This window comes from Pseudomonas sp. GM80 (assembly GCF_000282515.1).
GTDB lineage: Bacteria > Pseudomonadota > Gammaproteobacteria > Pseudomonadales > Pseudomonadaceae > Aquipseudomonas.
Genome location: NZ_AKJD01000076.1, coordinates 1 through 57671, shown reverse-complemented (window position 1 = coordinate 57671; position 57671 = coordinate 1). Strand labels below are relative to the sequence as shown.

The following is a 57671-nucleotide window of genomic DNA, read 5'->3' as shown; positions in this document are numbered from 1 at the left end:
TCGCCAGAATCGGATCGAGCGCCGGGTGTTCGGCGCGGGTCAGTGTCAGGTCGCGTTCGCTCACGTCATCCGGCGCGGCCAGCAACACACGAGCGCCGCGTTGGCGCATTTCTGCTGCCAGGCTCAACAGGCCAGCCTGTTCAGCACCGCGCGGTGCGAAAACCAGCAACGGATAGTGTTCGTCGATCAACGCCATCGGGCCGTGACGCACTTCGGCGCTGCTGAACGCTTCGGCCTGAATCGCCGAGGTTTCCTTGAATTTCAGCGCCGCTTCCTGAGCGATGGCGAAACCGGCACCACGGCCGATCACCATCAAACGCTCGCAATCGCGCAACGCTTCGATGGCCACGCTCCAGTCCTGTTTTGCCGCTTCGCGCAGGCCTTCAGGCAGGGCTTTACCGGCCTCGAGCAATTCGCTGTCCTCTTTCCAGTGCGCGATCAAACGAGCGCTGGCGCTGAGAGTGGCGATAAAACTCTTGGTCGCGGCGACGCTACTTTCAGTCCCGGCGAGCAGCGGCACGCTGAACTCACACGCAGCATCCAGTGGCGAATCGGCGGCGTTGACCATCGACACACTGAGCGCGCCACGCTTGCGCAACAGACGCAGGCTGTTGACCAGATCCGGGCTTTGTCCCGATTGCGAAAAGGCGAACGCGACCTGACCACTGACCTTCAACGGCGCTTGCTGCATGGTCACCACTGACATCGGCAACGACGCCACCGGCACGCCCAGTTGCTGCATGGTCAGGTAAGCGAAGTAGCTCGCCGCGTGGTCGGAGCTGCCGCGCGCAACGGTCATCGCCACTTGCGGTGGCTGACGGCGCAGGCGTCCGGCGATCTCGATCATCTGCGGGTCGAGCTGTTGCAGTTGGGCTTGCACGGCCTCGAACGAGGACAGCGCCTCCTCAAGCATTTTTGAAGTCAATGTCTTCTCCTTCGACCATGACGGCGGTCAGTGTGAGTGAGCGATCGAGCCGCACGCAGTCGGCCCAGGCACCTGGTGCAAGGCGCCCGCGTTCGGTGATGCCGAGGTAGTCGGCGGGGAATTGCGACAGACGCTGCGAAGCCTCGGCGATCGGCAAACCGATCTTCACCAGATTGCGCAGGGCCTGATCCATGGTCAGCGTGCTGCCGGCCAACGTGCCATCGGGCAGGCGCACGCCGCCCAGGCATTTGGTCACGGTGTGGCTGCCGAGCTTGTACTCACCGTCGGGCATGCCGGCGGCGGCGGTCGAATCGGTGACGCAATACAGGCACGGGATTGAGCGCAGGGCCACGCGAATCGCGCCGGGATGCACGTGCAGCAAGTCCGGAATCAGCTCGGCGAATTTGGCGTGGGCGAGTGCCGCGCCGACGATGCCCGGCTCGCGGTGATGCAGCGGGCTCATGGCGTTATAGAGGTGGGTGAAACTGGTTGCGCCAGCCTCCATTGCAGCAACGCCTTCCTCGTAACTGCCGAGGGTGTGGCCGATCTGCATGCGCACGCCCCGGCTGCTGAGTTCGCGGATCAAGCCGTCGTGACCGGCGATTTCCGGGGCGATGGTGATCACGCGGATCGGCGCCAGTGCCAGATATTCTTCGACTTCGGCCATCAACGCGGTGTGGGCGAAGTTCGGTTGTGCACCGAGTTTGCCGGGATTGATGTACGGGCCTTCGAGGTGGACGCCGAGAACGCGCGCGGCACCTTTCGGACGCTGTTCGCAGAATTCTCCGACTTCCTTTAACACGCTGGAGATCTCGGCACTCGGCGCGGTCATGGTGGTGGCCAGCAGCGAGGTGGTACCAAAACGCACGTGGGTTTTGGTGATGGTCTCGAAGGCGCTGGCGCCTTCCATGATGTCTTTGCCGCCACCGCCATGCACGTGCAGGTCGATGAAGCCCGGCAGCAGATACGGCAGGTCATTGCTCGCCGGATCGCAAGGCACGCCTTCGATCGACACGACTTTGCCGTGTTCGTGGATCAGCCGGCCGCGAATCCAGCCGCTGGCGGTGAGGATGTTGTCTTCGGACATTTTGGTTCTCGCTTGTGGCTGCGCTTAACGGCGAAGCTCTGCAACAAAGTCGTAGTAGTCGTTGCGGCAATAGGTGTCGGTGACTTCGATCGGTGTGTTGTCTTCGAGGTAGCCGACCCGGGTCATCAGCAGCATCGCGGTGCCGGGGGCGATGCCGACCAGCGCGGCGAACTCGTCCGAGGCGTTGATCGCCTGAATGTGCTGCAAGGCGCGGACGATCGGTTTGCCGATGCCGTCGAGGTATTCGTAGAGCGAATCGCCGACCAGTTGTGGCTTGGGCATGATCGAGGCGGGCAGGGTGCTCATCTCGATGGCCATCACCGTGTCATCGGCTTTGCGCAGACGTTTCATGCGCGCGACCTTGTCGTTCGGCGACAGGCTGAGGCGGATCAATTCTTCGTGGGTCGGCAGGGTGATTTCGCGCTCCAGCCATTTCGAACTGGGCACGAAACCTTTCAAGCGCAGCATCTCGCTGAAACCGGACAGGCGCGACAGCGGTTGTTCCAGACGCGGCGTGATAAAGGTGCCGGAACCTTGCAGGCGACGGATCAGGCCTTGATCGAGGAGGACTTCCAGGGCCTTGCGTGCGGTAACCCGAGAGATACCGAGCATTTCACTGAGATTGCGCTCGGACGGCATCGCTTGCTCGGACTTCCACTGCCCGGCATGGATCGCCGCTTCCAGATTGCGCGCCAGTTGCAGGTACAGCGGCGTCGGCTGGGAGTCGTCTGGACGTAGGGCGTGGAGGTCGTTCATGTAGGTCATTTCCGGCGCGAGTATAGGATTGTTGTGGCTCGCTTGTGAGGCGGAAATTAATACCACTTGAATACCATGTCAACGCGGGTAATCGGCATTTAGCCCAATGAAATGGCGGCTTGTACCAGGTATTGTTTGAAGTGGTATTAAAGGTGGGCCGTGAAAAGCAAAAGATCGCAGCCTGCGGCAGCTCCTACAGTGGAAAGTGGTATCACCTCTGTAGGAGCTGCCGCAGGCTGCGATCTTTTGATTTATTTTTTTGCGGGTGACCAGCGGTACTGCTGAATGAGCACTCTGTGGCGAGGGGATTTATCCCCGATCGACTGCGCAGCAGTCGCAAAACCTGCCAACTCGGTTTGGCTGAGAGAACGCGGGGGCGGCTTCGCCACCCAACGGGGCGGTGCGGCGTTTCGCTGAATCCCCCGCCACAGGTTAAGGGCGGATTTCAACCATCGTGCCATCCGGCACCAGGCTCCACACTTCGCGCATGTCAACGTTGCGCATGGCGACGCAGCCGTCCGTCCAGTCGAGGGTGTGGAACAGGTCTTCCGGGGTTTCTTCGGAATCCGGCGTGCCGTGGATCATGATCATCCCGCCAGGCTCGACGCCTTCACGCCGGGCGCGGGCGGAGTCGCTGATGTTCGGATAGGAAATGTGCATCGACAGGTTGAATTTGTCGCTGGTCTTGCGCCAGTCGATCCAATAGAAACCTTCCGGTGTGCGTTTGTCGCCTTCAATCAGCTTCGGGCCTTTTTTCGCGCCCTTGCCCAGGGAGATGCGATAGGTCTTCAGCGGCTTGCCGTCGGCAATCAACTGCAGTTGATGCGCCGATTTGAGCACCAGAACTTTCTCGATAAGCGGGGTATTCGCCGGCGTCACGGTGGTCACGAAGGACGCTTGGGAGACGCTGACGAACGACAGGCAGAACAGGGCAAGCAACCAGCGCATTGAAACGATTCCCCAGGGAGTGAAGCAAACAGGATTTATGTAGGAGCTGCCGCAGGCTGCGATCTTTTGATCTTCTAACCAACAATGACCGGCTGCACCAACGGCGGAATCGATTCCGAACGCACCGGATACACCTCAACCCGCCGATCAGCAAAGAAGCATTCTAAGGTACGCCCCACCGTCCTGAAAGCCAGCTCATCCCATGGAATGTCGGCTTCGTCGAATAGTTGCACTTCAAGGCTCTCGGGGCCGGCGGCAAAGTCCAGATCAACCAGCTCTGCGCGGAAGAACACATGCACCTGACTGATGTGTGGCACATCGATCAGCGTATAGATGCTCAGATTACGCACGCGGGCGCAGGCTTCCTCGGCGGTTTCGCGGATCGCGGCCTGTTCGATGGTCTCGCCGTTCTCCATGAAACCGGCGGGCAGCGTCCAATAACCGAGGCGCGGTTCGATGGCGCGACGGCAGAGCAACACTTTCGTGCCCCAGGTCGGCACGCAACCGGCGACAATATTGGGGTTCTGATAGTGAATGGTCTGACAGCTGTCACAGACAAATCGCAGCCGCGAATCGCCTTCGGGAATGCGCTGGGTGACCGGGTTACCGCAGTGGCTGCAAAATTTCATGCTGGGCTTCCTGAATGCTGCGCCTATCTTGGCGTGCAGCGGTGTCGGTCGGCAAGTTGTCGTTTCGCGACATGGCGAGATTCGGGGGCTTGGGCGGCTGCAATGATTGGTGCATGATGCAGGGTAAGGCACTGATCGAGAACACTCATGCTGGACGAGCTACTGCATCGGGTAAGCAACCACACACCGCGCACGCTGGAGACCGACAAACGTTTCCCCGAGGCCGCCGTTCTGGTGCCGATCACCCGCAGTGACGAGCCGGAACTGGTGCTGACCCTGCGCGCCAGCGGGCTCTCGACCCATGGCGGCGAAGTGGCTTTCCCCGGTGGACGCCGCGATCCCGAAGACCCGGATCTGATTTTCACCGCCCTGCGCGAAGCAGAGGAAGAGATCGGTCTGCCGCCGGGACTGGTCGAAGTGATCGGCCCGCTCAGCCCGCTGATCTCCCTGCACGGCATCAAGGTCACGCCTTATGTCGGCGTAATCCCCGATTTCGTCGAGTATCAGCCCAATGATGCCGAGATCGCCGCGGTGTTCAGCGTACCGCTGGAATTCTTCCGCAAAGACCCCCGCGAACACACCCATCGCATCGACTATCAAGGTCGCAGCTGGTACGTGCCGAGCTACCGCTATGGCGACTTCAAGATCTGGGGCCTGACGGCGATCATGATCGTCGAGTTGATCAATCTGCTTTATGACGCCAAGATCAGTCTGCACCAACCGCCGAAAAGCTTTATTGGCACGTAAGCCATCGTTCGAATGGCCATCACCGTGAGCCCTGAGGAAAACAAGATGAAATACCGCTTGGGCGACGCCCGTGTCGAGACCCACCCGCAGAGCTGGGTCGCCCCCAACGCCGTGCTGGTGGGCAAGGTCAAACTGGAAGAGGGCGCCAACGTCTGGTTCAACGCCGTGCTGCGTGGCGACAACGAACTGATCCTGATCGGCAAGAACAGTAATGTGCAGGACGGCACCGTGATGCACACCGACATGGGCTATCCGCTGACCATCGGTACCGGCGTGACCATCGGCCACAACGCCATGCTGCATGGCTGCACCGTGGGCGATTACAGTCTGATCGGCATCAACGCGGTGATTCTCAACGGCGCGAAGATCGGCAAGAACTGCATCATTGGCGCCAACTCGCTGATTGGTGAGGGCAAGGAGATTCCCGATGGTTCGCTGGTGATGGGATCACCGGGCAAGGTTGTGCGTGAGCTGACCGAGCCGCAGAAGAAGATGCTCGAAGCCAGCGCCGCGCACTATGTGCATAACTCCCAGCGTTACGCGCGTGATCTGGTTGAGCAGGAAGAATGAACACGCCAGAAAGACCGGTCGCCTCGCCGTGCGTGAATATTTGTGCGCTGGATGAGGAGGATATTTGTACTGGCTGCCAGCGTACGGTGGAAGAGATTACCCGTTGGGGCCGCATGAGCAATGACGAGCGCCGGGTGGTGCTGGGGTTGTGTCATGAGCGGGCGAAGGCGAGTGGTTTGGTGTGGATGATTGGGTCGACCCCGAACAAGTAGCAAAGAGCAAAAGATCGCAGCCTTCGGCAGCTCCTACATTTGAAATTCGTTCCCTTGTAGGAGCTGCCGAAGGCTGCGATCTTTTGATTCTGCTTTGGCTGAAGTAATCTGTGCGCCAATCTGCCAGGTCGCCTCCATGATTTTCCTCATCGCCTACATCAGCAGCGTCGTGCTGATCAATTTCGCCTTCTCTACCGCTCCGCACCTGGACATCATCTGGTCGGCCTGGGGCGGCCTGGTGTTCGTGCTGCGCGACATGGTGCAAACCCGTTTCGGCCACGGCTCCATCGTGGCAATGCTGGCGGCGCTGGTGCTGTCCTACGTCACCTCCGATCCCTCCATCGCGCTGGCCAGCGCCACAGCGTTCGCGGTTTCCGAGTGCATCGACTGGCTGGTGTTCAGCATCACCAAACGGCCATTGCGCGACCGCTTGTGGATCAGTTCGGCACTGAGCATCCCCCTCGACACCTTCATCTTTTTCGGCATGATCGACTTGCTGACACCGCCGGTGATCATCACCGCGCTGCTGTCGAAATTCGCTGGCGTCACCGCCGTCTGGCTGATCATGGCCTGGCGCGATCGCAAACAGGCCGTCGCCGGCTGAAGCCAAAGCCTCGGGTTCATGTAAAATGCCGCGCTTTCTCCCCATGGAAAGCGCGGCTGGCGTTGCTTTCCTCGATGATCCGCTTCTTTGAGGACCTGAGATGACCCGTATCGGAACTCCATTGTCGCCAACCGCGACCCGCGTATTGCTGTGTGGCTGTGGTGAGTTGGGCAAGGAAGTGGTGATCGAGCTGCAACGCCTGGGCGTTGAAGTGATCGCCGTCGACCGTTACGCCAACGCGCCGGCCATGCAAGTTGCCCATCGCAGCCACGTGATCAACATGCTCGACGGCGCCGCTCTGCGTGCGGTGATCGAAGCCGAGAAGCCGCACTTCATCGTGCCGGAAATCGAAGCCATCGCCACCGCCACTCTGGTTGAACTGGAAGCCGAAGGCTTCACCGTGATCCCGACCGCGCGCGCTGCGCAACTGACCATGAACCGCGAAGGCATCCGTCGTCTGGCCGCTGAAGAGCTGGACCTGCCGACCTCGCCTTACCACTTTGCCGACACCTTCGAGGACTACAGCAAAGCCGTTCAGGACCTGGGTTTCCCATGCGTGGTCAAACCGGTGATGAGCTCGTCGGGCAAAGGCCAGAGCCTGCTGCGCAGCACCGATGACGTGCAGAAAGCCTGGGATTACGCGCAAGAGGGCGGTCGCGCCGGCAAAGGTCGGGTGATCATCGAAGGCTTTATCGATTTCGACTACGAAATCACCCTGCTGACCGTGCGCCATATCGGCGGCACCACGTTCTGTGCGCCGGTCGGTCACCGTCAGGAGAAGGGCGACTACCAGGAATCGTGGCAGCCACAAGCCATGAGCCCGATTGCTCTGGCTGAATCCGAGCGCGTTGCCAAAGCGGTGACTGAAGCGCTGGGTGGCCGTGGTCTGTTCGGTGTTGAGCTGTTCATCAAAGGTGATCAGGTATGGTTCAGCGAAGTCTCGCCGCGTCCGCACGACACCGGTCTGGTGACCTTGATTTCGCAGGATCTGTCGCAGTTCGCGTTGCACGCTCGGGCGATTCTGGGCTTGCCGGTGCCGTTGATTCGTCAGTTCGGGCCATCGGCTTCGGCAGTGATTCTGGTGGAAGGGCAGTCGACGCAGACCGCATTCGCCAATCTCGGCGTTGCGTTGAGCGAGCCGGATACGGCATTGCGCCTGTTTGGCAAGCCGGAAGTGAATGGTCAGCGCCGCATGGGCGTGGCGTTGGCGCGGGATGAGTCGATCGAGGCAGCGCGTGCCAAGGCGACCCGTGCTGCTCAGGCTGTTGTCGTAGAACTCTAAACCGAGTCGCGTCCATCGCGGGCAAGCCCGCTCCCACAGGTTTTTTGTCGTACACAAAAATTGTGATCAACAGAAATCCCTGTGGGAGCGGGCTTGCCCGCGATAGCGATCTGTCAGGCAACCTGATTCAGATCGTTATCCCGCGTCTCTTTCAGACACAGCACCGCAATCAAACTCAGCACCGCCGCCCCCGACACATACCCGCCGACATAACTCAAACCACCCATCGCCACCAATTTCTGCGCAAAGAACGGCGCCGCCGAGGCCCCGACGATCCCGCCCAGGTTATACGCCGCTGAAGCACCGGTATAACGCACGTGGGTCGGAAACAGCTCTGGCAACAGCGCCCCCATCGGCGCAAACGTCACGCCCATCAAAAACAATTCGATGCACAGAAACAGCGCCACGCCCCAGGTCGAACCCTGAGTCAGCAATGGTTCCATCAAAAACCCGGACAGAATCGCCAGCACGCCACCGATGATCAGCACCGGTTTACGCCCATAGCGATCGCTGGCCCAAGCCGACAGCGGCGTCGCAGCCGCCATGAACAGCACGGCAAAGCACAGCAATCCCAAGAATGTCTCGCGGCTGTAACCCAGCGTGGAAACGCCATAGCTCAGGGAGAACACCGTCGAGATATAGAACAGCGCATAGCACACCACCATCGCCGCTGCGCCCAACAAGGTCGGTGCCCAATACTGGCTGAACAGCTCGACCAGCGGCACTTTCACCCGCTCCTGACGCGCGATGGCATTGGCGAATACCGGCGTTTCATGCAGTTTCAAGCGCACGTACAAGCCGACCATCACCAGCACCGCGCTGAGCAGAAACGGAATCCGCCAGCCCCAGCTGCGAAATTGCTCATCATCGAGGGTCATGGCCAGAGTCAGAAACAAACCGTTGGCCGCGAGAAAACCAATCGAAGGGCCGAGCTGCGGAAACATGCCGAACCACGCGCGTTTGCCCTTCGGTGCGTTTTCCGTGGCGAGCAGGGCGGCACCGCCCCATTCGCCGCCCAATCCCAGGCCCTGACCAAAACGCAGCACGCACAATAGAATCGGTGCCCACGCGCCGATGGTGGCGTAACCCGGCAGCACGCCAATCAGCGTTGTACATACGCCCATCAACAGCAAGGATGCGACCAGCGTCGACTTGCGTCCGATACGGTCACCGAAATGGCCGAACAGCGCCGAGCCCAGCGGTCGGGCAAGGAAGGCGATACCGAAAGTAAGAAACGCCGAGAGCATCTGCGCGGTGCCGGACGTCTGCGGAAAGAACACCGGCCCGATCACCAGCGCGGCCGCCGTGGCGTAAACATAGAAGTCGTAGAACTCGATCGCGGTGCCGATAAAACTCGCCGTCGCCACGCGGGTGGCGGAGTTGGTTGGTTGGGCAGGCGCGGTGTCGCTGTAAGCGGTACTGGTCGTCATGCGGTGATCCCTGACAGTCATGAGCTCCGTTGGAGCGAATTATTATGGTCGAACACCCAGGGATGTGGGATGAGGCGCGGTCGCTGTTTCAGGTAGGAACAGTCGCCGGAGTGCAGCGGAAATGGCCGAAACCTGTTGTGTGCGGGGTAAGCACACGGTTTGGCAGAGCTTGGGTAAGCGCTTCGATTATAGGAAGGGGCCTAACGATCAAACAAGAGCAAAGATCGCAGCCTTCGGCAGCTCCTACATGGGAACGCATTTCAAATGTAGGAGCTGCCGAAGGCTGCGATTTTTTGATTTTTTGATCTGCGATCTTTTATCGGGCAGGCAGCAAAGCAGGCACAGACGAGGTATGCCAGATCAGCACCTTGCTCACCCGGTTCTCTTCAGTCTCAAGAATCTCCAGCCGATAGCGCCCGATCTTCAAGCACACCGCGCTCTCAGGAATCGTTTCCAACGCCTCGGTCACCAAGCCATTCAGCGTTTTCGGCCCATCGCTCGGCAAGTGCCAGCCCAGGCACTTGTTCAATTCACGAATCGACGCGGTGCCATCGATCACCATCCGCCCATCCGCCTGCGGATGAATATGCGGGTTATCGAGGCTGTGCTCGCTTTCGAACTCGCCGACGATTTCTTCGAGAATATCTTCCAGGGTAACGATGCCAAGCACTTCGCCGTACTCGTCGACCACCATGCCCAGCCGCCGCTGCTGCTTATGAAAGTTCAGCAGTTGCAGTTGCAGTGGCGTACTTTCCGGAACGAAATATGGCTCATAACTGGCCGCCAGCAGCGCCTCGATAGTCAGATCACCATTGTTCAACAGATGACGGATCTGCCGGGTGTTGAGCACCGCTTCGACCTGATTGATGTCGCTGTGGAACACCGGCAGGCGCGTGCGCTTGTTGTGGCGCAGTTGCTCGATGATCTCTTCAATCGAGTCGTCGAGGTTGATGCCGTCGACATCGCTGCGCGGTACCAGAATGTCGTTAACGGTGATGTTGTCCAGCGCATGTATCCCCGAAACCGGGTGCGCGTGAACAGGATGCTCGGGATCATCACGACGATCGCTGGGCGCGTCATCGTCGCTCTGTTGCACCACTTGCGGTTTGCGCGCGAACGGGCGGATCAGCAGGCTGCTGGCGCGGCTGAACAGCCAGGCCAGTGGATAAACAATCTTCAGCGGCACCGCCAGCAAGGTATTGCCGAACGTCAGCACCGCATCGGGATAACGCTGAGCGACCGTGCGCGGAAAATAATCGGCAAACACCAGCAGAATTGCCCCGGCACCGAGGCAGGCGGCCCACGGGCCGTCTTCTTCGCAGAGGAAAATCGCCAGCAGCGTCGCGATGATCACGGCGAGGGCTCGGCACAAGGTGTTGCAGAGGATCAGGCTGTCGAGCGGGAAGCTCAGCTTCGCCAGCGGTTTATCGCTGGCGCGCGAGGCGGTGCGTTGTGCGAGCAGGTGCTGCTGCGCGATTTCGACGGCGGTAAACAGCCCTGACCATAAAATCAGCAGGACAAATACCGCGAGCATCGGCCCTATGGGCAAACCGTCCATTTATGCCGCCCGTCAGATGTGCAGAATGTATTCACGAACCAGTTTGCTGCCGAAATACGCCAACATCAGCAGGCAGAAACCGGCGAGGGTCCAGCGAATCGCCTTGTGACCGCGCCAGCCGAGACGGTTGCGGCCCCACAGCAACACGCTGAAGACGATCCAGGCGAGGCACGCCAATAGAGTTTTGTGCACCAGATGCTGGGCGAACAGGTTCTCGACGAACAGCCATCCGGAAATCAGCGACAGCGACAGCAGCGTCCAGCCGGCCCAGAGGAAACCGAACAACAGGCTTTCCATGGTTTGCAGCGGCGGGAAGTTCTTGATCAGCCCGGACGGGTGCTTGTGCTTGAGCTGGTGGTCTTGCACCAGCAGCAGCAAGGCCTGGAACACCGCAATGGTGAACATGCCGTAGGCGAGGATCGACAACAGAATGTGCGCGAGGATGCCCGGCTCTTCATCGATGATCTGCACCGTGCCGGTCGGCGCGAACTGCGCCAGCAGCACGGTGATCGCGCCCAGCGGGAACAGCAGCACCAGCAGGTTTTCCACCGGAATGCGCGAGCAGGCGATCAGCGTCAGGGCGATCACCGCTGCGGCGATCAGGCTGGAAGCGCTGAAGAAATCCAGACCCAGACCAATCGGCGTCAGCAAATGCGTGAGCAGGCTGGCAGCGTGGGCCACCACGGCGAAAACGCCGAGGCCAACCAGCAGGCGCTTGTTCGCCTTGGCGCCAGTGGCCAAGCGGGTGCTCTGATAAAGGGTCGCAGCGGCATATAGAAGGGCGGCGGCGAGGGTGGTCAGCAAACTGGGTGACAAGGGGAGCATAAATCCTGTTAGGCAAGCCCGAAAGGGGCTGAGTTTGGCATAGAACCGCCACGACACGAAAGACTCAGGAAGCTGACAGCGAGGTGTCCGCCAGCCGCAGTCTTCGCTATAATCCGCGACCTGCCCACGCCGCAGGCTCGCCGAGCACATGTTGATTCCGGTCTGGGCCGCCATTATCCCGGTCTACACAGGGCCTGAAAGGATCGCGCAATGTTTGAAAACTTAACCGACCGTCTCTCGCAGACGCTGCGCCATGTCACCGGCAAGGCGAAGCTGACCGAGGACAACATCAAAGACACCCTGCGTGAAGTGCGCATGGCGTTGCTCGAAGCCGACGTCGCCCTGCCGGTGGTCAAGGACTTCGTCAATTCGGTCAAGGAGCGCGCTGTCGGCACCGAGGTGTCGCGCAGCCTGACGCCGGGCCAGGCATTCGTGAAGATCGTCCAGGCTGAGCTCGAAAGCCTGATGGGCGCGGCCAACGAAGATTTGAACCTGAGCGCCGTACCGCCAGCCGTCATTCTGATGGCCGGTCTGCAGGGCGCGGGTAAAACCACTACCGCCGGTAAACTTGCGCGCTTCCTTAAGGAGCGCAAGAAGAAGTCGGTCATGGTCGTGTCGGCGGACGTTTATCGCCCGGCCGCTATTAAACAGCTGGAAACCCTGGCCAACGACATCGGCGTGACGTTCTTCCCGTCCGACTTGAGCCAGAAGCCGGTCGACATCGCCACCGCAGCTATTAAAGAAGCCAAACTGAAATTCATCGACGTGGTCATCGTCGATACCGCCGGTCGTCTGCACATCGACGAAGAGATGATGGGCGAGATCAAGGCACTGCACGCCGCGATCAACCCGGTCGAAACCCTGTTCGTGGTCGACGCCATGACCGGTCAGGATGCGGCCAACACGGCCAAGGCCTTCGGTGATGCGCTGCCGCTGACCGGTGTGATCCTGACCAAGGTCGACGGCGACGCCCGTGGCGGTGCCGCCCTGTCGGTACGCGCGATCACCGGCAAGCCGATCAAGTTCATCGGTATGGGCGAGAAGAGCGAAGCGCTCGATCCGTTCCACCCTGAACGTATTGCCTCGCGGATTCTCGGCATGGGCGACGTGCTCAGCCTGATCGAACAGGCCGAAGCGACCCTCGATAAAGACAAGGCCGACAAACTGGCCAAGAAGCTGAAGAAGGGCAAGGGCTTCGACCTCGAAGACTTCCGCGATCAGCTGCAACAGATGAAGAACATGGGCGGCCTCGGCGGCCTCATGGACAAACTGCCGAGCATCGGCGGCGTCAACCTGTCGCAAATGGGCAATGCCCAAAACGCCGCAGAGAAGCAATTCAAACAGATGGAAGCCATCATCAATTCCATGACCCCGGCCGAGCGCCGCGACCCTGAGCTGATCAGCGGTTCGCGCAAACGCCGGATCGCCATGGGTTCCGGCACTCAGGTGCAGGACATCGGTCGCTTGATCAAGCAGCACAAGCAGATGCAGAAGATGATGAAGAAATTCACCGCCAAAGGCGGAATGGCGAAAATGATGCGCGGCATGGGCGGAATGTTGCCCGGCGGCGGCATGCCGAAAATGTAAGGTGTCCCGTCTCACCCATTCTGCTCACTTATGGCGGCGTCTGATGCCCTCATGCTGCGTTGCCGCTCCTCGCCATAGCTGGCTATGACTCGTCGCGGCGCCTTGCTTGAGGGCATCAGCCACTCGCCAAAAGTGAGCGAAATGGGTGAGACGGGACACAAGAATCCGCGCCGGTCGTCGCACCGGCGCAGACCCTGCAAGGACGCAGGATCAACAGCAAACCCGCACTTGGCGGGAGCTGACCGGCCGTTTTCATCGACGGCTCTATATGCAGATCTGCACGGCATGCCATAGGCGCCGGAAAAAGTCATTTGCAAAAGTCCGGATATTCCTTAGAATATGCGGCCTTTCGGGCACCCATGCCCGCTGTGCATTTAGATTTGCAGCACCGACTACAGGAACGATGTTCACATGCTAACAATCCGTCTTGCCCTTGGCGGCTCCAAAAAGCGCCCGTTTTACCACCTGACCGTAACCGACTCGCGTAACCCGCGTGACGGCTCCCACAAAGAACAGGTTGGTTTCTTCAACCCTGTTGCCCGTGGTCAGGAAATCCGTCTGTCCGTGAACCAAGAGCGCGTAGCCTACTGGCTGAGCGTTGGTGCACAGCCTTCTGAGCGTGTTGCTCAGTTGCTGAAGGAATCTGCAAAGGCTGCGGCCTGAGCAATATGAACGCGACGCCTGCTGTTGCCGATGATTTGATCGTTATTGGCAAAATTTATTCTGTTCATGGCGTTCGCGGCGAAGTGAAGGTTTATTCCTTTACTGATCCGACTGAAAACCTGTTGCAGTACAAAACCTGGACGCTCAAGCGCGAAGGCAATGTCAAACAGGTCGAGCTGGTCAGTGGACGCGGGAGCGATAAGTTCCTGGTCGCAAAGCTCAAGGGTCTTGATGATCGTGAAGAAGCTCGTCTTCTGGCCGGTTATGAGATCTGCGTGCCGCGCAACCTGTTCCCTGAATTGACCGACGGCGAGTACTACTGGTACCAGCTGGAAGGTCTGAAGGTCATCGATCAACTGGGGCAATTGCTCGGGAAAGTCGATCATCTTCTGGAAACCGGCGCCAATGATGTAATGGTCGTCAAGCCTTGCGCTGGCAGCCTGGATGATCGCGAACGCTTGTTGCCCTATACGGAGCAATGTGTGTTGGCAGTCGATCTGGCCGCGGGCGAGATGAAGGTGGATTGGGACGCGGACTTCTAAGCGTGGCTAACTTGCGCGTAGAAGTGATCAGTTTGTTTCCCGAGATGTTTTCCGCCATCGGCGACTACGGCATCACCAGTCGAGCGGTCAAACAGGGGCTCTTGCAGCTGACCTGTTGGAACCCGCGGGATTACACGACGGATCGGCATCACACTGTGGACGATCGCCCGTTTGGCGGTGGTCCGGGCATGGTGATGAAGATCAAGCCCCTGGAAGATGCTCTGGTTCAGGCCAAGGCAGCAGCCGGGGAGGCGGCGAAGGTGATTTACCTGTCCCCCCAAGGCCGTCAACTGACTCAGTCGGCGGTACGCGAGTTGGCACAATCGGATGCATTGATCCTGATTGCCGGCCGCTATGAAGGCATTGACGAGCGTTTCATTGAAGCTCATGTCGATGAAGAGTGGTCGATTGGCGACTATGTACTGTCTGGCGGCGAGCTGCCGGCCATGGTCCTGATCGATGCGGTTACACGACTGCTGCCTGGAGCTTTAGGGCATGCGGACTCCGCCGAGGAAGATTCCTTTACGGATGGTCTGCTGGATTGCCCGCACTACACCCGACCTGAGGTGTATGCGGATCAGCGTGTACCCGACGTGTTGCTGAGTGGCAACCACGCGCATATCCGGCGTTGGCGTTTACAGCAGTCCCTTGGTAGGACCTTTGAACGACGCGCCGATCTTCTGGAAAGCCGCTCGCTTTCTGGAGAAGAGAAGAAGCTGCTCGAGGAATACATCCGCGAGCGGGACGATAGTTAACAACGTATCGATGGTAGATCGAACGATTTACCTTAGGAGCACAGCATGACCAACAAAATCATCCTTGCACTCGAAGCAGAGCAGATGACCAAAGAAATCCCTACCTTCGCCCCAGGCGACACTATTGTCGTTCAGGTGAAAGTGAAGGAAGGCGATCGTTCCCGTCTGCAAGCGTTCGAAGGCGTTGTAATCGCCAAGCGTAACCGCGGCGTGAACAGTGCGTTCACCGTTCGTAAAATCTCCAACGGTGTTGGCGTAGAACGTACTTTCCAGACCTACTCCCCGCAGATCGACAGCATGGCTGTTAAACGTCGCGGTGACGTACGTAAAGCCAAGCTGTACTACCTGCGCGACCTGTCGGGTAAAGCAGCTCGCATCAAGGAAAAACTGGCTTAAGTCCAGCTTCCGATGCAGAAAAAAGCAGCCTACGGGCTGCTTTTTTGTTGCCTGCAATAAACTGCCCCCATCCTTTAGGAGCTGCCGAAGGCTGCGATCTTTTGATCCTGTTTTCGATTTGCAGTCTACGTTTTACGAGTCATCTCACATGTCTACCCGCGACCAGGAAATCCAACGCCGCACCGAACTCTCGGTGACCCGCGTCACCAAAGCCGTCTTCCCGCCGACCACCAACCACCACAACACCCTGTTCGGCGGCACTGCGCTGGCGTGGATGGACGAAGTCTCCTTCATCACCGCGACACGCTTCTGCCGTCTGCCATTGGTGACCGTGTCCACCGATCGCATCGACTTCAATCACGCGATCCCGGCCGGGTCCATCGTCGAGCTGGTGGGGAAGGTGATCAAGGTCGGCAACACCAGCCTCAAAGTCGAGGTGGAAGTCTTTGTCGAGAGCATGAGCTGTGATGGCCGCGAGAAAGCGATCCACGGGCAGTTCAGCTTTGTTGCGATCGATGACGACAAGCGGCCGGTGCCGGTGCTGCCGGGTTTTGCAGCCTGATCTGAAACCGAGTCGCGGCCATCGCGGGCAAGCCCGCTCCCACAGGTTTTGTGTCGTTCACAACTTTTATGCACGACACGGACATTGTGGGAGCGGGCTTGCCCGCGATTCGATTTATGCGGCGCCGCTGGTCTCAGGCTGAATCAACGCCAGCAACGTCCAGCCCGCCCCAGGCTTCACCGCCGTCTCCAGCGTCACCACATGCACCCAGCCGCTGTCATCGCGCATAAACAGCAACGTCGCACGATTGCCATGCAGCGCCCGGTAATCTTCCCAGCCAAAACCATCGGTCAACGTCGTGCTATACAGTTCAGACCCTTGGCCCATCTGGCTGGCCAGTTTCGCGTAGGTAAACGCCTCGCTGCCCAATTGATTACCCCGATGTTCCAGGCTCGCCCGATGTTTATCGCTGCGCCGACTCTCGTGCCCACTGGCCAACCCGAACAAACGCTGATGCCCGAAGTCATGCCGAAAGCGCATCGCCGCCAGAGTATTGAGTTCACCCGAAGGCGACAGCGCCAGCAAATGCCCCAACCCGACCAGATCCAGATGCGCATCGGCATGCTGCGAGGCCGGGTTGCCGAAGTACGTGGGCAAACCTTCCATGCGCGCCGCGCGAATGTTTTCCCAGCTCGAATCGGTCAGCAGCACGCGGCTACCCAGTTGTTGCAGCGACTTGCCCAGCTCGCGGGCCGGACCGTTCGCACCAACGATCAGGAAACCGCTCGGCGCCGGCTCGGCAACTTTCAATAGCCGTGCAAGTGGTCGTGCGGTCGCGCTTTGCAGCACCACCGTGCCGATGATCACCGCAAACGTCAGCGGCACCAGCAGCAAGGCACCTTCATGCCCGGCCTCATGCAGGCGAATCGCAAAAATCGCCGACACCGCCGCCGCGACGATCCCGCGTGGTGCAATCCAGCACAGCAACGCACGCTCACGCCAACTCAGGCTGGAACCGGCCGTGCTGAGCAATACGTTCAACGGCCGGGCGATCAACTGAATCACCAGCAACAGAATCAGCACCAACGGCCCCAGCCCGATCAACGCATACAGATCCAGGCGCGCCGCGAGCAAAATGAACAGGCCGGAAATCAGCAGCACGCTGAGGTTTTCCTTGAAGTGCAGGATGTGCCGCACATCCACGCCCTTCATGTTCGCCAGCCACATGCCCATCAGCGTCACCGCCAACAGTCCCGACTCGTGCATCACGGTGTTCGAAGCAATGAAAATCCCCAACACCGCCGCCAACGACGCGAGGTTATGCAGATATTCCGGCAGCCACTGCCGGCGGATCACCGTGCCGAGCAGCCAGCCGCCAACAATCCCGAACACCGCGCCACAGACGATCACGCCGCCAAAGGTGAACAGGCTTTGTTTCAGACCATGGCCTTCAGCGCTGGCAATGATGAAGCTGTAAACCACCACGGCGAGGAGGGCGCCGATCGGGTCGATGACGATGCCTTCCCAGCGCAGAATATTGGCGATCGAGGCTTTCGGTCGCACCACGCGCAGCATCGGCACGATCACGGTCGGGCCGGTGACCAGCGTCAGGCTGCCGAAAAGGATGGCCAGCATCCAGTCGAAGCCGAGCAGAAAATGTGTGGCGACCGCGATGACGATCCAGGTCGAGATCGCGCCAATGGTCACCAGTCGATGCACAACGCTGCCGATCTCTTTCCATTCCGACAGGTGCAGCGTCAGACTGCCCTCGAACAGAATCAGCGCCACCGCCAGTGACACCAGCGGCATCAGCAATGGGCCAAACATTTCCTGCGGATCGAGCCAGCCCAGCACCGGGCCGACCAGAATGCCGGTCAGCAACAGAAACAGAATTGCCGGCAACTTCAGGCGCCAGGCCAGCCATTGGCACCCCAGCGCCGCCGCACCAATCCCGCCAAATGCCAATAGAATTTGCTGCTCGTTCATTGATGCTCCCTGTTCCTTGAAGTAGCGGGCTATGAAAGACTAGCGCCCATTCCTACAGTTCACTCTACATTTGCGCACAGCCCTTGAGGCTGTGTGTCTTGAGCGCCCATGCCTGCCATCGACCATCCACTGATTGACCAATTCCTCGACGCTCTGTGGCTTGAGAAGGGCCTGTCCGACAACACGCGCGGCGCTTACCGCAGCGATCTCGCCCTGTTCAATGGCTGGTTGCAGGAGAAAAACCTCGAGCTGATCAACGCCGGGCGTGAGCTGATCCTTGATCATTTGGCCTGGCGCCTTGAGCAAAACTACAAACCGCGTTCCACGGCGAGATTTCTCTCCGGTGTGCGTGGCTTTTATCGCTATCTGTTGCGGGAAAAGATGATCAGCGTCGACCCGACGTTACGTGTCGACATGCCGCAACTGGGTAGGCCATTACCCAAATCGCTGTCAGAAGCTGACGTGGAGGCGCTGTTGCAGGCGCCGGACTTGAGCGAAGCGATTGGTCAGCGTGACCGCGCCATGCTCGAAGTGCTGTATGCATGCGGTTTGCGCGTGACCGAACTGGTCAGCCTGACCCTGGAGCAAGTCAATTTGCGTCAGGGCGTATTGCGGGTGATGGGCAAGGGCAGCAAGGAGCGGCTGGTGCCGATGGGCGAGGAGGCGATTGTCTGGATCGAGCGCTACATGCGCGATGGGCGCGGCGAACTGCTAGGCGGGCGGCCCAGTGATGTGCTGTTTCCCAGCCAGCGCGGCGAGCAGATGACCCGGCAGACGTTCTGGCACCGGATCAAGCATCAGGCCAAGGTCGCGGGGATCGGCAAGTCGCTGTCGCCGCACACCTTGCGCCACGCCTTTGCCACGCACCTGCTCAACCATGGCGCCGACCTGCGCGTGGTGCAGATGCTGCTCGGCCACAGCGACCTCTCCACCACGCAAATCTACACCCACGTCGCCCGCGCCCGCCTGCAAGACCTGCACGCCAAACACCACCCGCGCGGCTGACACATCCCCTTTGTTTGAAATACTTACCTGTGGTGAGGGGATTTATCCGCGACGGGCTGCGCAGCGGCCCCCATCTTGGGCTGCTCGGTTTGACTGATAGATTGGGGGGATGGTTTTGGGGCTGCTTCGCAACCCAGCGGGGATAAATCCCCTCACCACAATAATGTGTGTCAGTCACATAGGGGTGTAGCAGTTGCAGAGGCAGTGCGTTGCGCGTGGTGCAGATGCTGCTGGGCCACAGCGACCTCTCCACCACGCAAATCTACACCCACGTCGCCCGCGCCCGCCTGCAAGACCTGCACGCCAAACACCACCCGCGCGGCTGACACATCTCTAATGTTGGAACACTAACCTGTGGCGAGGGGATTTATCCCCGTTCGGCTGCGCAGCAGTCGCAAACCCGGCTGGCTCGGTTTTGCGTGAAAGATCGCGATGGATGGTTTTAGGGCTGCTTCGCAACCCAGCGGGGATAAATCCCCTCGCCACAATAATGTGTGTCAGCCACATATGGTTGTGGGTCAGTTGTACAAGCATGCAGCTGTGTCAGTTACACATGAATGTATGGCGACAGGCGCATTCGGCCACCGTGGCCTTATGTGTTAGGCTTTGCCGGTTTGCACGATGGACGGTTATGACCCGGTGTTCCGGCACGGGCGTTCTGATCGTTTCATTTGTCCGCCTTCAGGAGTTCTCATGCGTCTGACCCAGATTTTCGCCGCCGCAGCCATTGCGTTGGTCAGCACCTTTGCCGTCGCCGATGACGCGGCCGACAAAGCCATTCGTAAAAGCCTGGAAAACCTCCAGCTCGAAGTCCCGGTAGAGACCATCACCGCCAGTCCTTTGCCAGGCATGTACGAAGTAAAACTCAAAGGCAGCCGCGTGCTCTATGCCAGCGCCGATGGCCAATACATCGTGCAGGGTTACCTGTTCCAGCTCAAGGACGGCAAACCGGTCAACCTGACCGAAAAAACCGAACGCCTGGGCGTCTCGAAACTGATCAATGCCATTCCGGTCGCCGAAACCGTGGTCTACCCGGCCATCGGCGAAACCAAATCGCACATCACCGTGTTCACCGACACCACCTGTCCGTACTGCCACAAGCTGCACGCCGAAGTGCCTGAGCTGAACAAGCGCGGCATCGAAGTGCGTTATGTCGCGTTCCCGCGCCAGGGTTTGAATTCGCCGGGTGACGAGCAGCTGCAAGCCGTGTGGTGCTCGAAAGACAAGAAAGCCGCCATGGACAAAATGGTCGATGGCAAGGAAATCAAGGCCGCCAAGTGCGATAACCCGGTTTCCAAGCAGTTCGCCCTCGGTCAGTCGATCGGCGTGAACGGCACACCGGCCATCGTTTTGGCCGACGGACAAGTGATTCCGGGCTACCAGCCTGCGCCACAAGTCGCCAAACTGGCGCTGGGCGCGAAGTAATTCGCATCGTCACGGTCAGCCGTGACGATCATGGCCCGGCAGCGACATCGCCGGGCCATCAATTGAGAGCCGCGAGCACGCGGTTGTTTTCCGGCCGACCCCGCGTCGGCCGTTTTATGGGGAGTTCACAGTGAATCCGGTCAAAGTAGGCATCTGTGGGTTAGGGACCGTCGGTGGCGGTACCTTCAACGTACTTCAGCGCAACGCCGAGGAAATTGCTCGACGTGCCGGGCGTGGAATCGAAGTGGCACAAATTGCCATGCGCACGCCAAAGCCTCAGTTCCAGACGACCGGTATTGCGATTACCAACGATGTCTTCGAAGTGGCCACAAACCCTGAGATCGACATCGTCATAGAGCTGATGGGCGGCTACACCGTTGCCCGCGAGCTGGTACTCAAGGCCATCGAGAATGGCAAGCATGTGGTCACCGCGAACAAGGCTCTGATTGCCGTTCACGGTAATGAAATTTTCGCCAAGGCCCGCGAGAAGGGCGTGATCGTGGCGTTCGAAGCGGCCGTGGCCGGTGGCATTCCGGTGATCAAGGCGATCCGCGAAGGCCTGTCCGCCAACCGCATCAACTGGGTCGCCGGGATCATCAACGGCACCGGCAACTTCATCCTCACCGAAATGCGTGAGAAGGGTCGTACCTTCGAAGACGTGCTGGCCGAAGCGCAGGCACTGGGTTACGCCGAAGCCGATCCGACCTTCGACGTTGAAGGCATCGACGCCGCGCACAAGCTGACGATTCTGGCTTCCATCGCGTTCGGCATTCCGCTGCAATTCGACAAGGCTTACACCGAAGGCATCACCAAGCTGACCACCGCCGACGTCAATTACGCCGAAGCGCTGGGCTACCGCATCAAGCACCTCGGCGTGGCGCGCAGCACTGCCGCCGGTATCGAGCTGCGCGTACACCCGACGCTGATCCCGGCCGATCGTCTGATCGCCAACGTCAACGGCGTGATGAACGCGGTGATGGTCAACGGCGATGCCGCCGGTTCGACGCTGTTCTACGGTGCTGGCGCCGGCATGGAGCCAACCGCTTCGTCGGTGATCGCCGATCTGGTTGACGTGGTTCGTGCCATGACTTCCGACCCGGAAAACCGCGTGCCGCACCTGGCCTTCCAGCCGGACTCGCTGTCGGCCCATCCGATCCTGCCGATCGAAGCCTGCGAAAGTGCTTACTACCTGCGTATTCAGGCCAAGGACCATCCGGGCGTGTTGGCTCAGGTGGCGAGCATCCTCTCGGAGCGCGGCATCAACATCGAGTCGATCATGCAGAAGGAAGTCGAAGAGCACGACGGTCTGGTGCCGATGATCCTGCTGACCCACCGCGTGGTCGAGCAGCGCATCAACGACGCCATCGCCGCCCTCGAAGCGCTGGCCGGCGTGAATGGTCCGGTCGTACGGATCCGCGTCGAGCACTTGAACTAAGTCGTTGTCCTGCATCGGCCCCGTAAACGGGGCCGTTGTTGTGAACACTCTCCATTGGAGTCAGTCATGCGTTACATCAGTACCCGCGGCCAGGCACCGGCCCTGAATTTCGAAGACGTCCTGCTGGCTGGTCTGGCGACCGACGGCGGTCTGTACGTTCCGGAAAACCTGCCACGTTTCACCCAGGAAGAGATCGCTTCCTGGGCCGGCCTGCCGTATCACGAACTGGCTTTCCGGGTGATGCGCCCGTTCGTCACCGGCAGCATTCCGGACGCCGATTTCAAAAAGATTCTCGAAGAAACCTACGGCGTGTTCTCGCACAGCGCCGTCGCGCCGCTGCGTCAGTTGAATGGCAACGAATGGGTGCTGGAGCTGTTCCACGGCCCGACCCTGGCGTTCAAGGACTTCGCCCTGCAACTGCTCGGTCGTCTGCTCGACTACGTGCTGGAAAAACGTGGTGAGCGCGTCGTAATCGTCGGCGCCACCTCCGGTGATACCGGTTCGGCCGCCATCGAAGGCTGCAAGCACTGCGAAAACGTCGACATCTTCATCCTGCACCCGCACAACCGTGTGTCTGAAGTGCAGCGTCGCCAGATGACCACGATTTTCGGCGAGAACATCCACAACATCGCCATCGAAGGCAACTTCGATGACTGCCAGGAAATGGTCAAGGCGAGCTTCGCCGACCAGAGCTTCCTCAAAGGCACGCGTCTGGTGGCGGTGAACTCGATCAACTGGGCGCGGATCATGGCCCAGATCGTTTACTACTTCCACGCCGCCCTGCAGTTGGGCGGTCCGGCGCGTTCGGTATCGTTCTCGGTGCCAACCGGTAACTTCGGCGACATCTTCGCCGGTTACCTGGCGCGCAACATGGGGCTGCCGATCAACCAGTTGATCGTCGCCACCAACCGCAACGACATCCTGCACCGCTTCATGAGCGGCAATCAGTACGTCAAGGAAACCCTGCACGCCACGCTGTCGCCGTCGATGGACATCATGGTCTCGTCGAACTTCGAACGCCTGTTGTTCGACCTGCATGGGCGCAACGGTGCGGCGATTGCCGGTTTGATGGATTCGTTCAAGCAGGGCGGTGGTTTCAGCGTCGAGCAAGAGCGCTGGACCGAAGCCCGCAAACTGTTCGATTCGCTGGCCGTGGATGACGCACAAACCTGCGAAACCATCGCAGAAGTCTACGAGCAGACCGGCGAAGTACTGGATCCGCACACCGCCATCGGTGTCAAAGCTGCGCGTGAATGCCGTCGCAGCCTGGATATCCCTATGGTCATCCTGGGCACCGCTCACCCGGTGAAATTCCCTGAGGCCGTAGAGAAAGCCGGTGTAGGAAAAGCGCTCGAACTACCTGCACATCTTTCTGATTTGTTTGAGCGAAACGAGCGCTGCACCGTTCTGCCAAACGAGCTGAAAGCCGTGCAAGCCTTTGTCAGCCAGCATGGCAACCGCGGCAAGCCGCTTTAAGCCTGCAAAAGCTGTCACATTTTGAAGCCCGTCTCCTGACGGGCTTTTTTGTTTCTGCTGCCACACTGCTCGGGTTTTCACCCACGAAGGACGGGTGAGTCGATCACGAAGGAAGTGGCAATGTGGTTTTTTCGAAATTTGAAGCCGGCGACGGTCGGGCTGTTTGTATTGGCAATGCTGGGGTTCATGCGCTGGGGAGTGGCGGCACAACTGATGCTGCACGATGTCGAGGGCAGCAAGTTTCTGCCCGTGGAACTCGACGCCAGGGAGCGCCAATGGATCCGCGACAACCCTCGGATCATCGTCGCATCGGTGCAATATCCGTTGTACCTGTTCCAGGATGAACATGCTCACTGGAGCGGCTTGAACAACGAAGTGCTCCAGCGCATCAGCGCCATGACGGGGCTGCAGTTCGTGCATCAGGAGTCGTTCTCCACCGATCACATGCTCGAGCGGCTTGAGAAGGCCGAAGCGGACATCAGCACGACGTTGGCGATGAGTGATGAACGCAAAGTGTTTCTGGATTTCAGCCACGCCTTTGGCGGCGCCGGTTGGGTGTTTGTCGGCCGAGTCGGTGAGCCGCCGGTGCAGTCGCTGGAACAATTGGCCAAACGCGTGCTGGTTCTGCCGAGCCGCCACGCACTAGAAGGCATCATTCGGCGCGACTATCCATCGATCGAGATCCGCTCGGTCAAAACCTACGCTGAAGCGCGGGCGTTGGTCGAAAGCGGCGAGGCGTACGCCACCATCGAAAACGAAATCGGCGCGCAATTGTTTCCCTCGGGATTGCTGCGCGTCGGCGAACTGCTGGAGGGTAAATGGGAAGCCGATCACCTGGCCGTGCGCAAAGGCCAGCCGGAGCTGTTGAGCATCCTCAACAAGGCGCTCGAGGCGTTTCCTGCGGCGGAGCTGCGTGCCATTCGGCTCAAGTGGCTGGACGGCGTCTCCCCGACCCCTGCGCCTTCGATCTGGCAGCGGGTCACGGGTTGGGGCTGTTGGACAATGACCGTCATTGGCCTGTTTGGCGTGCTGTCGTTGATCTGGAATCGCCGCTTGAGCGCCGTGATCAAACAACGCTGCCAGGCCGAAAAAGACCTCGGCGATCAGTTAGCCTTTCAGCATGCGCTGATCGATTCGATGCCCGATCCGATATTTGTCCGCGACTTGCACGGGCGGTTGATCATGTGTAATCGCAGTTACGAAGAGGCGCTCCTGGTGCGATTCGATCAAGTGCAGGGGCGCTCGCTGCCGGAGGTCGATGCGCTGCCCAAGGCAACGGCGCTGATGTTGCACGATGAATTCATGCAGCAATTGCGCACGCGCAAGACACGCTTCAGTAATCGGCAGCTGCAGTTCAAGACGGGTCCTCGCGATGTTTATCAATGGACGGTGCCGTTTTACAGTGCTGATGGGCAGCTGCGCGGTCTGCTCGGAGGCTGGACCGATATTACTCATCGGCGGGTGAGCACGCCGGGTCGGCATCCTTGGTGAACTTGGGAAAAGTCCTATAAGACGCGACTACTTTTCCGATGGGAGGCTGAGGACGGCTGCCCTAGAGTGAACGGCATCTGCGGTGAGAGTCCGCACCTGCCGTTTCCGAGGTTGCTCATGCGCTCGCTCAAAGTCCTGATTCTTGAACACAACCCCTTTCAATTGATGGCGCTGCACCAGATGCTCAATGCCATCGGTATCTACAACGTGCTGACCGCGCCTTCGCTTGCCTCAGCATTGTGTTCTCTGGGGCACCGAGGCGCGGTCGATATCGCGATCTGCGATCCGCAACTCAAGGGCGGTGATGGCGTCGCATTGATTCAGCATCTGGCGGTCGAGCGGCAAGCGCGAGCGCTGGTTCTTCTCGGTACGGTCGCACCCAGCCTGCAGAACGACCTCGAGCGCTTATTGCAGCAACACCCGCTGCAATTGCTCGGACGTTTGCAGACCCCGGTTTCAGCCGTACTCATGCGTGATTTGCTCGACCGCTACCTGAACGCCCTGCATCAGCCACTGGAGGTCTGAAGCGCGGCGTTATTTTTCTGTCATCTTCACCGTGCATGCTCTGCAAGACCGGTGACGCTCCACGGAAGGAGCCATTGGCAGGCAGAACTTTCTTCTCGGGCCGGTGGTCATTTATTGTGAACACGCCCCAGGCACTATGTTTTCGGACTAATGAGTGGAGATCGAGATGGAAAGTATCAGTCTATTGCTCGGTGAGGCTCTGAGCCCGTATCAAGTGACGTTGACCCCTCGTGGCAGCCATGGCGAATGCCTGGTGACCCTGAAGAACAGCAACGGCGCCATTGTGGTTGAACGCGAATTCAATCAGGCGCAGTTGAGCGACAAGCGCTTGCTGACCGATGTCGTCGACGGTTTGCACCGTGACGTGCTGATCGCCGAAGGGCGACTGGAACCCTGTGTGATTGCGGCATTGCGCAACGCGGCGCTGGATAAACGTGCGGCGCTGTAAAGATGAAATATTTTTTGTGGGAACCTTCCTGCATCCCTGTCAGTCAGACCCAGTAACAGCAGGATCAAGCATTGTGCTCCGGTGCTTGTCGCTTGCTGCTACTGGTCTTTATGTAGGCCACGTTTAACCCCGAGTCGTCTCCCCACTTCTCGGGGTTTCTTTTGTCCGGCGTTTGCCTATTGCGCGGCTTGATGCTCGAAAAATGTACGGGCTTCCTGCAAATAATCCTCACGTCGGTCGGGGTCCAGCCATGCGGCGTAGAGCTGATTCAGGTGTTCATGGGGCAGGGTGCGCAGCAGATGATTGATCTCGGTAATCGCCTGACGCCCCTGCGTAGTGTCGGAACAGGCGACATAACCTGACAGGTATTTGCCGTTGCCCTGGATCGGATAGAACTCCAGTTCATCTTCATTGATCTGCGCCTGTTTCGCCTGATAGCGAATCTCCGGCCAATAACCCAACACCACCTGCAGCCGACCCAGGCGCTGCATCGATAGCAGATTGGTCAGGGCATCGTTGCCGTAATGTGCGGTCAGCGCGGCGCTGGGCGCTTGATGCAACAGGCTGTCGATGAATTCGCCATAGCTGCGTTCCGCCACCACCCCGACTTTGCGTTCGGTAGCGGCCAGCAGCGCCGACAGATTCACTTCACCGTTGACCAGATACGGTTCGAGCACCGAGCGATCTTGCTGGCGCACCACCAGGCCGTTGCCGACAGCGCGAATCGCCGGGATCGAATACGCCACCCACTGCGCACGTTCCTTGTTCCACAACAGCGCGGGATCGCAGGCGAACGGGTTTTCGTGGAGCATTTGCAGACCACGGGCGCGGTTGACCCGCATCAGCGTGTGTTCGTATTGCGGCATGCCGGCGATCAGCAGCGGCATCAATTGGTCGATCACACCCTGGCCCTTTTTCGGGCCTTCGAAAATCGTCAGGGGCGGCAGGTCGCGCAGCAACCAGATCAACGTCGGCTTAGCCTGTGCCCCGGTCGACAGGGCCAGCAGAAACAACAGGCCGAACAGCCGCCACGTCCACCAATGGTGGGCGCGGTTGGCGTGCGATGTCTGCCGGCGCTTCAGCTTAAATGGCTCCGTCTTCGCGCAGGCGAGCGATCTGTGTCTCGTCATAACCAAGATCGTTGAGTACCTGCGCATTGTGTTCACCGAGCTGCGGTCCGACCCATTCGGAGGAGCCCGGTGTCTCAGAGAGTTTCGGCACAATGCCGGGCATCTTGAAGTCCTTGCCGTCCGGCAGCTTGGCGTGCAGGAACATTTCCCGAGCCAGGTATTGCGGGTCATTGAACATGTCTTCGGCGCTAAAGATCCGGCTGACTGGCACATCGGCATGATTGAGCAGGTCAAGTACGGTTTGCAGCGGTTGCGAATTGACCCAGCGATCGATCACGCCGTACAACTCGTCGCGGCGATTATCGCGGCCGTCGTTACTGGCCAGCGTCGGATCATTGGCCAGATCGTCGCGGCCGATGATCAGCATGAAGCGCTTGAAGATTGCATCACCGTTGGCGCCGATCTGCACATGCTTGCCGTCGGCGCTGGTGTGAATCGAGGAGGGGGTGATGCCGGGCATGATGTTGCCGGTGCGCTCGCGGATAAAACCGAACACGTCGAACTCCGGCACCATGCTTTCCATCATCGCGAAGATGGCTTCATACAAGGCCACATCGACCACTTGGCCGAGCCCGCCATTGACTTCGCGATGACGCAGCGCCATCAGTGCGCCGATAACACCCCACAGCGCGGCAATCGAGTCGCCGATGGAAATCCCGGTGCGCACCGGTGGCCGGTCTTCAAAACCGGTGATGTAACGCAAGCCGCCCATGGATTCGCCAACCGCGCCGAAGCCTGGCTGATCTTTCATCGGCCCTGTCTGGCCGAAACCGGAGAGGCGCACCATCACCAGTTTCGGGTTCAGCGCGTGCAGGGTTTCCCAACTCAGGCCGAGTTTTTCCAGGACGCCGGGGCGGAAGTTTTCGATGAGAATGTCGGCTTCACTGAGCAGTTTTTTCAGGATCGCCAGGCCATCAGGATGCTTGAGGTTCAGCGTCAGCGACTTCTTGTTGCGCGCCTGCACGAACCACCACAAGGAAGTGCCTTCATACATTTTTCGCCATTTGCGCAGCGGATCACCGCCGTCCGGCGATTCGATCTTGATCACTTCGGCGCCAAATTCGCCGCAAATGCGCGAGGCAAACGGCCCGGCGATCAACGTACCCAATTCAATGACTTTCACGCCGCTGAGCGGCTTGTTGGCGAACGGCATACTGAATCCTGTAGGACAAGGCTGTGCGGATACAGCGTTTTAACATAGCCGGCTGTCAGACGCCGCAGGTTGATCGCCATCAATTCGATGATTGCCTACCGCATCGGTTAGACTTGCCGACTTTCCTCGTATCAAGAAGCCCGTTCATGGCCCAGCCGTCCACTACCTACAAATTTGAACTGAACCTCACCGACCTCGACCGCAGCGTCTACGAGAGCGTCAAGCAGACCATCGCCCGTCACCCTTCGGAAACCGAAGAACGCATGACCGTGCGGCTGCTGGCCTACGCCCTCTGGTACAACGAGCAGTTGTCGTTTGGTCGCGGTCTGTCAGACGTGGACGAACCTGCGCTGTGGGAAAAGAGCCTGGACGATCGCGTTCTGCACTGGATCGAAGTCGGCCAGCCCGACGCCGATCGCCTGACCTGGTGCTCGCGCCGCACCGAGCGCACCAGCCTGCTGGCCTACGGCAGCCTGCGCGTCTGGGAAACCAAGGTGATCCCGGCGATCAAGAACCTGAAAAACGTCAACATCGCTGCCGTCCCGCAGGAAGTGCTGGAAACCCTGGCCAAGGACATGCCCCGCGTTATCAAGTGGGACGTGATGATCAGCGAAGGGACGATCTTCGTCACCGACGACCGTGGTCAGCACGAAGTCCAGTTGCAGTGGCTGCAGGGTGAGCGCGGCTGATCCCGCGCCTGTAGCTGATTAATCCCACGTATTAAAGAGAAGTCTCCGTCACCCCATGCGTATCGAACCTCGTCAACTGCCTGCCACTCTGCCGTTTCTCGGTGATATTCCGCCGCTGCTGACCCGCCTGTATGCGGCGCGGGGCGTGCAGTCCGAGGCAGAGCTGGACAAGAGCCTGGCACGGTTGATCCCGTTTCAGCAGCTCAAGGGCATTGATGCGGCGGTGGACTTACTGGTGACGGCGCTGGAGCAACGCCAGCGCATCCTCATCGTCGGCGACTTCGATGCGGACGGTGCGACGGCCAGCACGGTCGGCATGCTTGGCTTGCGCTTGCTCGGTGCGGCGCACGTTGATTATCTGGTGCCGAACCGCTTTGAATATGGCTACGGCCTGACCCCGGAAATCGTCGAAGTCGCTTTGACTCGCGAGCCGCATTTGCTGGTCACCGTCGACAACGGTATCTCCAGCGTCGAGGGCGTGGCGGCGGCGAAAAAGGCCGGGCTCAAAGTGCTGATCACCGACCACCACTTGCCCGGCGAAGAGCTGCCGCAGGCCGATGCGCTGGTCAATCCGAACCAGCCGGGCTGCGAGTTTCCGAGCAAGGCACTGGCCGGCGTCGGGGTGATTTTTTATGTGTTGATGGCGTTGCGCGCGCGTTTGCGCAGCCTCGGCTGGTACGAGAACAAGCCGCAGCCGAACATCGGTGAACTGCTTGATCTGGTCGCGCTGGGCAGCGTCGCCGACGTGGTGCCGCTGGACGCCAACAACCGGATTCTGGTGCATCAAGGCCTGGAACGCATTCGCGCCGGTCGCGCACGGCCGGGGATCAAAGCGATCCTTGAAGTGGCCAAGCGTGACGCCACCCGCATCACCTCCACCGATCTCGGTTTTATCGTCGGCCCGCGCCTGAACGCTGCCGGGCGTCTGGATGACATGAGCCTGGGCATCGAATGCCTGCTCACTGCCGACGCCAACGTTGCCCGGGAAATGGCCGCGCAACTGGACGGTATGAACCAGGATCGCAAATCCATCGAGCAGGGCATGCAGCGTGAAGCGCTGGCGCAGCTCAAGGACTTGCCGGTGGAGTCGATGCCGTTTGGTCTGTGCCTGTTTGATCCGGAGTGGCACCAAGGCGTGATCGGTATTCTCGCGTCGCGGATGAAAGAGCGTTATTTCCGTCCGACCATTGCCTTTGCTGATGCGGGTGATGGCTTGCTCAAGGGCTCGGGGCGCTCGGTGCAGGGCTTCCATATTCGTGACGCGCTGAGTGTAGTCGCGGCGCAGCATCCGAACTTGATCGCCAAGTACGGCGGCCACGCGATGGCGGCCGGTCTGACCCTGCCGCAAGAGAATTTTCCGCTGTTCGCCGAGGCATTTGACGCTGAAGTGCGTAGGCAACTTCGCGAGGAAGACCTGACCGGGCGCATGCTCTCGGACGGCACGCTAGCGGTGGAAGAATTCCACCTCGAACTGGCCCGCGCCCTGCGCCATGCCGGGCCTTGGGGGCAGCACTTTCCTGAGCCGCTGTTTCACGGCGTGTTTCAGTTGGTTGAGCAGCGCGTGGTCGGTGAGCGGCACCTGAAAGTGGTGCTGAAGAGCGAGTGTGGCTCGGTGAAGCTGGACGGTATTGCGTTTGGGATTGACCGGGATATCTGGCCGAATCCGACGATCAAGTGGGTTGAGCTCGCCTATAAGCTCGACGTTAACGAGTTTCGGGGTAATGAGACCGTTCAGTTGATGATTGCTCATATCGAACCGCGCTGAAGATCAAAAGATCGCAGCCTTCGGCAGCTCCTACATAGAAGTGCGCTCTGTAGGAGCTGCCGCAGGCTGCGATCTTTTCTTGAATTTCCCCCGATCTCCCGTTGTCGACTAGGCTCTAAGCACTGCTTGATTGGCCTTGTGACGTCTTGTCGAATTTTTTGCCCGCGGGGGCGGGTGCTGCACCTTTTTCCTGTCACTCGTCGACTATTCAAACAGAACCCTGGAGCCTGCCCACTGATTTGAGAGGTGCCCCATGAGTCTGCTGCTTGAACCCTTCACCCTACGCCAACTGACCCTGCCCAACCGCATCGCCGTCTCGCCGATGTGCCAGTACTCCAGCGTCGACGGCCTGGCCAACGACTGGCACCTGGTGCACCTCGGCAGCCGCGCGGTGGGCGGCGCCGGTCTGGTATTTACCGAAGCCACGGCGGTGACCGCCGACGGGCGGATCACCGCCGAAGACCTTGGCCTGTGGAACGACGAACAAATTGAGCCGCTGCAACGCATCACTCGCTTCATTACCTCCCAAGGCGCGGTCGCCGGCATTCAACTGGCCCACGCCGGGCGCAAGGCCAGCACCCATCGGCCGTGGCTCGGCAAGCATGGCAGCGTCAAACCCGATGATGGCGGCTGGACCCCGGTCGGACCGTCGCCGATTGCCTTTGACCCGCAACACACGCAACCGAAACAGCTGGATGAAGGGCAGATTGCCGACGTCATTCAGGCGTTTGTCGATGCCGCGAAACGCGCGCTGAAGGCCGGCTTCAGTGTGGTTGAGGTGCATGCGGCGCATGGGTATCTGCTGCATCAATTCCTTTCGCCGCTGAGCAACCAGCGCCGCGATCAATACGGTGGCTCATTTGAAAATCGTATTCGTCTGGTGCTGCAAGTGACTGAGGCAGTGAGGGCGGTTTGGCCGGAAGAGTTGCCGTTATTTGTTCGCGTATCGGCCACCGACTGGGTGGAGGACGGCTGGAATCCGGATGAAACCGTGGAGCTGGCGCGACGGCTGCATACCCTTGGCGCGGATCTGATCGACGTATCTTCGGGCGGCACCGCAGCGAATGCCGAAATCCCCGTCGGGCCGGGTTATCAGACACGCTTCGCCGAGCGCGTACGCAAAGAGTCAGGCATCGCCACCGGCACTGTGGGAATGATTACCGAGCCGGCGCAGGCCGAGCATATTCTGCGCACCTGTCAGGCCGACATCATCTTCCTCGCCCGCGAGCTGCTGCGTGATCCGTACTGGCCGCTGCATGCCGACGATGATCTGGGTGGACGCAAAGCGGTGTGGCCGGCGCAGTATCAGCGTGCGACGCATCGGGATCAGCCGATTCATGAGTCTGATTTGCGCGATTGATTAAGTAGCGACGAAGCAAAAAGCCCCGGGCAGTGATGGCCGGGGCTTTGTTTTGTCTGATGGGCTTCTGTTGCCGCACTGCCGCCATCGCTGGCAAGCCAGCTCCCACAATGGTTGACGTTGAATACGGGGTTTGTGTATCGCACCGAACCTGTGGGAGCTGGCTTGCCAGCGATGAGGCCCGTCCAGGCGCCTCAACCCCTCAAGGGTATTTGCGCTTATCCGGCGCCGGCGGGAAGTACTGGTACAACCACGTCTCGCTCAACGTGCGATCGTTGGTGCGAATAAACAACCGCAGCTCCACCGGCTCAACGCTGTCACTGGTCGGGTACCAGTCAAACAGAATCCGGTAACCCTTGATGTCATCCAGCACCAGCACGCTGAAATCCTGCACTTTGCCGTTCGAGCACGTCACCACCGGCTCAATCCCGGTGCCCTGTGGCAATCGATCCAGGCCGCCACCCGTGAAATCCACAGCAAAACGACGCGCCCACACCGGCGGGTAATGCTCGCCCGGTGCCCAACCCTCAACAAAACCGCCCATCCCGGAACGAGTTGCCTGCACCCGCGCCAACGGCGTGCTCACCGGCGGCAAAGCGCTCCAGTAGAGCTTGTAGCCATAGTTCAGCGAATCACCGGCAGCCACCGGTTTTTTCGGGGTCCAGAACGCGACGATGTTATCGAGCGTTTCGCCAGTTGTAGGGATTTCCAGCAGATCGATAGAGCCCTCGCCCCACGCGGTGGTCGGTTCGACCCACAGGCTTGGACGCTTGCTGTACCAGTCGACGGTGTCTTGATAGTTGGCGAACTCATGGTCGGTCTGCACCAGACCGAAACCTTTCGGATCGGTATCGGCAAACGCGTTGAATTGCAGAGTCGCCGGGTTGTTCAGCGGACGGCAGATCCACTCGCCGTTGCCGCGCCACATCGCCAGGCGATCCGAGTCATGGATTTGCGGGTGAATGGTGTCGCACATGCGCCGTTCGTGGTTGCCGCAGCTGAACATGCTGGTCATCGGCGAGATGCCCAGTTGCTCGATGGCGGTGCGCGCATTGATGTGCGCGTCGATCTCCATCACCACGCGCTCGGCCTGGCAATCGATGTCGAAGCGATAAGCGCCGGTGGCGCTCGGCGAGTCGAGCAGGGCGTAGACCACAAAACGCGTGGCGTTCTGATCCGGGGTCTCGAACCAGAATTTGGTGAAATCAGGGAATTCTTCGCGTTTCTTGGCGTAAGTGTCGATCGCCAGACCGCGTGCGGAGAGGCCATATTGGCCAGTCGCATCCACCGCACGGAAATAACTTGCGCCGAGGAACGACACCACGTCATGGCGATCCAGTTCCGGCGCCTTGAACAGCTTGAAGCCGGCAAAACCCAGGTCGCCCTTGAGCTGCTGGGTGTCGACCGAAGTGTTCTCGTAGTTGAACAGTGCCGGGCGGAAATGCACTTCGCGCGCAGTGCGGGTCTTCGGATCGACGCTGTACATGCGCACCGGCTGGCGGAAACCCATGCCGACGTGGAAGAACTGCACGTCGAGTTGGCCCTTATTCTCCTTCCACAATGAATGATTACCGTCGTAGCGGATCGCGTTGAAATTCTGCGGCGTCATGGTCGCCAGCGTCGGCGGCAGCACCTGTTTAGTGTCCTGATAGGCACTGCCAGCCAGTTGCTTGGCCTGGCGCTTCAGCGCTTCGAAGTCAAACGCCTGCGCCTCGCCATCAGCGGCGCCGCCACTGGCCGCCCATGCGCGGGTCGCCAGCAGGCCGGTGGCCGAAAGACCGGTGTAAGCCGCAATGGCCATGGACGCTTTGAGCAAATTCCTGCGGTGCATAAATACAACCTGTCGTGTGCAATCCCGCGCCGTTCCTGGCACGTGCTGGATCAGAAATAACGGTTCGGACAAGCCTTCGGCCAAACGCAACGGACTATAAACAGATGCCGGCTAGCTTAAACGGTTCGCTCGCAATGCAAAATTCGTTGATTCACTGCGCCAGTGTGTCAATGAAACAAGACATGTCGGTTAAAAATCTGACAGGACGTTCTGATTTACACGGCATATCTGCTTTTCTTGACTAATTACTCTAAAAACCGCTTTTCAGCGGCGAATTTATTTCTATTCTATGGGCATGGCCGGCGCGATCGATTTTGCCGGCAGGGCACACGGCGCTGCTGTAAGGGGCAGGGCGATGTGGTGTTTAAGCAATTCTTTGCAGTACTAGAGAAGGACATCGTCCATGGCAAAAATACAAGGCATCACCGACATGCTGGGCATCTTCCCCTGCCTGGGCAGCGGACGCAGAAGGCGCCGGTTGAGCTCTGAGGAACTGAAACTGGTGGAGCGCTATCGGGAGCTTTCGGAAAGTGACCGGATCGCGATGCGGTATCTGGTGGATGCGATGCGGAGTGTTTCGCGGTTTTAACGCTGGGGTGGGCACCGTGAAAGCCATTTGGCTTTTACGGTGGCCTGATCAATCAACCTACTACTGAACCTGTGGCGAGGGAGCTTGCTCCCGCTGGACTGCGCAGCAGTATCCTGCTTTTTCAAGAGGGGCCGCTATGCGACTCAGCGGGACGATTCGACAACCTCCCTCGCCACAGGTTTTTTGTTCAACCGGGCCGCTGATTTCGCCGCCAAGAAGAAGCCTATCGGCTAGCCACCCAAGACGCCTATCGGCTAGCCACCCAAGACGCCAAGTCAGCTCTGTCGACACCTGCTGTAGGAAAGCGGGCTTGTCTATGAAGGCAGCATCTGTAGGAAATGCCTGATTTTGCAGTGTCGGCGGCAACCGACCGCCCAAGCCGTAGTTTTTCCTTTATCTATTCGGATCCACGGAATGAACTGCAGGTTTCTCCATGTTGATCGAGTTTTCGGTGTCCAATTTCCGCTCATTCAGGGACAGGCAAACGCTCTCCATGGCGGCGAGCCCTCTTCTGAGCAAATCACGCAACACATTCAAAGCGTCCACGAATGCGGAGGAGCTTCCGGAACTGCTCAAGGTCGCTGCGATTTATGGCCCGAATGCGTCCGGCAAGTCATCGTTGATTCGAGCGATGGGCATCGTCGGGAGTTTATTGGCGATACCCGCTGACACGATGGATGCCGCGTTACCCGTTTCAGCGTTTCGCTTTGACGAAACACTGAAAGATGAGCCCAGTGCTTTTGAGTACGACTTTGTTCAAGGAGGTTTGCGCTATCGATTTGTCCTCGGTTTGACTGCGCAACGGATTGTTCACGAGCAATTGCTCTGCTTTCCACAAGGAAAAGAGACGTTGCTGTACAGACGTCAGGTTGATGCGCAAGGCGAGCATTATCTTTTCGGCGAAACCCTTGAGGGTGGCAAGGAAGTCCATCGCGCTTGGCAGCGTTTGACCAGCCCCAAGATGTTGTTTCTCGCACAAGCAGTGATTCACAGCAGTGAAGAACTGATGCAACTGCGCTTACCGTTCTCCTGGTTTCAAAGTGGTCTGCTGGTGATTGAGCAGAACAACATGCCCGGTTTATCCACAGCGTCGATTCGTTTTTTGCAAATGGTTAAAAGCCATACGAGCGACTTGCGTGATTTTCTCTGCGCGCTGGATATTCCGGTATCAGCGATTCAACTCAGCCCGGATGATGCTGTTTCGGCTGCGGATAACAGAAAACTCACGCTGAAGGAGTTTATTGCCGCCGCGCAACGGGACAAGCTGACGCTCACGCACTCGAGTATGTCGAGTGAAGCCGAGTTTGATTTTTCGGAAGAGTCTTGCGGCACAAAGAACCTGATCGGTTTCTGGCTGCCGTGGTTCATGATGAATCAGGCCGGTGGCAGTGGCGTTCTCAGTGTCGATGAGTTGAGCAGCAGTCTGCACCCTGAAATCGTCGCCGATTTGATCGCCCGACATCTGGACAACGGGCTGAATACGCAACTGATCTTCACCACCCACGACACCCATCTGATGAATGAGAAAATTCTACGTCGTGATCAATTCTGGATTACAGAGCGCGATGCTCACGCTGCCACGCATCTGTTTTCCGTGCACGACTTTGAAGGTCAGGAAAGCGAGGACGTCGAGAAGCGCTACTTCGAAGGCCGCTACCGCGGATTGCCGCTGATAAGGCGGGGCTGACAATGGTGAGCTCGAATAAGTCGTTTGATCGAAAAGCCTCACGCTTCAAGCCGCAACCCAGTGTGTTGGTGCTCTGCGAAGACAGCAAATCGGGTAAGCGTTATCTGGAAGAGGCGGCACTGCACTTTCGTGCCCGGGCACAGGTTGAAATCGTCCACTGCGGTGTGACCCACCCGAGCGGCATCGTCGATCGAGCGATGAAGCGACAAGAGTACTTCGACAAAGTCTTCTGCGTCTTGGATCGCGATACTCACCTGTGTTTTGAACGTGCATTGAGTGAGGCGAAGTCTCATCCAAAAATCACCGTCATTGCGTCGTATCCATGCTTTGAATTTTGGCTTCTTTTGCACTTTGGCTTTAGCCGAAAACCTTTCAGATCTGCCGGGAAAAACTCTCCGGGTGATCTGGTGAGCAAGAGTTTGAGGACTAAGCCCAATATGGCGAATTATGAGAAGGGTAAAGCCATCAGCTATTTTGCTCAGTTGCTGGGTGAGCCGTTTCATCGGGCAAGAACGCTGGCGCCGAAAGTACTAGAAGACGTGGTGGCCAGTGGCGAGCCTAATCCCAGTACCGAAATCCATTTGTTGATGGATGTATTTGAAACGTTATCCACGCCCCAACGGATCTAGTACTGTGAACAGTGCCCGCATCCCTGCGGGCACGTGAATCAATCTTAGCGACTCACCTTCCAAGCATCTCCAGCCGGGGCCTTGCCATGGTCATACGGCTTGCCAATCCACATATAAACCAGGCCCAAGCCAATCACGATCGCCGTGCTCAACACCATCGCATAGTTCACATACCACGCCGCGTCCGGCGTGCGTGGCCAGGCCATGTTGATGATTGCGCCAACGCCGTACACCAGCGCGCCGATGTTCACCGGCCAGCCCCATGCGCCGAGGGTGAATTTGCCGCTCGGTTTCCAGCCTTTGCTGCGGGCGTACAGCGCGGCCAGGACGATCATCTGGAAGGCGAGATAGATGCCGATGGCGGCGAAGCTGACGATGGTGGCCACGGCGTCTTGCAGGTAGAAGCCGAGGGCGATGATCAGGGCCGGCAGGACGCCGGACACGAACAGTGCGGCAACCGGTACTTGGGTTGTAGGAGAAATCTTTTTCAGCAGTCGGCTGCCAATGACCATTTCATCGCGAGCGTAGGAATACAGCAGACGGCTCGCCGCTGCTTGTAGGCTGATGACGCAGGAGATGAAGGAAATCATCACCACGCCCATCACCACTTTCGAACCGACCGGGCCGAAGGCGTTGTTGAGGATGGTGGTGACCGGGTCTTTGTCGGTGCCGTTGATCACGGCTTGCATGTCCGGCACGGCGAGGATCAGCGCCAGGCAGGCGAACATTGCCGCGATGCCGCCGATGTAGATGGTCATGCGCATGGCCACCGGGATTTTTGCGCTGGGGTTCGGGGTTTCTTCGGCCACGTCGCCGCAGGCCTCGAAGCCGTAGTAGAGGAACATCCCCGCCAACGACGCGGTGAGGAAGGCCGGCAGGTATGAGCCGTCGACGCTGATGTCGAAGGTGTTGAACAGCACGCTGAGCGGTTGATGGCGTTCGAACACCAACAAGTAAACGCCAACGATCACCGCGCCAACCAGTTCGCAGAGGAAGCCGAACATGGCGATGCGCGCCAGCACTTTGGTGCCGCTGAGGTTGACCAGTGTGGCGAACAGGGTCAGCACCAGGGCGATTACGATGTTGGTGTTGTTGCTTGGCTCGAAACCAAGCATGGCGGCCAGGTACGGGCCAGCGCCGACCGCAACGGCAGCGATGGTCACGCAAAGGGCGATGGAGTAGATCCAGCCGACCATCCATGCCCATTTCTTACCGACCAATCGGCGTGCCCAAGGGTAAACACCGCCGGAAATCGGGAACTGCGAAACCACTTCGCCGAAGATCAGGCACACCAGCAATTGGCCGCAACCCACCAGCAAGTAGGCCCAGAACATCGGTGGGCCGCCGGCGGCGAGGCACAGGCCGAAGAGGGTATAAACCCCTACGACCGGTGACAGATAAGTGAAGCCCAAGGCGAAGTTTTCCCACAGGCTCATGCTGCGGTTGAAGTTCGAGGTGTAGCCCAGTTTGCGCAGTTGTTCGGCATCGCTGTCGGCAACGGCTGTGGCGAGATCGGGTGAGGAACTCATGTGTGTTTTGCTCCGTGAAATCGGCAGATTTCGGATGGCCGAGGCCGTGGCGGGGCCATGCAGGCGCCGTCCGGTTCGGTAGTTGTTGTTTTGGTTTCGGTGAAGCCTGGTGGTGAATCGCCGACATCATCCGTGTGTCGCGGAAAAGATCGCAGCCTGCGGCAGCTCCTACAGGGGAGCGGCGTCCATCATGTAGGAGCTGCCGCAGGCTGCGATCTTTTCGCCGTTAATGCTTGAACATCACATGCCGAACCGTGGTGTAGTCCTCCAGCCCATACATGGACATGTCCTTCCCGTAACCGGACAATTTCTGACCGCCATGGGGCATTTCGCTGACGAGCATGAAGTGCGTGTTGACCCACGTGCAGCCGTACTGCAAACGTGCCGACATGCGATGCGCGCGTCCTACATCCGCTGTCCACACCGAGGACGCGAGGCCGTAGTCCGAATCGTTGGCCCATTCCAGCGCCTGCGCTTCATCGGTGAATTTGGTCACGGAAACTACCGGGCCAAACACTTCGCGGCGAACGATCTCGTCGTCCTGCTGCGCGTCGGCCAACACGGTCGGCTCGAAGAAGAAGCCGTTACCATCAACAGCCTTGCCACCAGTGATCAAACGAATGTGCGACTGCGCCACAGCACGCTCGACAAACCCGGCAACACGGTCGCGATGCTGTGCAGTGATCAACGGCCCCAGTTCAGTCGACGGATCATCCTGCAAGCCGTACTTGATGCTGCTGACCGCCGCGCCGAGCTTCTCGACGAACTTGTCGTAGATGCCCTGTTGCGCATAAATCCTGCACGCGGCGGTGCAATCCTGCCCAGCGTTGTAGAAACCAAACGTGCGAATGCCTTCCACCGCCGCATCGATGTCGGCGTCGTCGAATATGATCACTGGCGCCTTACCGCCCAGTTCCATGTGCATGCGTTTGACGCTGTCGGCAGTGCTGGAAATGATATTGGCACCCGTAGCGATGGAGCCAGTCAGCGAAACCATGCGCACTTTCGGATGCGTAACCAGCGGACTACCAACGGTAGGCCCACGACCAAACACCAGATTGAGTACGCCAGCCGGGAAGATTTCCGACGCCAGTTCGGCCAGACGCAACGCGGTTAGCGGGGTTTGTTCCGAGGGCTTGAGCACCACGGTATTACCGGCGGCCAGCGCCGGAGCGATTTTCCAGGCGACCATCATCAGCGGGTAGTTCCACGGCGCGATGGAAGCGATCACGCCGACCGGGTCGCGGCGGATCATCGAGGTGTGGCCGGGCAGGTATTCGCCACCGGCCGAACCGCTCATGCAACGGCTGGCGCCGGCGAAGAAACGGAACACGTCGGCAATCGCCGGGATCTCGTCGTTGAGCGCGGCGCTGTAGGGTTTGCCGCAGTTGTCGGATTCGAGTTTGGCCAGCTCTTCGCCGTGGGCTTCGATGGCGTCGGCGAGTTTGAGCAGCAGCAGCGAGCGGTCTTTAGGCGCGGTTTGCGACCAGTCGGCGAAAGCGTTGTCGGCGGCGCGTACGGCAGCGTCAACCTGGGCTTCGCTGGCTTCGTTGATTTCTACCAGCACTTCGCCAAGCGAAGGATTGAGCACCGGTTGCGCCGCGCCTTCGCCGTTGACCAGTTGGCCGTTGATCAAGAGTTTGGTTTGCATGTCTGTTGTCCTCTTTATTGTTCTGCCGAAACCGAACCCCTGTAGGAGCTGCCGAAGGCTGCGATCTTTTGATGTTGCTGTTGAAGATCAAGATCAAAAGATCGCAGCCTTCGGCAGCTCCTACATGGGGTTGGGTTTGTGGTTATTCGGTTATTTGCCGCCGCTGCCGGCGACGCTTTCGCCACCACGCGTCAGGTAGTACGCGCCGAGGATCGGCAGCATGGTCACCATCATCACCAGCATCGCGACGACATTGGTCACCGGCACATCCCGAGGGCGACTCAACTGATTGAGCAGCCACAACGGCAGCGTGCGCTCATGCCCGGCGGTGAACGTGGTGACGATGATTTCGTCGAACGACAGCGCAAACGCCAACATGCCGCCGGCCAGCAACGCCGAGCCGAGATTCGGCAGGATGATGAAGCGAAAGGTCTGCCAGCCATCGGCACCGAGATCCATCGAAGCCTCGATCAAACTGTGCGAAGTGCGGCGCAGGCGGGCGATGACGTTGTTGTAGACGATCACCACGCAGAAGGTCGCGTGGCCGACGATGATGGTGAACATCCCCGGCTCGATCCCCAGCGTCTTGAACGTCGCCAGCAGCGCGATCCCGGTGATGATCCCCGGCAGCGCAATCGGCAAGATCAGCATCAGCGAAATGCCCTGCTTGCCGAAGAAGTCACGGCGATACAGCGCTGCCGATGCGAGCGTGCCGAGCACCATCGCAATCAACGTGGCGATCGCTGCGATCTGCAATGAAAGCTTGATCGACTCCAGCACATCCGGCCGCGAAAAAGCCACGCTGAACCAGTGCAACGTGAAGCCTTTCGGCGGAAAGCTGAACGCGGCTTCCTCGGTGTTGAAGGCGTAAAGGAAGATGATCAGGATCGGAAAGTGCAGAAACACCAACCCGCCCCAGGCTGCGATTTTCAGGCCTAGAGAGGCATGCCCTTGTGATGAAGAATCAGAGCGCATCGAAGGCCCCCAGTCGTTTGACGATGGACAGGTAAACCGCGATCAACACAATCGGCACCAGCGTGAACGCCGCCGCCATCGGCATATTGCCAATCGCACCTTGCTGCGCGTAGACCATGCTGCCGACGAAGTACCCCGGCGGCCCGACCAGTTGCGGCACGATGAAGTCGCCCAAGGTCAGCGAAAACGTGAAGATCGAACCCGCGGCAATGCCCGGAATCGACAGCGGCAAAATCACCTGCATAAAGGTCTGACGCGGCTTCGCACCAAGGTCAGCGGAGGCCTGCAGCAGCGACGGCGGCAGACGTTCCAGCGACGCCTGAATCGGCAAGATCATGAACGGCAGCCAGATATAAACAAACACCATGAATCGCCCCAGATGCGAGGTCGACAAGGTGCTGCCGCCCACCCCGGGAATCCCCAGAATGAACTGCAATACCGGCTCCAATCCCAAGTGCTGCACAAACCACTGCGCCACGCCGCCCTTGGCCAACAGCAACGTCCACGCATACGCCTTGACGATGTAACTGGCCCACATCGGCATCATCACTGCGATGTAGAAAAACGCCTTGGTTTTGCCGGTGGTGTAGCGCGCCATGTAGTAGGCAATCGGGAACGCGACGATGGCGCTGGCGATCGACACGACGATGGCCATGCTCAGCGTGCGCAGGATGATGTCGAAGTTCGACGGCTGAAACAGCGCGGCGAAATTCGCCAGGGTCAGGTCAGGGGTGACCGCCATGGTGAAGTCGTCAAATGTGTAGAAACCCTGCCACAACAGCACCAGCAGCGAGCCAAGATAGATCGCGCCAAACCACAGCAGCGGCGGCACCAGCAGCATCGATAGATACAGGTTCGGCTTGCGGTAGAGCAGGTTGGAAAACCTGCGCAACGGCGGCGATGAGGTCATCGCGAGTGTGCTCATGTCACACCCCGCTCGTCACGGTGTCGTGCAGCGGGATCATCGCTTCCCGCGCCCAACGTGCGCTCAGGCGCTGGCCGGTCTGGTGTTGTGCGCTGCTGTCGATCCACTGATTGTTGGCGTGGCTGATACTCAGGGTCTGGCCGTTTTCCAGCTTCAATTCATAACGGGTGGCGCTGCCCTGGTATTGGATGTCGTGGAGCAGACCGCTGACTTCGATTTCGTGACTTGCGAGTGGGCCTTCGGCGAAACGCACGTGTTCGGGGCGGATCGAAAATGGCTGCGGATGACCGCTGATTTCACGCGCCAGATCGCCGCGAATCACGTTCGAGGTGCCGACGAATTCAGCCACGAATGTAGTGGTCGGTTTCATGTATAGATTGCGCGGCGTGTCGACCTGTTCGATGCGTCCCTTGTTGAACACGGCGACGCGGTCGGACATCGACAGCGCTTCGGTTTGATCGTGGGTGACGAAGATGAAAGTGATGCCGAGTTGGCGTTGCAGCTTCTTCAGTTCGCTCTGCATTTGCTCGCGCAGTTTCAGATCGAGCGCACCCAAAGGCTCATCAAGCAACAGCACGCGCGGGCGATTGACCAAGGCGCGGGCGAGGGCGACGCGCTGGCGCTGACCGCCGGATAACTGCACCGGTTTGCGCGCGCCATAACCGCCGAGGGCGACCATGTCCAAGGCTTCTTCGGCGCGTTTGTGCCGTTCGGTTTTGCCGACGCCTTTGACCTTCAAACCGTAAGCGACGTTGTCGAGCACGTTCATGTGCGGGAACAGCGCGTAATCCTGAAACACCGTGTTGACGTCGCGTTGATACGGCGGCAGACCGGCCGCTTCAGCACCGTGAATGCGGATCGAGCCGGCGCTCGGTTGTTCGAACCCGGCGATCAGGCGCAGGCAGGTGGTTTTGCCCGAGCCGGAAGGGCCGAGCATGGAAAAGAACTCGCCGTCCTCGATATCGATGGAAACCCGGTCAACGGCTTTCACTTCGCCGAACTGCCGGGAAACGTTGGTGAACTGGACTGCAAGCGTCATGGTGCGGTGCTCCGGTAAAGCGGGCTTTCAAAAAAGTCGTTTGTGCGTCGAAAAGATCGCAGCCTGCGGCAGCTCCTACAGGAGAGGAGAGCGGTGCCATTGATCGTTCCCGCGCTCCGCGTGGGAATGCAGCCTGTGACGCTCCGCGTCATTTCATGCGAATGGACGCGGAGCGTCCGGTGATGCGTTCCCACGCAGAGCGTGGGAACGATCGGCATCGAGTGAAGGCTAACGGCCGCCCATGATCGCGATGTAGTCCTGCGTCCAGCGGCTATACGGCACAAATTTGCCACCTTCAGCCTGCGGGGTTTTCCAGAAGGCGATCTTGTCGAACTGGTCGAAACCGTTGGTCTTGCAACCTTCAGCGCCAAGCAATTCGCTCTCCTTGCACGCCGCCGGAACGGCTGGCAACGAACCAAACCACGCCGCCACATCGCCCTGGACTTTCGGTTTCAGCGACCAGTCCATCCACTTGTACGCACAGTTCGGGTGCTTGGCCTCGGCGTGCAACATGGTGGTATCAGCCCAACCCGTGGCGCCTTCTTTCGGAATGGTCGAAGCAATCGGCTGCTTCTCGTTCATCAAACCGTTGACCTGATACGGCCACGCGCTCGACGCCACCACGCCTTCGTTTTTGAAGTCGCTCATCTGCACCGTGGTGTCATGCCAGTAGCGGTGGATCAGCGGCTGCTGCGCGCGCAACAGATCGAGCACGGCTTTGTACTGGTCTTCGGTGAGTTGGTACGGGTCTTTGATGCCCAGTTCAGGCTTGGTCGACTTCAGATACAGCGCCGCGTCGGCGATGTAGATCGGGCCGTCATACGCCTGCACGCGGCCCTTGTTCGGCTTGCCGTCGGGAAGATCCTGTGCGGCGAACACCACGTTCCAACTGGTCGGCGCGGTTTTGAACACGTTGGTGTTGTACATCAACACGTTCGGGCCCCACTGGTACGGGGTGCCGTAAGTCTGCTGGTTGACCACATACCACGGCGCGTCTTTGAGGCGCGGGTCGAGGGTGTTCCAGTTCGGGATCAACGCGGTGTTGATCGGTTGCACACGCTTGCCGACGATCAATCGCAACGAGGCATCGCCCGACGCGGTGACCAGGTCGTAACCGCCCTTGGCCATCAGGCTGACCATTTCGTCAGAGGTGGCCGCCGTCTTCACGTTGACCTTGCAGCCGGTTTCCTGCTCGAAACCGGTCACCCAGTCATAGGCTTTATCGCTCTCGCCACGTTCGATGTAACCCGGCCACGCAACGATATCCAGCTGACCTTCGCCAGCACCGACAGCCTTAAGCGGCTCGGCAGCTTGCAGGCTGGCGCTGGCCAGCAGGGCCGTGGTGATTGCACTGAGCAGTGCGGTCTTGTGCACGAACATGGTTGAACCCTCTTCTTTAAATTATGGTCGGGGCAGTTGTGAACGCGGTGAAGCATGCCGTTGGCGGCTTGTTATTAGCGTAGTCAGAGATGCTGGCCGTGGCGGGCCATGATGTGCCGCACCACGCTGTAGTCCTGCAGCGAATCGCTGGATAAGTCTTTGCCGTAACCGGAGCGTTTGAGCCCACCGTGGGGCATTTCGCTGACCAGCATGAAATGGCTGTTGATCCACGTGCAGCCGTATTGCAGGCGCGCGGCAACCTGCATTGCCTTGTCCAGATTCTGCGTCCACACCGACGAGGCGAGGCCGTACTCGGAATCGTTGGCCCAGTCGACGGCCTGCGCGAGTTCGTCGAAGCGAGTCACGGTGACCACCGGGCCGAACACTTCGCGCTGGACGATTTCATCAGTCTGTTTGCAACCGGCGAGCAGGGTCGGTTGATAGTAGAAACCGGCGCCGGAATGCACCGCCGCACCGGTCACGCGTTCGATGTGCGGCTGACCGAGGGCGCGCTCGACGAAACTGGCGACGCGGTCGCGCTGGCGGGTGCTGATCAGCGGGCCGATCTCGTTGTCGGCATCACGTTTGCCGGCGAAACGCAGGCTGCTGACGGCGGCGCCGAGCTCTGCGACCAATTTGTCGTGGATCCCGGCCTGCGCGTAAATCCGGCAGGCGGCGGTGCAGTCCTGGCCGGCGTTGTAGTAGCCATAAGTGCGCACGCCTTCGACCACTGCCTCGATGTCGGCGTCGTTGCAGACGATCACCGGGGCTTTGCCACCGAGTTCGAGGTGCGTGCGCTTCAGGGTTTTCGCGGCGGCCTGGAGGATTTTCTGTCCGGTGACGATATCGCCGGTCAGCGAGACCATGCGCACTTTCGCATGGCCGACCAAATGGCTGCCGACGCCTTCGCCGCCACCGCAGATGATGTTGATCACCCCGCGCGGGAGGATTTCGGCCAGCGCTGGCGCCAGAGCGAGGATCGACAGCGGCGTGTGTTCGGACGGTTTGAACACCAGCGTGTTGCCGGCGGCGAGGGCCGGGGCGATCTTCCACGCGGCCATCATGATCGGGTAATTCCATGGCGCAATCGAGGCGACCACGCCAATCGGATCGCGACGGACCATGCTGGTGTAGCCCGGCAGGTATTCACCGCTGAGCTGACCGGTCTGGCAACGCACGGCGCCGGCGAAGAAACGGAACACATCGACGGTCGCCGTCAAATCGTCCTGACGCGCCAGGTGCAATGGCTTGCCGCAGTTCAGCGATTCGAGGCGGGCGAGGTGATCGGCGTGTTTTTCGACGGCGTTGGCGATGTCCAGCAACAGGTTTGAACGTTGCTGCGGCGTGGTGCGCGACCACTCGGCAAAGGCGCGGTGGGCGGCGAGGATCGCGGCTTCGACCTGCTCGGTGCTGGCCTCGGCGATGTGCGTGAGAGTTTCGCCGGTGGCCGGGTTGAGAATCGGCTCGACGAAACCTTCCCCGGCGACCAATTCGCCGTCGATCAACAACGCGGTACACATCGGGGTCTGCGCGCCAGCCATTTTCCGCGTTCTCTTTTCTTGTGTGGCCATTGTTGCTCCCTGATATCGGGAGCCGACCGTCTTATAGATGCAGCAAGACTAGTGCGCGGCTCCGAGGTCGACAAATTCTAAATACTGAAGGCAGCATTCGATTAAATAGATGGCTTGCGGCCGCCGTGGGGTTGCTCGCGGGCGACGGTCAGGAAAGGGTCGACGAGAGCGGGGCGCGCGGTGCCTCGGCGCCAGGCCAGGCCGACGTCGAGGGTTTGGTTGAGGTCGGCGATGGGCCGCGCTTCGATGATGTCGCCCTCCAGTGACCATGGGCGATAAGTCATGTCTGGCTGGATCGATACGCCCAAACCGGCGGCGACGAGGCTTCGCACGGCTTCCGTCGAGGCGGTTCTCAAGGTGATTTTTGGCTGCAGGCCGGCGCCGCGCCACAATCGTTGGGCGTTGCGATCCATCTCATCGACGTTTAGCTGAATCAACGGCTCGCGGGCGACATCGGCGAGATTGATGCTGTCGTGTTCCAGCAGTGGATGCTGGGCCGGCAGCCACAGACGATGGGGGGAATGAGTCAGTACCTCGGTCTGCAAGGCGTGGCGATCTTCGAGGTTGGAAAGAATCAAAACGCCAACGTCGATCTCGCCGCTGACCAGCAGATGCTCGATGTACGGCCGCTCGTCTTCCATCACGCGAATCTCGACGTTGGGATAAGCACGTTGAAAACGGGTGAGCAGATCCGCCAGGTAATAACCGGCGACGAGACTGGTCACACCGACGATCAACTGCCCGGCGACCTGATCGGTGCTCTGTTGCAGGCTGCGTTTGGCGTTGTCCACCGTTGCGAGAATCAGGTGCGCCTGGCGTAGGAACTGATGACCTTGGTGCGTAAGAGTCATGCCTTTGGCGTGACGGCTGAACAGGCTGACGCCAATTTCCTCTTCCAGTTGCTGGATCGCCAAGGTCAGGGTCGATTGGGAAATGAATGCGGTTTGCGCGGCGGCGGAGATCGAGCCGGTCTCGGCCACAGCGATGAAGTGACGGATCTGACGCAGGGTCATCATGACGAGGCTACCCAGTGGGCGGTTTTTATAGATTGGCCTGAGTGTATATCTATTTTTTAGAGGGTATGGCTTGCGAATTCCTTTGTGGCGAGGGAGCTTGCTCCCGTTCGGCTGCGAAGCAGTCGCAAAACCGGCAATCCGGGTATGTCTGAAAGAATGCATTGGGTGCCGCTTCGCAGCCCAGCGGGAGCAAGCTCCCTCGCCACAGGGGTATCAGGCAACATCTGGAAGCACACTTGCCAGCCGGAAAAGGGCACTTTCGAACTAGGCTGGAGGCCTTATAGATCCGGTTAACCCCTGTTTGGAGGCGGAACATGAACACCCGTGGATTACTCGATCAACTATTAAAGTCCGGTCAGGATCTGTTGCAGAACAAGTCGGGCGGGTCGCAGAACAAATCGGCCGGCGGTGCCTTGGGTGGTTTGCTTGGCGGCGCTTCAGGCTCTGGCGGTCTCGGCAGTCTGCTCTCAGGCGCAGGCGGCGGGGCACTGGCGGCAGGCGCAATGGGCCTGCTGCTCGGCAACAAGAAAGTGCGCAAGGTCGGCGGTAAAGTAGCGATCTACGGCGGCCTCGCTGCACTGGGCGTGCTGGCCTACAAAGCCTACGGCAACTACAACGCGCAGAAAGGCTCCGCCCCACAACGCGAACCGCAAACGCTGGATCGCCTGCCACCGGCACAAGCCGAGCAACACAGTCAGGCGATTCTCAAAGCGCTGGTCGCTGCCGCCAAAGCCGACGGCCACATCGACGACCGCGAGCGGCAATTGATAGAGGGTGAATTCACCAAACTCGACAACGATCAGGAACTGCAACACTGGCTGCACGCCGAACTCAACAAACCCCTCGACCCTGCCGACGTTGCACGTGCGGCGAGTACGCCGGAGATGGCGGCTGAGATGTACATCGCCAGTGTGATGCTGGTGGATGAGGAGAGTTTTATGGAGAAGAGCTATCTGGATGAACTGGCGCGGCAGTTGAAGCTGGAGCCGGGGTTGAAGGTGGAGTTGGAGAAGCAGGTGCGGTTGGCAGCTGTTTAAAGGGTAGAAAAGAAAAAATCGCAGTTTTGGGCTGCGATTTTTTCTTTACAAGCATCTGTTAGAAATATGTCTCTTTAAGATGCTCGCCTTCTTATGAATTATTTTCTGTATTCGGCTCAGGATTTGAGCGCTTGAGTTTAAAATGATTGAGAAAAGTTCCTCCCTTTTCAAGAGTTGAGCGAATTTCGGCGCTTTTGTTCAGACATGCTAGCTGTTGTAACGGATTCTTTTTTTTAGGTTGGTACACAAATCCGTCCTTGTAATCGTGAATATCCATACTTGCCATGTTTTTATGTGTGTATCAAGGCGATAGAGTAGATGAGTTTGTCTTTTCTGGGGGGTATCTCTCTTTTGTGGTAGTCAGAAAATTCACTGTTGCTTTAGCTTGAAAGAGGGGCTTCGATTTTAATGTGTTTGGCAAGTTTTGGATTCGCGCAATGCTGAGAAAAGTGCTAGCCGAATTGCTCCCGTCTTTACGTTAGTCTCATGATCCGCAGTGTTAATGTTTTTCGGTACTTTCTGAAATCGAAAAGGAATAGATTTTTTCTGATCCTTGTAAAAGCCATTTATAACTAATTCTTCACCGGGGAGTATCAGGTAGCCGGAGTTGGCATCGTTTCCCTTCCCTTCAGATATGACGTCATTGCCATCCACAGTTGTCACGAGTTCGTAAGATGCGGTGCTCATATTGCTGATCACTAACTCATACTTGTCTCCGGCCTTGCCAAGCGCAGTCGGATTATCAAAATCAAGATCGACATCTACGCTAAGCTCATAACCAGCCTCATGACGTACACTCAGTTGGACATTCTCAGCAAGGGGTAGATATACAAAACCTAAGCTTACCGAAGAGGCTGATTCATTGATGTAACGCAATACATTGACTGTGCTCGGAGTGTCAGGAGTCGCGCGTTCAAATCTTTTGTAATCTACTTCCGTCGCCTGTATACGCTCGTTTCCACTACTGTCGATGAGGTGCAAACTGGTGATCATGCTAGGCGTAGGTAGCAATGACCCGCTGCAAGCTGTCAGGCCGATAATACCGGTGATTAATGAGAGACGTCTAAGTAAAGTCATTGTGCATAGCTCGAATATTGTGCAGGTGGTTTTCCCAAAAGCTTCCACCGAAAAGACAGCGGAAAATCTACGACGAGTTGGCGCTACGAATCATGCGGTGCTCATCGGTACGTTTACCTTGGCTTTGATAATAGGCACATCTGGCGATAAGTATGGCTTTATGAAGTTGGCTGCGATCTCTTTTTGTTTTAGCTTGCAGAATATGTTGATACTGTAACTTATGGCCTTTCCAAGGCGCTGGTTGAAATGAGTGAATTTCAAGTCGACTACCTCTCGATTCGTTGCAATGGCCAGTTGAGTTAAATCTTCCTATTCGTATATAAGATGATGGTATTGAGTGTGCATTTCTTCATGGATGAAACCCTGCACACTTGCATGCTTCGATAAAAGTAGCTCCTTTTTTATTCATTGCTTCTTTTATAACCCCGTTGGCTTTTACTAAAGCTGGACTTGGTTTAGCCCAATGGTCTTCAGGCAGTGGATTTGACCAAGTTGTTACCTTCTCCGGTAAAGCAGGGCGTCCTGCGCGGTGGGCCCATTCAGCCAGCATATATGGCATTTTCCAAAAACTTAGGACTCGCCACATATACCAGCGGCGTAGTGGCCAAGGTGTGCGCTTAGGGTAGCCGTAATGTTCACGTTCTTTATCTGAGAGGTCCGCGCCTTCATCTTTCATATTACACATCCACCGAGCGTCATCACGTTCGACTTCAAATGTATGTAGCCCTTCGTAGGGTTTTAGTCGACTTTCAGTAGGGGGTAGCCCCAAAGCCGCCAGCATTGGGTTCGGTGTATCTACGAGTACGCCGTCCTCCATGTAATTGCGAATTGATGTCCACATCCCTAATGCATGAGCATCAATGGGTTGCGATATAAGAATAAATTTCACGTCATCATGCTCTTTATCCTCCAGACCTATACCGAATGTGTACTGACGAGTTGCTCCATAAGTAGTTATACCTTGTGTGTTGGCGATCCACGTTACAATGTCCTCCCAATGGACTATTAATACTTGATTGGTTTTACTTTCTACGTAACAAACCTCTCGACGCTGCCGGTTGAAGCGAAGCGTTTTTTTTGGGGGGGAGAGTAGTAAATCAGAAAACATACCGTATAGATAAGCACCTATAGGAATGATGAACAATAGTGAGACGCTAGTTGTTGCCTTCAGGAAAGTATGCAAGTCACCTACCGGGTCAGGAAAATTTTCAGGGTAGAAAAGTACGCCAGCAAGGATAGCAAGGCTTGGCATTATAAAAGCCGTAAATAAGGCCATCCAAATGGCTGCGGCAAGTATTTTCCCTTGTTCCACCATTCCCCAGTTATTTCCACCTACTTCAATGAAGGTGTCGTTAATTTCGGAAAAGTTTCGGCTGGAGCCCGCTACTTGACCACTGTAAACAGGTAGTGGAGCTAGAAATAAAGTCTCGTTAAAACCTTTAGTTCGAATTTCTCCGGCGCAAGGACGCTTGCTTTTTTAGTCCGGTGCAGGCTCGGCCTTTGAGGCTTTTTTGTTGGTCTTAAATAGATTCCTAAACATCGATAACCGCCAACTCTTCTTTTTTGATGATTTTGAAGGACCCTTTTCCTGTTCCGAACGGCATGGTTTCCACTGCGGTAAGTTTGAAATTGCCCTTAGTAGGGATACGTGCCCCATGATTTGTAATTATTTGCAAGTCCTTTAGGATGAAAATAGTTCGATGAATTAAATCGCGCTCTGCTTCGAGTTGATAACCAATGTCGAAGACTAACGCGAAATCTGATGTTTGCAACGAGTCACTTATGGGTAGCTTGAGGGTCAGTGCTTGCTGATCCTTGCTGACAATTATAAATCTTGTCGCCCAAATGGAAGTGCTCTTTCTCCAGCGCAGTGGTGGGAGGTTAGGATTGTACTCTCCTTGCATAGGGGCATCGCGTTGCTGTTGGTAAGCAAGAAGTTGCAATTTGCGCTCGTCGATCTCTTGCGTGCTTAAGCCCGGGAGAGTGAGTATTAAATATGTCTGTTTAGTATCGTGAACTAGTTCGCAGGTTGGTTTTTGAACAACTTTTGCTAGCTCGTTCCATTCATCTTGAACGCTACGTTGCTTTGTCTGGTGTCCCCATGCACTGGGCTGCATCCACTTCTGAAGCTCATCTAAGTTAAAGTAATTGTAAAGTCCCTCGCCTAACAGCTGCAGAGCGGTACCAATCAGCCCAATTAAATTAGCGCGGGCGCCGAATGACACGAGCTTCGGGCTCGCTTGTGCCCAAGCAAATGCACGCATTTCAGTCGATGTTGTCATTACAGTTTTGATGATAGAACCCGTATGTTTTGCCCCCCAAGTACTTGAGCCTATCAATATTGCATCGCCACTAATTTGTATTGTTGACGCTCCGAGATCTTTAGAATCTCCTTCAGCAAACGCTTTTGTCCATTGCAGTGAGTGTTTGCGTAAATCTAGTGACGCGGACAATACACTAAAGCCAAAAGCTCCTATGCCCGCGATTCCTGTCCAGCGACCCAGGCGAGTCATGGTATTCAGCTTACCCGCTGTGCTAGCCATTTCTTCAATATCAGCTTGTAAGATCGTCACAGATAGGCCTTGCGCTGTGGCAAATCCTGCACCGGCCATACCGACAACTGCTTCAGTAAATGCCAAAACATCGTTTGTAGACAATGAGCCTTTGTCCTTTTTTAGGAGGTTGCTCACGGCATCAATAAATTTCTGTCCTTGAATAATAAACAGCCCGAAGGCCAGCAGGTCTCCCTTCGATTTCAGAACACCACTGAGAGGTTTTCTAAAGGTTCCCGTCGCGCGAAAATCCCTGACAGTCCTATCCACTTCCATACGCAATTGCGGATCTAGTCCATCGACTACCGTGCCAATTTGAGCGGGACTATTACTACCGACAGATAATGCGTCAGTTAATTTCTCTTCCAGCGGGACCAATTGCAGTTTTAGTTGATCAATTCGCTGCTGGTAAACAGCCTCGCTCCCTGGCTGCGCAACGCCAGAAGATTGCCGTATCAATTCACGATTACGCAGTTTATATGTCGCACTCAACTGGCTGCGTAGGTGTAACGACTTTTCACTTTCTTGATTATAAGCGGCGATCTCAGTAGCGGTCGCAGCCCGTAAAGTCAGGCCATTAGTGGAAAATTCACGTAGTAGTTGAAGTCGGACCGGATTGCCAATGTCCTGTCAAGTTCTATCTGCGACTCTTTTGGTTTGTTGTTTGATCCGGGTTTTATGCTGCTACCATGGCCAGCGCTCAACACGATACTCTACAGATTCTGGAAGTAATTCGTGCAATATTTTCAAACAGTCATGAAGTATTTCCTTATTCGGTAAGCGCATATTGAATCCAAATAATGGGTTGCTAGTGCATGTCGCGATTACCATCAATCTGTCCTGATCTATAATAATCAAGTCGTAATTGCTCCATGTTACCGAATTGTTTTTTACTTCGTTCTTCCAATTTATAAAAAATCTGGCTGAGCCTAAAGCCATAGCAATCGGCCCAATCATGAATGCAAGAGATCCTGTGAACACCGCAACAGAAATAAAGAGTATTACGATGGCAATGGCTGAAGATTTGAACATGGGCGTTGCAAACTTCGGAAAGTATAAATATTTCTCAACTTCTGCGCCGTTTTTGGTGATTCGATAATTAAATACGGTTTTTTGGCGTGTCATCATTAGGAATGTAAAAAAAAGGCCATAAGCGATGCCGCAAATTGCTAACCAAATATCTAGATTTTCATGGATGTTATCCCACATATACCAAGTAATACCCAAGCAAATTAGTGTGGGTGTTAGCAGCATGACCACAGGGCCGAGATTTATGTCCCTTAATGGTTGCTCTAAAGAGCGAGTTGTCCACGCCAATAGTTCCTCGCTAGAGGGCTGAGGGGGAGGGCTGTCGCTTTCTAAGTTGGAGTCGTCTGTAGTGTTGGTCGGTATTCTTTTGATATCGTTCATGTTATGTCTCTTTAATCTAGAACAAGAACAAGCGACTCATTCCGGCTTGCCGATTTAACTTGCAGGTTTTTTTTGCTCAGACCGTCTGCCTCTGTTGAACCATCCGTGCTTATCTCGACTTGATAAAGGTAACCACGATCGTCGCTATCACCGCTGATAATAAGGGGGGGATACCATATTTGGAACTCTAAATAGTCTGTATTTTCTCCAAGTGGTACCCACGCCTGCCAGATAAAGTCCTTTCCTGGATCTACTTTTTCGCTGTCAAACTTCTCTGCGACCTGCGAGGGGCTGCTGTTTCCAATTTTTTCGAAGTGATCATCTCCCAAGAGCACCCCTTTATCCAAGAAAGGATCTTGTACAGGATCGTCTGTTCTAGTGACGGGTAATATATTCAGCCTGCTTTTACTACCAGTAATATTGAACTCGACAGTTTTACCTCTCAGTGCGCTAGGGAGTCGCCACTGTACCCAGGCGCCAGTTTGGAACGGTACCATCCGACTTCCTATCTTCGGAACGTATTCTCTTCTGTACTCTATTGTGCTTTGCACGTGAATTTGAGGACTAAGCTGGATTTCTAACAATGAGCGGTGCTCTTCGGCCTGTTCGGCAGGACTTCCCAGAGCGCTATTACTTCGGGTTTTTGCCCAACTACATTTGCTCAGCCAGATTCCAATTGCATCATTTTTAAAATAATTCAGGGCTACAGTAGCTAATAGATATATTGTCCCCATCACGAGCATTCCAAATGCAAACCATGCCCCCATTACGACGACTGTCCAAGAACGAAATAAAGTAACGGCGATGAGTTGCAATGCGCCACCTACACCCATGCCTGCTACAGCAAGCCCTTTAGCCCAGAGAGCTGCTTTTTCGGCAGAGGAATTGGCGGTCGCGTAGTCATCTTTTATGTCCCATAGCTCTAGTGCTGTGGAAAATATAGCAAGTCCGCCCATCGCTGCGAGCCTTCTACTGAAACTTCGTATGGCATTTCCCCACAGTTGTGTTTCGCCCTGCGTAGAGCTCCAGAACGCAGCTGATTGCTCCATTATTCCTGTTGAACTGCCATTGATAGAAGTGGAGAGACCTTTCAAACTACTCCACTTGCTCTCTACAAAAACAGCCGCAATGAGGTTGGCGCTGTAACCTGCACTGTAAGTTGTTTTTATGAGGTCAGTTCTGTCGATGACTCCATCTTTTGCTGCTTGATGATAGGTATTGGCAGTGTTGATGATGTTTAAAATTATTACGCCCCAAGTGATGGAAGCAGAATTCACGCCGCCTCGCTGGGCTATCGATTTTGCTTTTGAAGCCCATGCTGTTGTTGCGTTCGCTTTTGATATAGCGAATTTCCGAATATCGTCCCGTAAAAGTTCGGCATATTTGTTGTTTTGGAAGTCTAATATTACAGGCTTTTTCAGTTCGTGTAAGTTTATGCTTGCTTCCAGTGCCTTGATCTTTCTGCCCTGGCCACGTCGGCCCCCATTTCTTTTTGAAATCTTCCATTGCTTTCTTGAGTCGTCTAACTCTTTTGTCAAATTGCGTTTTTCAGATTTCCAAATATCTATTTTTTCTTTTATCTGCGCATCTACTACAATTCGCTCAGGAGAGTTTGTTAATACCTGCCCGATTAGCATGTTGCGCAAAAGTGCAGCGAGGTTTTGCGTCTTTCCTGAAGCCAATCGACTGTCCGATGGCAGCAACGAAAGTATAATTGCGTTTGCGGTTTTCTTGCCCTTGTCTATTGATAAAGTGCGGATATTCTCATAAGTATCTTGAATCGACTTTTCTAGCTCTTTCAGCCAAGGCTGGTGTGAGAATTCTTCGTGATTGACAAGGCTGTTTATTTCTCCTGCACGTGTGGCAAGATTTGTATAGTCGCCGATTCCGTCCAGAAGTTTATTAGATGGTTCGCCAAAGGCGGCCTTTAGTTGCTCTGAAAATCCAAATCTTACGGATCCAAACAAGGAGGTGCTTGTAACTTCCTCTTTTGCTAGCCATTTGCTTGAACTATCGTTCTGGCAGTAGATTCCTAATAAGTTTGCAAATGTATTTTGCAAGTCAAGCAACTGTCCCTCGTTGGCGGTATCACAGAATAGTTTTTCTGGATCGACGCCCATGTGTTTTGCCCAAGTCTCGAAGTCGGCCTGAGTCTCGATTGTTTGTTGCAGTAATATTTCCCCTGCCTTTGCGTGGTTTTGAAGGTAAGCATGCGCACCATCCAAGTCTACGTGTCTACGCCATTTTTCACGTGATTTCCACGCTACGTAGTCCGCCTCTGATAAAGTTATGGAGTATTTACTCTCCAAAGCTTTTCGCATTTGAATAGCTTTGAATCTTTGACTAGGAACGATCAATGGCGCGGACCCGCTAGCACTTTCTGCGATAGCTAAGTCTTCTTCGGTTTCTCTCTGAGTATAATAGCTGTCCAATTCGCGCTGGTATTGTCGAGTCTTTCCTATATCGTCCTTTATTTCCGATGGCATTTTTTCTTTCGCGAGCGACGACCCGCAGAGCGCTTCGACAGTCTGTGCTACTTTTATTCTGTGTTCGTGCTGCTCTTGCCAACGTTGATAGGCGGCGTGATCGGCTGCTAATTGCATACCTAGATCATTTAAAATGTACAAAGGGGCATCTAATGCAATTATTAACGCGCTATCTTTATCTGGCACCTCTCCGGCCCAAAACACATCTGCCGCCAGCGAGTTGAATACAGGTTCTCCGATTGAACCTGCAGATGCTGTAGGTGGGATCGCTGAGTCGGCTAGACGCTTATCTAATTGCACAGCGTCTTTGTCGACGTCTGCTGCCGCATCAGCAATTGATGACAACGGAAGTGTGTCTTTAGCAGATTGAGTGATGCAGTATTTAGGAAGATTGAGGACTTTCATCCACTCTTTACGGCTGCGGGGATTTGAACGAACGTGTTCACAGATTCGCCATGTCCATTGATTTGGCGAGTAAGCAATGTGTAGGGTGTTTTTACGAGGGTAAAGAAGGTGGTTTTTGCATTCTCCTGATTCCGATCGCTCGTCCTTTCCGATGTCGGCATCCGTCCATTTTATTCGAGTCAGTTGTCCTGTACTCGTTGAGTAGCTGTACTCGTGCAATGTTTTTTCCGTCTCGTCGTAGACGTAGACATAACCCTTGTACAACTGACGCAGGGTATAGCTTCGCGTCTTCAAAACGGGCAAAGATGTCCACTTGCCTGATTTTAGGAGCGGCTTTAGCTTTTTCGGATCTTCATCATATCGAGAGCGATCCAGCGCATAGCGCATCGGAACAATGGCAACATCGGGGCCGGTCAGGGGGCAGCCGCCGGTGGCTTTTGCTGTGGTGGTGGGGAAACAGGCGTTGCGCTGTTGTTGGAGTGTTCCGCTCTTGTCAGCCATTTGCAGTGTCCTTTGCTTCCAGCGCTTGCTGGCGATAATCATCCAGTGCTTCGATACGCAGTTCGGGTGCCAAACGCCCTTTGTCGGGGTTTTGGCTCAGCCACTCTTGATAGGGGCTGTCAGGGCGAGTGGCGAAGTCTCTTCCCCAGTCGACGCAAGTTTCTGCCCATGTTACCAGTCCTCGCTCGCTGACCAGTCCCCAGGCGTTTCCGCTGTCTAAAACATGTTCAAGCCACCACTCAGTTTGTTCGCTGTTCAGCAGTGAAAATGTTTGAGCGTCGCGGGTGTTCAGCCAGGCGTATAGGCGTTCTTTGAACTGCCATCGATAAGCGAGTTCCAGAGCCGCAATTTGTTGCTCGCCGAGCAGGGCAAAGTTTTTGTCACGAGGGTCCTTTGACTGGGGTCTCGCGAACGGTGTAATCGGTGTATCGCTCGCGGACCGCCAGGTGTGGACCGGCGTCTTGATCCAAATTGTCTCTATAGGTCCCAGCACGTGACTGAGATGCTCCGGCCCGTAGCTGGTAAGCCAATGATGCATGACGAGAGGGTCGGCGAAACGCAGAAGACCATTGCTGCCGTTTAAATCCGGCGGGCAGATAAAATGTCGCAAATGATCAGCTACTTCACTGAGTGACGCGCGGCTGAACAGCGGACACGAATCGGCTTGGGTCAGTTGGTTTTGCTGCCAGTCTTTGAGAACGGAAGAGTTGCCTTGTGGTTTGACCAGTATCGGCCCCAAATCCTTCAACTCTGCCCATCGTGTTCCCAAGTACAACGGTTCGATCTCCAGCGGTTCGCCGAGCTGATACAGACTTGGGATCGCATCAGGACGCAGGACCCCGTCGATCAGCAAAAAGTTGGCGTTCGACGGGTAGCTCATTTGGCGGCGTCCTTCGCGGCTTGCGCGGCAGCTTTCTCGCAAATTTCACAGCGTGGTGTACGGCGCATCAACGCCTGCCGCTGCGCCGGCACCAGCAACTGCCCAGCCTTATCCGCATCCGCCTGCTTCAACGGCCCCGGCAACAACGGCGCCGCCCCCGTGCCGCTGCCCGGCCCACCACCAGAGTTGATGTTGATCACCGGCCCACTCAGGGTCACCCCACCCGCATCAATCTTGATAAAACTCCCGCCACCAATCAGCGTCAGCTCCGCACCAGCCTCCATCACCACTTTCATGCCGCTGCTCAGGTGAATTTCCTGCCCCGCATCCATGAACTGCCCAGTACCAATCTTGACGTGCTGATTCACCCCAACCGTCAGGTGATCATTGGCCTGCGCCTCAACCTTGCGGTCTTCATAAACCGTGTGATGTTCTTCAGCCTTGAACTCGCTGTAGCTGTTCTTCTCAACCGTATCGTGACGCTCATTGCCGACCCGAATTTTCTGGTCGTGCTCGATGTTTTCATCCCAATCGCGCTGGGCGTGCAGGTAAATCTGCTCCTGACCTTTCTTGTCCTCGATGCGCAGTTCGTTGT

Annotated in this window: 52 protein-coding genes and 1 pseudogene (1 of these 53 running past the window's edge); 26 read left to right on the top strand and 27 right to left on the bottom strand. The window is 57.2% G+C overall.

Annotated elements, in window-relative coordinates:
* The 5 genes from PMI37_RS13550 to PMI37_RS13530 form a co-directional block, all read right to left on the bottom strand.
* A protein-coding gene (locus PMI37_RS13550; RefSeq protein WP_008081655.1) for an SIS domain-containing protein crosses the window boundary here: on the bottom strand, positions 1-925 show its 5' portion. Its footprint begins 98 nt before the window's first position; only the first 925 of its 1023 coding nucleotides appear in the window; the start codon lies at positions 923-925; its stop codon lies off the left edge, out of view.
* Positions 906-2012 carry an N-acetylglucosamine-6-phosphate deacetylase gene (nagA, locus tag PMI37_RS13545; protein ID WP_008081654.1) on the bottom strand — a complete coding sequence of 369 codons (1107 nt, stop codon included), beginning with the start codon at positions 2010-2012 and terminating at the stop codon, positions 906-908. The genes PMI37_RS13550 and nagA overlap by 20 nt, the downstream gene beginning before the upstream one ends.
* Before the next feature lie 24 nt (positions 2013-2036).
* Entirely contained in the window at positions 2037-2768 is a 732-nt protein-coding gene (locus PMI37_RS13540) for a GntR family transcriptional regulator (protein WP_008081651.1), read from the bottom strand.
* 432 nt (positions 2769-3200) lie between these two features.
* A complete protein-coding gene (locus tag PMI37_RS13535) occupies positions 3201-3716 on the bottom strand; it encodes a L,D-transpeptidase family protein (RefSeq protein WP_008081650.1) in 516 nt (171 codons plus the stop codon).
* A 74-nt stretch (positions 3717-3790) separates the two neighbouring features.
* Positions 3791-4345: an NUDIX hydrolase gene (locus tag PMI37_RS13530; protein WP_008081648.1), complete on the bottom strand. Its 555-nt coding sequence runs from the start codon at positions 4343-4345 to the stop codon at positions 3791-3793.
* A gap of 147 nt (positions 4346-4492) precedes the next feature.
* Here PMI37_RS13530 and PMI37_RS13525 point away from each other — a divergent pair, with 147 nt between their 5' ends.
* From PMI37_RS13525 to purT, 5 genes are all read left to right on the top strand, one after another.
* Positions 4493-5092: a CoA pyrophosphatase gene (locus tag PMI37_RS13525; RefSeq protein ID WP_008081646.1), complete on the top strand. Its 600-nt coding sequence runs from the start codon at positions 4493-4495 to the stop codon at positions 5090-5092.
* A gap of 45 nt (positions 5093-5137) precedes the next feature.
* The gene (locus PMI37_RS13520) at positions 5138-5662 is read left to right on the top strand and encodes a gamma carbonic anhydrase family protein (RefSeq protein WP_007954617.1); all 525 of its coding nucleotides are present in this window, start codon (positions 5138-5140) and stop codon (positions 5660-5662) included.
* Positions 5659-5874, top strand: a complete 216-nt coding sequence (locus PMI37_RS13515; RefSeq protein ID WP_008081643.1) for a DUF1289 domain-containing protein — start codon at positions 5659-5661, stop codon at positions 5872-5874. Before PMI37_RS13520 ends, PMI37_RS13515 begins: the two co-directional genes overlap by 4 nt.
* 136 nt (positions 5875-6010) lie before the next feature.
* The gene (locus tag PMI37_RS13510) at positions 6011-6478 is read left to right on the top strand and encodes a VUT family protein (protein ID WP_008081641.1); all 468 of its coding nucleotides are present in this window, start codon (positions 6011-6013) and stop codon (positions 6476-6478) included.
* A gap of 100 nt (positions 6479-6578) precedes the next feature.
* Positions 6579-7760, top strand: a complete 1182-nt coding sequence (gene purT / locus PMI37_RS13505; protein ID WP_008081639.1) for a formate-dependent phosphoribosylglycinamide formyltransferase — start codon at positions 6579-6581, stop codon at positions 7758-7760.
* A gap of 113 nt (positions 7761-7873) precedes the next feature.
* On the opposite strand, the gene PMI37_RS13500 is transcribed toward purT, so the two are convergent.
* The 3 genes from PMI37_RS13500 to PMI37_RS13490 form a co-directional block, all read right to left on the bottom strand.
* The gene (locus PMI37_RS13500) at positions 7874-9190 is read right to left on the bottom strand and encodes an MFS transporter (protein ID WP_008081636.1); all 1317 of its coding nucleotides are present in this window, start codon (positions 9188-9190) and stop codon (positions 7874-7876) included.
* Between the two features lie 316 nt (positions 9191-9506).
* Complete coding sequence (locus PMI37_RS13495; RefSeq protein WP_008081634.1) at positions 9507-10748, bottom strand: transporter associated domain-containing protein; 1242 nt, start codon at positions 10746-10748, stop codon at positions 9507-9509.
* Positions 10749-10760: 12 nt separating this feature from the next.
* Positions 10761-11573: a cytochrome C assembly family protein gene (locus PMI37_RS13490; protein ID WP_008081632.1), complete on the bottom strand. Its 813-nt coding sequence runs from the start codon at positions 11571-11573 to the stop codon at positions 10761-10763.
* A 210-nt stretch (positions 11574-11783) separates the two neighbouring features.
* On the opposite strand from PMI37_RS13490, the gene ffh reads away from it, so the two are divergent.
* The 6 genes from ffh (at position 11784) to PMI37_RS13460 (ending at position 16078) form a co-directional block, all read left to right on the top strand.
* Positions 11784-13160, top strand: coding sequence for a signal recognition particle protein (ffh, locus tag PMI37_RS13485; protein ID WP_008081630.1), 1377 nt, complete (start codon positions 11784-11786; stop codon positions 13158-13160).
* Positions 13161-13571: 411 nt separating this feature from the next.
* Complete coding sequence (gene rpsP / locus PMI37_RS13480; protein WP_003185073.1) at positions 13572-13823, top strand: 30S ribosomal protein S16; 252 nt, start codon at positions 13572-13574, stop codon at positions 13821-13823.
* Between the two features lie 5 nt (positions 13824-13828).
* A complete protein-coding gene (rimM, locus tag PMI37_RS13475; RefSeq protein WP_008081629.1) occupies positions 13829-14365 on the top strand; it encodes a ribosome maturation factor RimM in 537 nt (178 codons plus the stop codon).
* Positions 14366-14367: 2 nt separating this feature from the next.
* Positions 14368-15120 (top strand): tRNA (guanosine(37)-N1)-methyltransferase TrmD, encoded by a 753-nt coding sequence (gene trmD, locus PMI37_RS13470; RefSeq protein WP_008081628.1) that lies wholly within the window; start codon positions 14368-14370, stop codon positions 15118-15120.
* Between the two features lie 45 nt (positions 15121-15165).
* The gene (rplS, locus tag PMI37_RS13465; protein ID WP_003175895.1) at positions 15166-15516 is read left to right on the top strand and encodes a 50S ribosomal protein L19; all 351 of its coding nucleotides are present in this window, start codon (positions 15166-15168) and stop codon (positions 15514-15516) included.
* Positions 15517-15664: 148 nt separating this feature from the next.
* A complete protein-coding gene (locus PMI37_RS13460; RefSeq protein ID WP_008081627.1) occupies positions 15665-16078 on the top strand; it encodes an acyl-CoA thioesterase in 414 nt (137 codons plus the stop codon).
* A 114-nt stretch (positions 16079-16192) separates the two neighbouring features.
* On the opposite strand, the gene PMI37_RS13455 is transcribed toward PMI37_RS13460, so the two are convergent.
* Positions 16193-18004 (bottom strand): cation:proton antiporter, encoded by a 1812-nt coding sequence (locus PMI37_RS13455; protein ID WP_008081626.1) that lies wholly within the window; start codon positions 18002-18004, stop codon positions 16193-16195.
* Positions 18005-18112: 108 nt separating this feature from the next.
* Between PMI37_RS13455 and xerD the strand changes: the two genes are divergently transcribed.
* The 8 genes and pseudogenes from xerD to PMI37_RS13420 all read left to right on the top strand — a co-directional run bounded on the left by xerD (position 18113) and on the right by PMI37_RS13420 (position 25809).
* Complete coding sequence (gene xerD, locus PMI37_RS13450; protein ID WP_008081625.1) at positions 18113-19009, top strand: site-specific tyrosine recombinase XerD; 897 nt, start codon at positions 18113-18115, stop codon at positions 19007-19009.
* A gap of 200 nt (positions 19010-19209) precedes the next feature.
* A pseudogene (locus PMI37_RS31300) lies at positions 19210-19335 on the top strand (tyrosine-type recombinase/integrase); the annotation flags it as partial.
* Between the two features lie 367 nt (positions 19336-19702).
* Positions 19703-20434, top strand: coding sequence for a bifunctional protein-disulfide isomerase/oxidoreductase DsbC (dsbC, locus tag PMI37_RS13445; RefSeq protein ID WP_008081624.1), 732 nt, complete (start codon positions 19703-19705; stop codon positions 20432-20434).
* Between the two features lie 130 nt (positions 20435-20564).
* Positions 20565-21869 carry a homoserine dehydrogenase gene (locus PMI37_RS13440; protein WP_007908972.1) on the top strand — a complete coding sequence of 435 codons (1305 nt, stop codon included), beginning with the start codon at positions 20565-20567 and terminating at the stop codon, positions 21867-21869.
* Positions 21870-21935: 66 nt separating this feature from the next.
* Positions 21936-23345 (top strand): threonine synthase, encoded by a 1410-nt coding sequence (gene thrC, locus PMI37_RS13435; RefSeq protein ID WP_008081622.1) that lies wholly within the window; start codon positions 21936-21938, stop codon positions 23343-23345.
* Positions 23346-23465: 120 nt separating this feature from the next.
* Positions 23466-24836 carry a transporter substrate-binding domain-containing protein gene (locus PMI37_RS13430; RefSeq protein WP_008081620.1) on the top strand — a complete coding sequence of 457 codons (1371 nt, stop codon included), beginning with the start codon at positions 23466-23468 and terminating at the stop codon, positions 24834-24836.
* A gap of 117 nt (positions 24837-24953) precedes the next feature.
* Positions 24954-25361 (top strand): response regulator, encoded by a 408-nt coding sequence (locus PMI37_RS13425; RefSeq protein ID WP_008081619.1) that lies wholly within the window; start codon positions 24954-24956, stop codon positions 25359-25361.
* A 166-nt stretch (positions 25362-25527) separates the two neighbouring features.
* Complete coding sequence (locus PMI37_RS13420; protein ID WP_008081618.1) at positions 25528-25809, top strand: DUF3509 domain-containing protein; 282 nt, start codon at positions 25528-25530, stop codon at positions 25807-25809.
* A gap of 176 nt (positions 25810-25985) precedes the next feature.
* On the opposite strand, the gene PMI37_RS13415 is transcribed toward PMI37_RS13420, so the two are convergent.
* Both PMI37_RS13415 and PMI37_RS13410 read right to left on the bottom strand, forming a co-directional pair.
* Entirely contained in the window at positions 25986-26939 is a 954-nt protein-coding gene (locus PMI37_RS13415; protein ID WP_008081615.1) for a TIGR02285 family protein, read from the bottom strand.
* On the bottom strand, positions 26893-28092 hold the full coding sequence (locus PMI37_RS13410) for a CaiB/BaiF CoA transferase family protein (RefSeq protein ID WP_008081613.1): 1200 nt from the start codon (positions 28090-28092) through the stop codon (positions 26893-26895). The genes PMI37_RS13415 and PMI37_RS13410 overlap by 47 nt, the downstream gene beginning before the upstream one ends.
* A gap of 146 nt (positions 28093-28238) precedes the next feature.
* Between PMI37_RS13410 and PMI37_RS13405 the strand changes: the two genes are divergently transcribed.
* The 3 genes from PMI37_RS13405 (at position 28239) to PMI37_RS13395 (ending at position 31906) form a co-directional block, all read left to right on the top strand.
* The gene (locus PMI37_RS13405; protein WP_007908961.1) at positions 28239-28781 is read left to right on the top strand and encodes a YaeQ family protein; all 543 of its coding nucleotides are present in this window, start codon (positions 28239-28241) and stop codon (positions 28779-28781) included.
* A 55-nt stretch (positions 28782-28836) separates the two neighbouring features.
* Positions 28837-30546: a single-stranded-DNA-specific exonuclease RecJ gene (recJ, locus tag PMI37_RS13400; RefSeq protein WP_008081611.1), complete on the top strand. Its 1710-nt coding sequence runs from the start codon at positions 28837-28839 to the stop codon at positions 30544-30546.
* Positions 30547-30799: 253 nt separating this feature from the next.
* Positions 30800-31906 (top strand): NADH:flavin oxidoreductase/NADH oxidase, encoded by a 1107-nt coding sequence (locus tag PMI37_RS13395; protein ID WP_008081610.1) that lies wholly within the window; start codon positions 30800-30802, stop codon positions 31904-31906.
* Between the two features lie 202 nt (positions 31907-32108).
* Here the strand turns inward: PMI37_RS13395 and PMI37_RS13390 are convergent, their stop codons facing one another.
* The gene (locus tag PMI37_RS13390; RefSeq protein WP_008081609.1) at positions 32109-33737 is read right to left on the bottom strand and encodes a glucan biosynthesis protein D; all 1629 of its coding nucleotides are present in this window, start codon (positions 33735-33737) and stop codon (positions 32109-32111) included.
* Positions 33738-34140: 403 nt separating this feature from the next.
* Between PMI37_RS13390 and PMI37_RS13385 the strand changes: the two genes are divergently transcribed.
* The 3 genes from PMI37_RS13385 to PMI37_RS13375 all read left to right on the top strand — a co-directional run bounded on the left by PMI37_RS13385 (position 34141) and on the right by PMI37_RS13375 (position 36642).
* The gene (locus tag PMI37_RS13385) at positions 34141-34326 is read left to right on the top strand and encodes a hypothetical protein (RefSeq protein WP_008081608.1); all 186 of its coding nucleotides are present in this window, start codon (positions 34141-34143) and stop codon (positions 34324-34326) included.
* Positions 34327-34759: 433 nt separating this feature from the next.
* A complete protein-coding gene (locus PMI37_RS13380) occupies positions 34760-36013 on the top strand; it encodes an AAA family ATPase (protein WP_008081607.1) in 1254 nt (417 codons plus the stop codon).
* Positions 36014-36015: 2 nt separating this feature from the next.
* Complete coding sequence (locus PMI37_RS13375) at positions 36016-36642, top strand: RloB family protein (RefSeq protein WP_008081606.1); 627 nt, start codon at positions 36016-36018, stop codon at positions 36640-36642.
* A gap of 44 nt (positions 36643-36686) precedes the next feature.
* On the opposite strand, the gene PMI37_RS13370 is transcribed toward PMI37_RS13375, so the two are convergent.
* The 8 genes from PMI37_RS13370 to PMI37_RS13335 all read right to left on the bottom strand — a co-directional run bounded on the left by PMI37_RS13370 (position 36687) and on the right by PMI37_RS13335 (position 46728).
* Positions 36687-38171 (bottom strand): APC family permease, encoded by a 1485-nt coding sequence (locus PMI37_RS13370; protein ID WP_008081605.1) that lies wholly within the window; start codon positions 38169-38171, stop codon positions 36687-36689.
* Positions 38172-38397: 226 nt separating this feature from the next.
* Positions 38398-39822: a gamma-aminobutyraldehyde dehydrogenase gene (locus PMI37_RS13365; protein WP_008081603.1), complete on the bottom strand. Its 1425-nt coding sequence runs from the start codon at positions 39820-39822 to the stop codon at positions 38398-38400.
* 150 nt (positions 39823-39972) lie between these two features.
* Complete coding sequence (locus tag PMI37_RS13360; RefSeq protein ID WP_008081601.1) at positions 39973-40797, bottom strand: ABC transporter permease; 825 nt, start codon at positions 40795-40797, stop codon at positions 39973-39975.
* Entirely contained in the window at positions 40787-41707 is a 921-nt protein-coding gene (locus PMI37_RS13355; RefSeq protein ID WP_008081597.1) for an ABC transporter permease, read from the bottom strand. Before PMI37_RS13355 ends, PMI37_RS13360 begins: the two co-directional genes overlap by 11 nt.
* 16 nt (positions 41708-41723) lie before the next feature.
* A complete protein-coding gene (locus tag PMI37_RS13350) occupies positions 41724-42761 on the bottom strand; it encodes an ABC transporter ATP-binding protein (protein ID WP_008081594.1) in 1038 nt (345 codons plus the stop codon).
* A 228-nt stretch (positions 42762-42989) separates the two neighbouring features.
* Complete coding sequence (ydcS, locus tag PMI37_RS13345; protein ID WP_008081593.1) at positions 42990-44141, bottom strand: putative ABC transporter substrate-binding protein YdcS; 1152 nt, start codon at positions 44139-44141, stop codon at positions 42990-42992.
* An 83-nt stretch (positions 44142-44224) separates the two neighbouring features.
* Positions 44225-45682, bottom strand: coding sequence for a gamma-aminobutyraldehyde dehydrogenase (locus PMI37_RS13340; protein WP_045123139.1), 1458 nt, complete (start codon positions 45680-45682; stop codon positions 44225-44227).
* 131 nt (positions 45683-45813) lie between these two features.
* A complete protein-coding gene (locus PMI37_RS13335) occupies positions 45814-46728 on the bottom strand; it encodes a LysR family transcriptional regulator (protein ID WP_007967749.1) in 915 nt (304 codons plus the stop codon).
* A gap of 314 nt (positions 46729-47042) precedes the next feature.
* Here PMI37_RS13335 and PMI37_RS13330 point away from each other — a divergent pair, with 314 nt between their 5' ends.
* Positions 47043-47765: a tellurite resistance TerB family protein gene (locus tag PMI37_RS13330; RefSeq protein ID WP_008081590.1), complete on the top strand. Its 723-nt coding sequence runs from the start codon at positions 47043-47045 to the stop codon at positions 47763-47765.
* Between the two features lie 405 nt (positions 47766-48170).
* On the opposite strand, the gene PMI37_RS13325 is transcribed toward PMI37_RS13330, so the two are convergent.
* From PMI37_RS13325 to PMI37_RS13295, 7 genes are all read right to left on the bottom strand, one after another.
* Positions 48171-48842, bottom strand: coding sequence for a hypothetical protein (locus tag PMI37_RS13325; protein ID WP_008081587.1), 672 nt, complete (start codon positions 48840-48842; stop codon positions 48171-48173).
* A 349-nt stretch (positions 48843-49191) separates the two neighbouring features.
* A complete protein-coding gene (locus PMI37_RS31285) occupies positions 49192-50157 on the bottom strand; it encodes a hypothetical protein (protein ID WP_008081584.1) in 966 nt (321 codons plus the stop codon).
* Between the two features lie 217 nt (positions 50158-50374).
* The gene (locus PMI37_RS13315) at positions 50375-51886 is read right to left on the bottom strand and encodes a hypothetical protein (protein WP_157173086.1); all 1512 of its coding nucleotides are present in this window, start codon (positions 51884-51886) and stop codon (positions 50375-50377) included.
* Between the two features lie 192 nt (positions 51887-52078).
* Positions 52079-52804, bottom strand: a complete 726-nt coding sequence (locus tag PMI37_RS30935) for a hypothetical protein (protein ID WP_008081575.1) — start codon at positions 52802-52804, stop codon at positions 52079-52081.
* A gap of 11 nt (positions 52805-52815) precedes the next feature.
* Positions 52816-56196: a toxin VasX gene (locus PMI37_RS13305; RefSeq protein WP_008081573.1), complete on the bottom strand. Its 3381-nt coding sequence runs from the start codon at positions 56194-56196 to the stop codon at positions 52816-52818.
* The gene (locus PMI37_RS13300; protein ID WP_008081571.1) at positions 56189-57076 is read right to left on the bottom strand and encodes a DUF4123 domain-containing protein; all 888 of its coding nucleotides are present in this window, start codon (positions 57074-57076) and stop codon (positions 56189-56191) included. Before PMI37_RS13300 ends, PMI37_RS13305 begins: the two co-directional genes overlap by 8 nt.
* A partial coding sequence (locus tag PMI37_RS13295) for a bacteriophage T4 gp5 trimerisation domain-containing protein (protein WP_008081568.1) occupies positions 57073-57671 on the bottom strand: 599 nt, incomplete at its 5' end. The genes PMI37_RS13300 and PMI37_RS13295, both read right to left, overlap by 4 nt.

What these genes read in the sequence shown, in the direction of transcription:
- PMI37_RS13520 (WP_007954617.1), top strand. Translation starts at nt 5,138, where the DNA reads ATGAAATACCGCTTGGGCGACGCCCGTGTCGAGACCCACCCGCAGAGC.
- PMI37_RS13515 (WP_008081643.1), top strand. Translation starts at nt 5,659, where the DNA reads ATGAACACGCCAGAAAGACCGGTCGCCTCGCCGTGCGTGAATATTTGT.
- PMI37_RS13385 (WP_008081608.1), top strand. Translation starts at nt 34,141, where the DNA reads ATGGCAAAAATACAAGGCATCACCGACATGCTGGGCATCTTCCCCTGC.
- rplS (WP_003175895.1), top strand. Translation starts at nt 15,166, where the DNA reads ATGACCAACAAAATCATCCTTGCACTCGAAGCAGAGCAGATGACCAAA.
- PMI37_RS13390 (WP_008081609.1), bottom strand. Translation starts at nt 33,737, where the DNA reads ATGCACCGCAGGAATTTGCTCAAAGCGTCCATGGCCATTGCGGCTTAC.
- PMI37_RS13500 (WP_008081636.1), bottom strand. Translation starts at nt 9,190, where the DNA reads ATGACGACCAGTACCGCTTACAGCGACACCGCGCCTGCCCAACCAACC.
- xerD (WP_008081625.1), top strand. Translation starts at nt 18,113, where the DNA reads ATGCCTGCCATCGACCATCCACTGATTGACCAATTCCTCGACGCTCTG.
- PMI37_RS13425 (WP_008081619.1), top strand. Translation starts at nt 24,954, where the DNA reads ATGCGCTCGCTCAAAGTCCTGATTCTTGAACACAACCCCTTTCAATTG.
- PMI37_RS13340 (WP_045123139.1), bottom strand. Translation starts at nt 45,682, where the DNA reads ATGGCTGGCGCGCAGACCCCGATGTGTACCGCGTTGTTGATCGACGGC.
- PMI37_RS13305 (WP_008081573.1), bottom strand. Translation starts at nt 56,196, where the DNA reads ATGGCTGACAAGAGCGGAACACTCCAACAACAGCGCAACGCCTGTTTC.
- rpsP (WP_003185073.1), top strand. Translation starts at nt 13,572, where the DNA reads ATGCTAACAATCCGTCTTGCCCTTGGCGGCTCCAAAAAGCGCCCGTTT.
- PMI37_RS13430 (WP_008081620.1), top strand. Translation starts at nt 23,466, where the DNA reads ATGTGGTTTTTTCGAAATTTGAAGCCGGCGACGGTCGGGCTGTTTGTA.
- ydcS (WP_008081593.1), bottom strand. Translation starts at nt 44,141, where the DNA reads ATGTTCGTGCACAAGACCGCACTGCTCAGTGCAATCACCACGGCCCTG.
- PMI37_RS13395 (WP_008081610.1), top strand. Translation starts at nt 30,800, where the DNA reads ATGAGTCTGCTGCTTGAACCCTTCACCCTACGCCAACTGACCCTGCCC.
- PMI37_RS13365 (WP_008081603.1), bottom strand. Translation starts at nt 39,822, where the DNA reads ATGCAAACCAAACTCTTGATCAACGGCCAACTGGTCAACGGCGAAGGC.
- PMI37_RS13455 (WP_008081626.1), bottom strand. Translation starts at nt 18,004, where the DNA reads ATGAACGAGCAGCAAATTCTATTGGCATTTGGCGGGATTGGTGCGGCG.
- PMI37_RS13415 (WP_008081615.1), bottom strand. Translation starts at nt 26,939, where the DNA reads ATGACGAGACACAGATCGCTCGCCTGCGCGAAGACGGAGCCATTTAAG.
- PMI37_RS13355 (WP_008081597.1), bottom strand. Translation starts at nt 41,707, where the DNA reads ATGACCTCATCGCCGCCGTTGCGCAGGTTTTCCAACCTGCTCTACCGC.
- nagA (WP_008081654.1), bottom strand. Translation starts at nt 2,012, where the DNA reads ATGTCCGAAGACAACATCCTCACCGCCAGCGGCTGGATTCGCGGCCGG.
- dsbC (WP_008081624.1), top strand. Translation starts at nt 19,703, where the DNA reads ATGCGTCTGACCCAGATTTTCGCCGCCGCAGCCATTGCGTTGGTCAGC.
- PMI37_RS13410 (WP_008081613.1), bottom strand. Translation starts at nt 28,092, where the DNA reads ATGCCGTTCGCCAACAAGCCGCTCAGCGGCGTGAAAGTCATTGAATTG.
- PMI37_RS13330 (WP_008081590.1), top strand. Translation starts at nt 47,043, where the DNA reads ATGAACACCCGTGGATTACTCGATCAACTATTAAAGTCCGGTCAGGAT.
- thrC (WP_008081622.1), top strand. Translation starts at nt 21,936, where the DNA reads ATGCGTTACATCAGTACCCGCGGCCAGGCACCGGCCCTGAATTTCGAA.
- PMI37_RS13370 (WP_008081605.1), bottom strand. Translation starts at nt 38,171, where the DNA reads ATGAGTTCCTCACCCGATCTCGCCACAGCCGTTGCCGACAGCGATGCC.
- PMI37_RS13405 (WP_007908961.1), top strand. Translation starts at nt 28,239, where the DNA reads ATGGCCCAGCCGTCCACTACCTACAAATTTGAACTGAACCTCACCGAC.
- PMI37_RS13460 (WP_008081627.1), top strand. Translation starts at nt 15,665, where the DNA reads ATGTCTACCCGCGACCAGGAAATCCAACGCCGCACCGAACTCTCGGTG.
- PMI37_RS13530 (WP_008081648.1), bottom strand. Translation starts at nt 4,345, where the DNA reads ATGAAATTTTGCAGCCACTGCGGTAACCCGGTCACCCAGCGCATTCCC.
- PMI37_RS13420 (WP_008081618.1), top strand. Translation starts at nt 25,528, where the DNA reads ATGGAAAGTATCAGTCTATTGCTCGGTGAGGCTCTGAGCCCGTATCAA.
- PMI37_RS13495 (WP_008081634.1), bottom strand. Translation starts at nt 10,748, where the DNA reads ATGGACGGTTTGCCCATAGGGCCGATGCTCGCGGTATTTGTCCTGCTG.
- PMI37_RS13300 (WP_008081571.1), bottom strand. Translation starts at nt 57,076, where the DNA reads ATGAGCTACCCGTCGAACGCCAACTTTTTGCTGATCGACGGGGTCCTG.
- PMI37_RS13510 (WP_008081641.1), top strand. Translation starts at nt 6,011, where the DNA reads ATGATTTTCCTCATCGCCTACATCAGCAGCGTCGTGCTGATCAATTTC.
- PMI37_RS13535 (WP_008081650.1), bottom strand. Translation starts at nt 3,716, where the DNA reads ATGCGCTGGTTGCTTGCCCTGTTCTGCCTGTCGTTCGTCAGCGTCTCC.
- ffh (WP_008081630.1), top strand. Translation starts at nt 11,784, where the DNA reads ATGTTTGAAAACTTAACCGACCGTCTCTCGCAGACGCTGCGCCATGTC.
- PMI37_RS13325 (WP_008081587.1), bottom strand. Translation starts at nt 48,842, where the DNA reads ATGACTTTACTTAGACGTCTCTCATTAATCACCGGTATTATCGGCCTG.
- PMI37_RS13360 (WP_008081601.1), bottom strand. Translation starts at nt 40,797, where the DNA reads ATGCGCTCTGATTCTTCATCACAAGGGCATGCCTCTCTAGGCCTGAAA.
- PMI37_RS13380 (WP_008081607.1), top strand. Translation starts at nt 34,760, where the DNA reads ATGTTGATCGAGTTTTCGGTGTCCAATTTCCGCTCATTCAGGGACAGG.
- PMI37_RS31285 (WP_008081584.1), bottom strand. Translation starts at nt 50,157, where the DNA reads ATGGTGGAACAAGGGAAAATACTTGCCGCAGCCATTTGGATGGCCTTA.
- PMI37_RS30935 (WP_008081575.1), bottom strand. Translation starts at nt 52,804, where the DNA reads ATGAACGATATCAAAAGAATACCGACCAACACTACAGACGACTCCAAC.
- recJ (WP_008081611.1), top strand. Translation starts at nt 28,837, where the DNA reads ATGCGTATCGAACCTCGTCAACTGCCTGCCACTCTGCCGTTTCTCGGT.
- purT (WP_008081639.1), top strand. Translation starts at nt 6,579, where the DNA reads ATGACCCGTATCGGAACTCCATTGTCGCCAACCGCGACCCGCGTATTG.
- PMI37_RS13540 (WP_008081651.1), bottom strand. Translation starts at nt 2,768, where the DNA reads ATGAACGACCTCCACGCCCTACGTCCAGACGACTCCCAGCCGACGCCG.
- rimM (WP_008081629.1), top strand. Translation starts at nt 13,829, where the DNA reads ATGAACGCGACGCCTGCTGTTGCCGATGATTTGATCGTTATTGGCAAA.
- PMI37_RS13490 (WP_008081632.1), bottom strand. Translation starts at nt 11,573, where the DNA reads ATGCTCCCCTTGTCACCCAGTTTGCTGACCACCCTCGCCGCCGCCCTT.
- PMI37_RS13375 (WP_008081606.1), top strand. Translation starts at nt 36,016, where the DNA reads ATGGTGAGCTCGAATAAGTCGTTTGATCGAAAAGCCTCACGCTTCAAG.
- PMI37_RS13335 (WP_007967749.1), bottom strand. Translation starts at nt 46,728, where the DNA reads ATGATGACCCTGCGTCAGATCCGTCACTTCATCGCTGTGGCCGAGACC.
- PMI37_RS13525 (WP_008081646.1), top strand. Translation starts at nt 4,493, where the DNA reads ATGCTGGACGAGCTACTGCATCGGGTAAGCAACCACACACCGCGCACG.
- PMI37_RS13350 (WP_008081594.1), bottom strand. Translation starts at nt 42,761, where the DNA reads ATGACGCTTGCAGTCCAGTTCACCAACGTTTCCCGGCAGTTCGGCGAA.